Annotated in this window: 42 protein-coding genes (1 of these 42 cut by a window edge); 13 read left to right on the top strand and 29 right to left on the bottom strand. The window is 71.1% G+C overall.

Annotated elements, in window-relative coordinates; all coding sequences use genetic code 11:
• A partial coding sequence (glgB, locus tag ACFVTC_RS04245) for a 1,4-alpha-glucan branching enzyme (protein WP_390123704.1) occupies positions 1–996 on the top strand: 996 nt, incomplete at its 5' end.
• 91 nt (positions 997–1,087) lie between these two features.
• Here the strand turns inward: glgB and ACFVTC_RS04240 are convergent.
• The 4 genes from ACFVTC_RS04240 to ACFVTC_RS04225 all read right to left on the bottom strand — a co-directional run bounded on the left by ACFVTC_RS04240 (position 1,088) and on the right by ACFVTC_RS04225 (position 4,876).
• Positions 1,088–2,512 carry a M1 family metallopeptidase gene (locus tag ACFVTC_RS04240; RefSeq protein WP_390123702.1) on the bottom strand — a complete coding sequence of 475 codons (1,425 nt, stop codon included), beginning with the start codon at positions 2,510–2,512 and terminating at the stop codon, positions 1,088–1,090.
• Between the two features lie 126 nt (positions 2,513–2,638).
• Positions 2,639–3,499: an ABC transporter permease gene (locus tag ACFVTC_RS04235; protein ID WP_168526103.1), complete on the bottom strand. Its 861-nt coding sequence runs from the start codon at positions 3,497–3,499 to the stop codon at positions 2,639–2,641.
• Positions 3,459–4,424: an ABC transporter ATP-binding protein gene (locus ACFVTC_RS04230; RefSeq protein ID WP_390123700.1), complete on the bottom strand. Its 966-nt coding sequence runs from the start codon at positions 4,422–4,424 to the stop codon at positions 3,459–3,461. Before ACFVTC_RS04230 ends, ACFVTC_RS04235 begins: the two co-directional genes overlap by 41 nt.
• The gene (locus tag ACFVTC_RS04225; protein ID WP_390123698.1) at positions 4,421–4,876 is read right to left on the bottom strand and encodes a MarR family winged helix-turn-helix transcriptional regulator; all 456 of its coding nucleotides are present in this window, start codon (positions 4,874–4,876) and stop codon (positions 4,421–4,423) included. Before ACFVTC_RS04225 ends, ACFVTC_RS04230 begins: the two co-directional genes overlap by 4 nt.
• Before the next feature lie 246 nt (positions 4,877–5,122).
• Between ACFVTC_RS04225 and ACFVTC_RS04220 the strand changes: the two genes are divergently transcribed.
• The gene (locus ACFVTC_RS04220; RefSeq protein ID WP_390123696.1) at positions 5,123–6,028 is read left to right on the top strand and encodes a Gfo/Idh/MocA family protein; all 906 of its coding nucleotides are present in this window, start codon (positions 5,123–5,125) and stop codon (positions 6,026–6,028) included.
• 103 nt (positions 6,029–6,131) lie between these two features.
• On the opposite strand, the gene ACFVTC_RS04215 is transcribed toward ACFVTC_RS04220, so the two are convergent.
• On the bottom strand, positions 6,132–7,484 hold the full coding sequence (locus ACFVTC_RS04215) for an MFS transporter (protein ID WP_390123694.1): 1,353 nt from the start codon (positions 7,482–7,484) through the stop codon (positions 6,132–6,134).
• A 116-nt stretch (positions 7,485–7,600) separates the two neighbouring features.
• On the bottom strand, positions 7,601–8,212 hold the full coding sequence (locus ACFVTC_RS04210) for a LysE/ArgO family amino acid transporter (protein WP_390123692.1): 612 nt from the start codon (positions 8,210–8,212) through the stop codon (positions 7,601–7,603).
• Between the two features lie 69 nt (positions 8,213–8,281).
• Here ACFVTC_RS04210 and ACFVTC_RS04205 point away from each other — a divergent pair, with 69 nt between their 5' ends.
• Both ACFVTC_RS04205 and ACFVTC_RS04200 read left to right on the top strand, forming a co-directional pair.
• Positions 8,282–9,199 (top strand): LysR family transcriptional regulator ArgP, encoded by a 918-nt coding sequence (locus ACFVTC_RS04205; RefSeq protein ID WP_390123690.1) that lies wholly within the window; start codon positions 8,282–8,284, stop codon positions 9,197–9,199.
• 491 nt (positions 9,200–9,690) lie between these two features.
• Positions 9,691–12,237: a SpoIIE family protein phosphatase gene (locus tag ACFVTC_RS04200; protein ID WP_390123688.1), complete on the top strand. Its 2,547-nt coding sequence runs from the start codon at positions 9,691–9,693 to the stop codon at positions 12,235–12,237.
• A gap of 90 nt (positions 12,238–12,327) precedes the next feature.
• On the opposite strand, the gene ACFVTC_RS04195 is transcribed toward ACFVTC_RS04200, so the two are convergent.
• Entirely contained in the window at positions 12,328–13,314 is a 987-nt protein-coding gene (locus ACFVTC_RS04195) for an aldo/keto reductase (RefSeq protein ID WP_390123686.1), read from the bottom strand.
• Between the two features lie 72 nt (positions 13,315–13,386).
• Positions 13,387–14,052 carry an NUDIX domain-containing protein gene (locus tag ACFVTC_RS04190; protein WP_390123684.1) on the bottom strand — a complete coding sequence of 222 codons (666 nt, stop codon included), beginning with the start codon at positions 14,050–14,052 and terminating at the stop codon, positions 13,387–13,389.
• Between the two features lie 101 nt (positions 14,053–14,153).
• On the opposite strand from ACFVTC_RS04190, the gene ACFVTC_RS04185 reads away from it, so the two are divergent.
• Positions 14,154–14,507 carry a hypothetical protein gene (locus ACFVTC_RS04185; protein ID WP_168526116.1) on the top strand — a complete coding sequence of 118 codons (354 nt, stop codon included), beginning with the start codon at positions 14,154–14,156 and terminating at the stop codon, positions 14,505–14,507.
• A gap of 112 nt (positions 14,508–14,619) precedes the next feature.
• Here the strand turns inward: ACFVTC_RS04185 and ACFVTC_RS04180 are convergent, their stop codons facing one another.
• The 4 genes from ACFVTC_RS04180 to ACFVTC_RS04165 all read right to left on the bottom strand — a co-directional run bounded on the left by ACFVTC_RS04180 (position 14,620) and on the right by ACFVTC_RS04165 (position 19,691).
• Positions 14,620–15,498, bottom strand: a complete 879-nt coding sequence (locus tag ACFVTC_RS04180) for a universal stress protein (protein WP_390123682.1) — start codon at positions 15,496–15,498, stop codon at positions 14,620–14,622.
• 166 nt (positions 15,499–15,664) lie between these two features.
• Positions 15,665–16,705 carry a LacI family DNA-binding transcriptional regulator gene (locus tag ACFVTC_RS04175; RefSeq protein ID WP_390123680.1) on the bottom strand — a complete coding sequence of 347 codons (1,041 nt, stop codon included), beginning with the start codon at positions 16,703–16,705 and terminating at the stop codon, positions 15,665–15,667.
• A gap of 62 nt (positions 16,706–16,767) precedes the next feature.
• A complete protein-coding gene (locus tag ACFVTC_RS04170; protein ID WP_390123679.1) occupies positions 16,768–18,516 on the bottom strand; it encodes a discoidin domain-containing protein in 1,749 nt (582 codons plus the stop codon).
• Between the two features lie 80 nt (positions 18,517–18,596).
• On the bottom strand, positions 18,597–19,691 hold the full coding sequence (locus ACFVTC_RS04165; protein WP_390123677.1) for a DUF1996 domain-containing protein: 1,095 nt from the start codon (positions 19,689–19,691) through the stop codon (positions 18,597–18,599).
• Between the two features lie 431 nt (positions 19,692–20,122).
• On the opposite strand from ACFVTC_RS04165, the gene ACFVTC_RS04160 reads away from it, so the two are divergent.
• A complete protein-coding gene (locus ACFVTC_RS04160; protein ID WP_390123676.1) occupies positions 20,123–21,928 on the top strand; it encodes a coagulation factor 5/8 type domain-containing protein in 1,806 nt (601 codons plus the stop codon).
• Positions 21,929–21,949: 21 nt separating this feature from the next.
• Here ACFVTC_RS04160 and ACFVTC_RS04155 read toward each other — a convergent pair whose 3' ends face one another.
• The 7 genes from ACFVTC_RS04155 to ACFVTC_RS04125 all read right to left on the bottom strand — a co-directional run bounded on the left by ACFVTC_RS04155 (position 21,950) and on the right by ACFVTC_RS04125 (position 32,195).
• Complete coding sequence (locus ACFVTC_RS04155) at positions 21,950–23,221, bottom strand: SGNH/GDSL hydrolase family protein (protein WP_390123674.1); 1,272 nt, start codon at positions 23,219–23,221, stop codon at positions 21,950–21,952.
• Positions 23,218–25,635, bottom strand: a complete 2,418-nt coding sequence (locus ACFVTC_RS04150) for a glycoside hydrolase N-terminal domain-containing protein (protein WP_390123672.1) — start codon at positions 25,633–25,635, stop codon at positions 23,218–23,220. The genes ACFVTC_RS04155 and ACFVTC_RS04150 overlap by 4 nt, the downstream gene beginning before the upstream one ends.
• Before the next feature lie 116 nt (positions 25,636–25,751).
• On the bottom strand, positions 25,752–27,575 hold the full coding sequence (locus tag ACFVTC_RS04145) for an alpha-galactosidase D (protein ID WP_390123670.1): 1,824 nt from the start codon (positions 27,573–27,575) through the stop codon (positions 25,752–25,754).
• A 39-nt stretch (positions 27,576–27,614) separates the two neighbouring features.
• Entirely contained in the window at positions 27,615–28,523 is a 909-nt protein-coding gene (locus tag ACFVTC_RS04140; RefSeq protein WP_390123779.1) for a carbohydrate ABC transporter permease, read from the bottom strand.
• Between the two features lie 8 nt (positions 28,524–28,531).
• Entirely contained in the window at positions 28,532–29,506 is a 975-nt protein-coding gene (locus ACFVTC_RS04135) for a carbohydrate ABC transporter permease (RefSeq protein ID WP_390123668.1), read from the bottom strand.
• Between the two features lie 26 nt (positions 29,507–29,532).
• Positions 29,533–30,846 carry an ABC transporter substrate-binding protein gene (locus ACFVTC_RS04130; RefSeq protein ID WP_390123666.1) on the bottom strand — a complete coding sequence of 438 codons (1,314 nt, stop codon included), beginning with the start codon at positions 30,844–30,846 and terminating at the stop codon, positions 29,533–29,535.
• Between the two features lie 170 nt (positions 30,847–31,016).
• A complete protein-coding gene (locus tag ACFVTC_RS04125) occupies positions 31,017–32,195 on the bottom strand; it encodes an ROK family protein (protein ID WP_390123664.1) in 1,179 nt (392 codons plus the stop codon).
• A gap of 182 nt (positions 32,196–32,377) precedes the next feature.
• On the opposite strand from ACFVTC_RS04125, the gene ACFVTC_RS04120 reads away from it, so the two are divergent.
• Positions 32,378–34,489 carry an alpha-galactosidase gene (locus tag ACFVTC_RS04120; RefSeq protein WP_390123662.1) on the top strand — a complete coding sequence of 704 codons (2,112 nt, stop codon included), beginning with the start codon at positions 32,378–32,380 and terminating at the stop codon, positions 34,487–34,489.
• A 181-nt stretch (positions 34,490–34,670) separates the two neighbouring features.
• On the opposite strand, the gene ACFVTC_RS04115 is transcribed toward ACFVTC_RS04120, so the two are convergent.
• Positions 34,671–35,327 carry a hypothetical protein gene (locus tag ACFVTC_RS04115; RefSeq protein WP_390123661.1) on the bottom strand — a complete coding sequence of 219 codons (657 nt, stop codon included), beginning with the start codon at positions 35,325–35,327 and terminating at the stop codon, positions 34,671–34,673.
• Positions 35,328–35,500: 173 nt separating this feature from the next.
• Between ACFVTC_RS04115 and ACFVTC_RS04110 the strand changes: the two genes are divergently transcribed.
• A complete protein-coding gene (locus tag ACFVTC_RS04110) occupies positions 35,501–36,802 on the top strand; it encodes a glycoside hydrolase family 64 protein (RefSeq protein WP_390123660.1) in 1,302 nt (433 codons plus the stop codon).
• Positions 36,803–36,851: 49 nt separating this feature from the next.
• On the opposite strand, the gene ACFVTC_RS04105 is transcribed toward ACFVTC_RS04110, so the two are convergent.
• Both ACFVTC_RS04105 and ACFVTC_RS04100 read right to left on the bottom strand, forming a co-directional pair.
• Positions 36,852–37,970, bottom strand: coding sequence for a sulfite oxidase (locus ACFVTC_RS04105; RefSeq protein WP_390123658.1), 1,119 nt, complete (start codon positions 37,968–37,970; stop codon positions 36,852–36,854).
• A 92-nt stretch (positions 37,971–38,062) separates the two neighbouring features.
• Positions 38,063–38,728: a TetR/AcrR family transcriptional regulator gene (locus ACFVTC_RS04100; protein ID WP_390123656.1), complete on the bottom strand. Its 666-nt coding sequence runs from the start codon at positions 38,726–38,728 to the stop codon at positions 38,063–38,065.
• Between the two features lie 128 nt (positions 38,729–38,856).
• On the opposite strand from ACFVTC_RS04100, the gene ACFVTC_RS04095 reads away from it, so the two are divergent.
• The gene (locus ACFVTC_RS04095) at positions 38,857–39,420 is read left to right on the top strand and encodes an NAD(P)H-dependent oxidoreductase (RefSeq protein WP_390123654.1); all 564 of its coding nucleotides are present in this window, start codon (positions 38,857–38,859) and stop codon (positions 39,418–39,420) included.
• Between the two features lie 114 nt (positions 39,421–39,534).
• Positions 39,535–40,212 (top strand): AIM24 family protein, encoded by a 678-nt coding sequence (locus tag ACFVTC_RS04090; RefSeq protein WP_390123652.1) that lies wholly within the window; start codon positions 39,535–39,537, stop codon positions 40,210–40,212.
• A gap of 54 nt (positions 40,213–40,266) precedes the next feature.
• Here the strand turns inward: ACFVTC_RS04090 and ACFVTC_RS04085 are convergent, their stop codons facing one another.
• From ACFVTC_RS04085 to ACFVTC_RS04075, 3 genes are all read right to left on the bottom strand, one after another.
• The gene (locus tag ACFVTC_RS04085) at positions 40,267–42,048 is read right to left on the bottom strand and encodes a M4 family metallopeptidase (protein WP_390123650.1); all 1,782 of its coding nucleotides are present in this window, start codon (positions 42,046–42,048) and stop codon (positions 40,267–40,269) included.
• 333 nt (positions 42,049–42,381) lie between these two features.
• The gene (locus tag ACFVTC_RS04080; protein WP_390123648.1) at positions 42,382–43,434 is read right to left on the bottom strand and encodes a polyprenyl synthetase family protein; all 1,053 of its coding nucleotides are present in this window, start codon (positions 43,432–43,434) and stop codon (positions 42,382–42,384) included.
• Positions 43,431–44,504: a tetratricopeptide repeat protein gene (locus tag ACFVTC_RS04075; protein ID WP_390123646.1), complete on the bottom strand. Its 1,074-nt coding sequence runs from the start codon at positions 44,502–44,504 to the stop codon at positions 43,431–43,433. The genes ACFVTC_RS04080 and ACFVTC_RS04075 overlap by 4 nt, the downstream gene beginning before the upstream one ends.
• Before the next feature lie 441 nt (positions 44,505–44,945).
• Here ACFVTC_RS04075 and ACFVTC_RS04070 point away from each other — a divergent pair, with 441 nt between their 5' ends.
• The gene (locus ACFVTC_RS04070; RefSeq protein ID WP_390123644.1) at positions 44,946–45,572 is read left to right on the top strand and encodes an alpha-ketoglutarate-dependent dioxygenase AlkB; all 627 of its coding nucleotides are present in this window, start codon (positions 44,946–44,948) and stop codon (positions 45,570–45,572) included.
• A gap of 63 nt (positions 45,573–45,635) precedes the next feature.
• Here the strand turns inward: ACFVTC_RS04070 and ACFVTC_RS04065 are convergent, their stop codons facing one another.
• The 3 genes from ACFVTC_RS04065 to ACFVTC_RS04055 all read right to left on the bottom strand — a co-directional run bounded on the left by ACFVTC_RS04065 (position 45,636) and on the right by ACFVTC_RS04055 (position 48,999).
• On the bottom strand, positions 45,636–46,253 hold the full coding sequence (locus ACFVTC_RS04065; protein ID WP_390123643.1) for a TetR family transcriptional regulator: 618 nt from the start codon (positions 46,251–46,253) through the stop codon (positions 45,636–45,638).
• On the bottom strand, positions 46,250–47,695 hold the full coding sequence (locus ACFVTC_RS04060; RefSeq protein WP_390123641.1) for an MFS transporter: 1,446 nt from the start codon (positions 47,693–47,695) through the stop codon (positions 46,250–46,252). Before ACFVTC_RS04060 ends, ACFVTC_RS04065 begins: the two co-directional genes overlap by 4 nt.
• 101 nt (positions 47,696–47,796) lie before the next feature.
• The gene (locus ACFVTC_RS04055; RefSeq protein WP_390123639.1) at positions 47,797–48,999 is read right to left on the bottom strand and encodes an FAD-dependent monooxygenase; all 1,203 of its coding nucleotides are present in this window, start codon (positions 48,997–48,999) and stop codon (positions 47,797–47,799) included.
• Between the two features lie 347 nt (positions 49,000–49,346).
• Between ACFVTC_RS04055 and ACFVTC_RS04050 the strand changes: the two genes are divergently transcribed.
• Positions 49,347–49,718, top strand: a complete 372-nt coding sequence (locus ACFVTC_RS04050) for a tyrosinase family oxidase copper chaperone (RefSeq protein ID WP_390123637.1) — start codon at positions 49,347–49,349, stop codon at positions 49,716–49,718.
• Positions 49,719–49,795: 77 nt separating this feature from the next.
• A complete protein-coding gene (locus ACFVTC_RS04045; RefSeq protein ID WP_390123635.1) occupies positions 49,796–50,620 on the top strand; it encodes a tyrosinase family protein in 825 nt (274 codons plus the stop codon).
• Between the two features lie 293 nt (positions 50,621–50,913).
• Here ACFVTC_RS04045 and ACFVTC_RS04040 read toward each other — a convergent pair whose 3' ends face one another.
• Positions 50,914–51,609 carry the 3' portion of a ribonuclease H gene (locus ACFVTC_RS04040; protein WP_390123633.1) on the bottom strand. The gene runs 30 nt beyond the window's last position, so the window shows 696 of its 726 coding nt (coding positions 31–726); the start codon falls outside the window, past its right edge; its stop codon occupies positions 50,914–50,916.

Below are 51,609 nucleotides of genomic sequence, written 5' to 3'. Positions count from 1 at the left end.
GACGGACTCCGCGTCGACGCCGTCGCCTCCATGCTCTACCTCGACTACTCCCGCGAACCCGGCCAGTGGACACCCAACGAACACGGCGGCCGCGAAGACCTCGACGCCGTCGCCTTCCTCCAGGAGATGAACGCCACCGTCTACCGCCGCAACCCCGGCGTCGTCACCATCGCCGAGGAATCCACCGCCTGGGACGGCGTCACCCGGGCGACCTCGGACGGGGGGCTGGGGTTCGGGCTGAAGTGGAACATGGGGTGGATGCACGACTCACTGGACTACGTCCAGCACGAGCCCGTCCACCGCAAGTACCACCACCACGAGATGACGTTCTCGATGGTCTACGCCTACAGCGAGAACTACGTCCTGCCCATCTCCCACGACGAGGTCGTCCACGGCAAGAAGTCACTCGCTTCCAAGGCGCCCGGCGACTGGTGGCAGCAACGCGCCACCAGTCGGGCCTACCTCGGATTCATGTGGGCCCACCCCGGCAAACAACTCCTCTTCATGGGACAGGAGTTCGCCCAGGGCGCCGAATGGTCCGAAGCTCAAGGGCCCGACTGGTGGCTCCTGGACCCCGGGTACGGGGCCGAAGCCGACCACCGCGGGGTCAGGGACCTGGTCCGCGACCTCAACACGGTCTACCGTGAGGAACCCGCTCTCTGGCAGCGCGACACGGACCCCGCCGGCTTCGCCTGGATCACCGGTGACGCCGCCGAGGACAATGTCTTCGCCTTCCTGCGTCACGACGGCGACGGCAACCCCCTCCTCGCCGTGAGCAACTTCTCCCCGGTCGTCCGCCACGCCTACCGCCTCGGCGTCCCCGACTCCGTGCCCGGTTGGCGCGAGACCCTCAACACCGACAGCGCCCGGTACGGCGGGAGCGACGTCACCAACCCGGACGTCGTCAAGGCCGAATCCCGCCCCGCGTACGGCCGGCCGGCGAGCATCCGGCTCACCCTCCCCCCGCTCAGCACGGTCTGGTTGCGCCCCGCCTGACCCCGGCGCGCCCCCACCCGCACGCCCGAAGGGCTCGTCACCGTACAGCGGACGGGACAAAAGCCCTCGGGGGGGTGGGGGATAGCGCGGTTCAGGGAGAGGACGGCTTGCCCGCCGTGCCGATCCAGGTGTGGAACAGCGGGTGGAGGTCCTTGCCGGACAACCGCTCGGAGAGCCGGACGAACTCGGCGGTGGTGCCGTGCCCGGCACGGTGCTCTGTGGCCCAGGTGCGCAGGACGCGCAGGAACGTCCGGTCGCCGACGGCCGTGCGCAGCTTCTGCAGGGCCATGGCACCACGCGAATAGACGGGCGTCTCGAAGATGTGCGCGCCGCTGCCGGGATCGGCCGGCGCGAACGCCCACAGGTCGTTGCCGGCCGGTTTGGCGTACAGGGCGTCGAAGGCCTGCTGCGCACTCCTGCCGCCGTGCTGCTCGGTGTAGAGCCACTCGGCGTACGTCGCGAAGCCCTCGTTGAGCCAGATGTCCTTCCAGGTGGTGAGGGCGACGGAGTCGCCGAACCACTGGTGCGCGCTCTCGTGGACGAGAGTGCTCAGGTCCGGCGCCGAGTCGTACAGGGGCCTCGTCTGGGTCTCCAGCGCGTACCCCACGTCCGGCGCGCGGTCGACGATGGCCCCGGCGGCTCGGAACGGGTAGGGGCCGAAGACGCTGCTCTCCCAGGCGAGCACGGCAGGCAGTTTCTTCAGTACGGGCGTCGCGGCACTCGCCTCGCGGGGGTCGACGGCGTTGTAGACCTTGAGCCCGTCGGCGGTGGTGTACTGCTCCACCTTGAACTTGCCGACCGTCGCCGTCGCGAGGTAGGAGGCCATCGGCTCCGTCTGCCGCCAGCGGAAGGTGGTGCGGCCGTGGCTTGTCGTACGCCCGCGCAGAACGCCGTTGGCCACGGCGGTGGTTCCGTTGGGAACGGTGATCGTGAAGTCGTAGGAGGCCTTGTCCTTGGGGTGATTGTCGGCGGGGAACCACGTCATGGCCCCCTGCGGTTCACCGGCCACGAACGCGCCGTCGTCGGTGGGGATCCAGCCGTCCGGGGAGCCGTCCGGGTCGGTGACCGGCTCGGGGGTGCCCGAGTAGGTGACGGTGACCCGGAACTCCTGGTTCCTGCGCAGGGAGTGGCGCGGGGTGATCACCAGTTCCTGTCCGGCCCGGCGGTAGGACGCCTTGACGTGGTCGACGGTGACACCGGTGACCTTCAGTCCCGAGAGGTCGAGGTCGAAGCGGGTGAGCCGCTCGGTGGCCCGGGCGGTGAGGACCGCTGTGCCGTCGAGGTGGCGGCTGTGCGGGTCGTAGCCGAGGGTCAGTCCGTAGTGGCCGACGTCGTAACCGCCGTTGCCCGCGAGCGGGAAGTACGGGTCCCCCGCGCCGGAGGTGCCCACGGGTCCGGCGGCCGCCGGACCTGCCGCGACGAGCAGGGCAGCGACGGCGGCCGGGATCGCGGCCACGACGGCCTCCCGGCGAAGGACGCTGCTGCGTCTGGTGACCTGCTGCGGGCGTGACGTCACGTTGACTCCTCCTGGGCGACGGTGATCACTGGCGCACAGCCTATGAGGCCGCCCGGCCGGATACCCTCTCCATCCGGTCAAGTTACGGGGCGTGGCCGCCCGTTGGAGGTTCCGGTTCCCCGGCGGTCAGCGGGCCAGGCGGCCCAGTAGCGACGAGGCGGACAGGATGCCGAGGGCCGCGGCGACGACGAGGACGCCGTAGTCCAGGGCCAGGTGCGCGTGGGTGCCGAGCAGAAGACCCCGCAACGCGTCCACCTGGTAACTCAGGGGGTTGACCTTGCTGACGGCCTGAAGCCAGCCGGGCATGACGGCCACCGGATAGAGGGCGTTGGAGCCGAAGAACAGGGGCATCGTGATGGCCTGGCCGATCCCCATCAGCCGGTCCCGGGTGAGCACGATGCCCGCGATGGTCATCGAGAGGCAGGAGAAGAAGGCGGAGCCGAGGACGACGGCCACCGCGACGCCGAGCAGCCGGAGCGGATTCCACGTCATCGCGACCCCCAGCAGTGCGGCGATGACGACGACCACGAGCGCCTGGATCAGTGCTTTCACCCCGGCGGCGAAGGCCTTGCCCGTGATGAGCGCCGACCGCGGGGTCGGTGTGACGAGGAGTTTGGTGAGGATTCCGGCGTCCCGTTCCCAGATGATCATGATGCCGTAGAAGATGGCGATGAACATCGCGGACTGGGCGATGATGCCGGGCGCCAGATAGTCGAGGTAGGGGATGCCCCCGGTCGGTATGGCCTTGATCCGGGTGAAGGTCTCGCCGAAGATCAGCAGCCACAGGGCGGGTTGCACCGCCCGGGTGTACAACTCGGTGCGGTCGTGGCGGAGTTTCTGCAGCTCGACCGCGCACATCGCGCCGACCCGGGCGGGCAGCACCCGCCAGCCGGTACGGGCCCGGGGCGGGACCACGAGCAGGTCGAGTCCGCCCGGGTGCGCGAGGTCAGCCGACGCGGGACGCGGTACGGCGGGTGCTTCGGACATCGCTGAAGTCTCCTGACTTGTCGTCGAGGCCGCTGCCGGCGATGTCACGGAAGACGTCCTCCAGCGTGGGCCGTTCACCGCTCCCGGCGCCGCGCCGTTCGGCGAGGCCCGTCCTCAGTTCGTCGGGGGTGCCGAGGGCGCGGACCCGGCCGCGGTGCATCAGCGCGACCCGGTCGCAGTACTGGTCGGCCTCGTCCATGTAGTGGGTCGTCACGAGGACGGTCATCCCGGTGGCGGCGCGAACGGCGTTGATGTGCTCCCACACGCTCGTCCGGGCGATCGGGTCGAGGCCGATGGTCGGCTCGTCGAGGATCAGCAGCCGGGGCGCGCTGACCAGTGCCTGGGCGAGTTCGAGACGGCGGACCATGCCTCCCGAGTACGTCTTGGCCAGCCGGTCGGCCGCGTCGACGAGGTCGACCGCCGCGAGCGCCTGGCCGACCCGCGCCGCGCGCTCCCGGCGGGAGACGTCGAAGACGCGCGCGAACAGCTCCACGTTCTCCCGGCCGGTGAGCCCGGAGTCGGCGGAGAGCTGTTGCGGTACGTAGCCCAACAGGCGCCGCACCGCCATGCGTTCACGGGCGGCGTCGTGCCCGAAGACACGTACCGTGCCGGCCGGAACGGGCAGCAGTGTCGTGATGCAGCGGATCGCCGTCGTCTTGCCGGCGCCGTTGGGCCCGAGCAGTCCGAACACCTCGCCGTCGCGGACGGAGAGTTCGAGTCCGTCCACCGCGGTCGTGTCACCGAAGGCGTAGGCGAGCCCCGCGCAGGTCACCGCGTCCGTCCGGGAGGCCGCCCCGGTGTCCGTCACGGCGGCCCGCGTCCCGGGCCCGCCCGGCACGGCCGGGGCGTTCCCCGCGTCCGGTACCGCGGCGGCCTTGTCCCCGCCGTCCTCGGGGCCCTTGTCACCGGTCTTGTGGCGCGTCATGTCTCCTCGGCCTCCTCGTGCAGGTTCGCCGCCAGCTTGCGCAGGGCCGGAAGAGCGGCCTCCAGGGCCACGCGGTCGGCTTCGTCGAGACGGGCGACCTGGTTCCGTACGAGGGCCGCGCGCCGCTCTCGCCAGTCGCGCAGCCGTGCGTCCGCCGCCGGTGTGGGCATGAGTCGCGCGGCCCGCCGGTCGGCCGGGTCCGTCTCCCGGATCAGATAGCCGTCCCGCGCCAGTTGGTTGACCAGCGTCGAGACCGAATTGCCCGCCAGGTAGAGCTCCTTGGCGGCCTCGGACACGCCGATGCCCGGACGTGCCATGACCAGGCGCAACAGGTCGACCTCGGCGCCGCGCAGCCGCGGGGCGGTCATGCCGCCGCGCAGCCGTCGGCGGATCAGCCGCTGCACCCCGGCCAGGGTGTCGGCGAGTGCCTCGGGAAAGCTCTCCGGTTCCACACGAACGAGAATAGCTCTGTGTCAGAGGTAATCCGGGAAAGGGAGGGTCAAGAAGAAGCCGAGGTGCGCCACGCCCTCGCGGAGGTGCGCCACGCCCTCGCGGAAGTGCGCCACGTCCTGATTCCGCGCGATTCCGCGCGCAGCCGACTCGCGGCCGACCCGGTGGCCGTTCCCCCTGGTCGACAGGCCCGCCTCGTGATGGAGTTTCCCCACCCGACGCCGGGCACCAGCCGAAGGAGAACCTCAGTGACCGCGACAGCTACCGGCACCTCGCTTCCGTGGCCCCATGAACCCGTCAGGGTCGGTCTGGTCGGCGCCGGACCCTGGGCGCGGGCCGTGCACGCCCGCGTCCTCGCCGCCGGACCCGAGACGCGACTGACGGCGGTGTGGGCGCGGCGCGCCGAAGCGGCCCGTGAGACGGCGTCGCCCCACGGAGCGGCCACGGCCGCCCGTTTCGAAGAGCTGCTCGACGGCTGCGAGGCGGTCGCGTTCGCCGTTCCGCCCGCGGTGCAGGCGGAACTCGCGCCCCTGGCCGCGAAGGCGGGCAAGGCTCTGCTGCTCGAGAAGCCGCTCGGGGCGGACCTGGCGTCGGCGCGGCGGGTCGCCGACGCCGTGGCCGAGGCGGGTGTCGTCTCCCAGCTCGTCCTGAGCAACCGCTACCACCCGGCCACCCGGGAGTTCCTGAGCGCGGCGCGGGCGATCGAGATCACCGGAGCGCGTTCGTGTCTCCTGCACGGAGCCTTCCTGGGCGGCGAGTTCGCCACGCCGTGGCGGCTGGAGCACGGCGCCCTGCTCGACCTCGGTCCCCACCTGCTGGATCTCCTGGACGCGGCCGTCGGGACGATCGTCCGGGTCCGCGGTACCGGCGACCCCCGCCGGTGGATCGAGCTGACCTGCGAGCACGCCAACGGGGCCGTCAGTCAGGCGTCGTTGTCGGGATCGGTCGACCTCGACCCCGGCAGCACCCGTATCGAGCTCTTCGGGCCGCAGCCGCCGCTGGTGTTCGACGCCTCGGGACTCGACGGCGAGGAGATCTGGCCGGTACTGCGCCGGGAGTTCGCGACGGCCGTGCGTACGGGGGTGTCCGGACCGCTGGACGCTCGCCGGGGTCTGCACCTGCAGAAGCTGATGGACCAGGCGACACCGAGCTGACGTCGCGCCTCGCGGACCCGGCGCGGGCGCCGAGCGGACCGACCGGTCCTCCCGCCGGGTCCCCGGCCGGAGGACCGGCCCAGGCAGCCCGAGTTCTCGTCGGTCAGGCCGTGTACCGGCGCAGTGCCGGCGTCACGGCGGCCAGGCCCAGCGTTGCGGCGATCACCAGCAGGCCGCCGCCCGCGACGGCCGTGCGGGCCCCCAGGACGGAACCGGCCGTTCCGTGCAGGACGTCGGCGAGGCGCGGGCCGCCCGCGACCACCACGGTGAACACTCCCTGCATCCGGCCGCGCATCTCGTCGGTGGCGGCCGACAGCAGGATCGCCCCGCGGAAGACCATGGAGACCATGTCGGCGACTCCGGCGACCGCGAGGAACGCCACGGCCACCCACAGGCTGTCGCTGAGACCGAACCCGGTGATGGCGGCGCCCCAGGCCAGGACCGCGGCGATCACCATGAGACCGTGCCGGCGCGCACGGGAGAACGTGCCCGACATCAGTCCGCCGATCACGGCGCCGATGGGGATCGCCGCGAACAGCAGCCCGAGCGCCAGGCCCTCGCCGTAGGGCGCGTACGTCTCGGCGGCGAGTTGCGGGAACAGCGCCCTCGGCATGCCGAAGACCATGGCGATGATGTCGGCGAGGAAGGACAGCAGCAGCACCTTGTGCAGGGCGATGTAGCGGAACCCCGCGGCGACCTCGTGCCAGCCCGCGCGGCGGCCCGCCGCTCCCGTCAGAGGCGGAAGCGGGGGCAGCCGTACGACCGCCCACACGGTGACGCACAGCGCCAGCGCGTCGATCAGATACAGCTCGCTCAGACCGATCACCGGGATCAGGGCACCGGCGAGCAGGGGTCCGGCCACCAGGCCCGTCTGCATGACGGTCGAGCCGAGCGCGTTCGCCGCGGGAAGTTCCCGCTCGGGGACCAGTCGGGCGATCGACGCGTTGCGGGCCGGCGCGTTCAGGCCGAAGAAGGCCTGCTGGAGGGCGAGCAGGACCATCAGGACCAGGACGGAGCCTAGTCCGGTGACGGCCTGTATCCAGAAGAGCAGCGAGGTGACGGCTATCCCGGTGTTGGTGACGAGGAGCAGCTTGCGCCGGTCCATGCTGTCGGCCACGGCGCCGCCCCAGAGGGCGAAGACCACGAGCGGCAGCAGGCCGGCCAGGCTCGCGTAGCCGACCCAGGCCGAGGACCCGGTGATGTCGTAGATCTGCTTGGGGACGGCGACGGCGGTGAGCTGGCTGCCCACCGACGTGACGATGGTGGAGGACCACAGCCTCCGGTACGCCGGGCGCCGCAACGGGCGGGTGTCCATCGTCCAGCGGCGCCAGCCACCGCGGTCCGGCTGCCCGGGGGCCACCGCACCGGCCGGCCCGTCCGCCGGTGCCGGTGCGCCGTCCGTGCCGTCCGTACTGCTCTTGCTCGTGTCCACGACCGTCCTGGCTGCTCGATACATCTTTCGCTGTCAGGGTTCACTATCGCTGAACAGGAGCATGCGGAGTCCCCGTGGGTCCCGTGCGGCCCGTCACGCCCGTCCCCCGCGGTCCGTCACGCGCGCGTGGCGTACGTCGCTCAGGCTCCGGCGATCAGCAGGGCCCCCATGCCGATCATCGTCGCGGCGACCAGGGCGTCCAGCACCCGCCACGACGAGGGCCGGGACAGGAGGCGGCCGAGCAGCCTCGCGCCGAAGCCCAGCGCGGCGAACCAGCACAGGCTCGCCAGCGCCGCCCCGAGTCCGAAGGTCCAGCGGAACGGGCCGCGGTCGGCCGCGAGGGAGCCGAGCAGGAAGACGGTGTCGAGATAGACGTGCGGGTTGAGCCAGGTCAGTGCCAGGCAGGTGAGCACGGTCCGCCGCCACGAGCCCGTGGCACCGCCCGCCGCCTCCAGCGCCCCGGGACGGAGCACCCTGCGGGCGGCGAGGACTCCGTACACGAGGAGGAATCCTCCGCCGACCAGGCCGACGACCGTGAGCGCCTCCGGCCGGGCCACCACCAGCGCGCCGACGCCGCCCACGCCCAGCGCGATGAGCGCCGCGTCGGAGACCGCGCATATGCCCACCACCGCGAACACCGCGTCGCGACGGATGCCCTGGCGCAGCACGAAGGCGTTCTGCGCGCCGATGGCGACGATGAGCGAGAGGCCGGTACCGAACCCGGCGGCCGCGGCGGTGAGTGCGTCGGTCATGGCGACGACGTTAGGAAGGCGACTGTCAAGAGTACAGCTAAAGATTCTTACGTATCATTAGCGCTCGTGATGGCGGAACTCCCCCTCGACCAGGTACGCACCCTGCTGGCGGTCGTCGACGAAGGCACCTTCGACGCGGCGGCGACCGCCCTGCATGTGACGCCCTCGGCGGTCAGCCAACGCGTCAAGGCCCTCGAACAGCGCACCGGACGGGTCCTTCTGACACGGACGAAACCGGTGCGCCCGACCGAGTCCGGCGAGATCGTCGTGCGGTTCGCGCGCCGACTGGCCCGGCTCGAGCGCGATACCAGGGCCGAGCTCGGCATGAGCGACTCCGGGGAGCCGACACGGCTGTCGATCGCGGTGAACGCCGACTCGCTCGCCACCTGGTTCTTGCCCGCGCTCACCCGCGTCCCGCGCGAGCTGCGGCTCTGCTTCGAACTGCGCCGCGAGGACGAGGACCACACGGCCACCCTGCTGCGCGAGGGGGCGGTGATGGCGGCTGTGACCTCGTCCCCCGACCCGGTGGCGGGCTGCTCCGTCCGGCCGCTGGGCCGGATGCGCTACTTGGCGGCGGCGAGTCCCGCCTTCGCCGGCCGCTGGCTCGGCGCCGGGACGGACACGGCGCTGCACGACCTGCTCGCCGACGCTCCGGTGGTGGTCTTCGACCGGAGCGACGACTTCCAGGACGGTTTCGCCGCGCGACTGCTCGGCGGCCGCGGCGCGAGCCCGCTGCGGCACTCCGTGCCCACGTCGGAGGGGTTCGTCGACGCTGTCGTCGCCGGGCTCGGCTGGGGCATGGTTCCCGAGGCGCAGGCCGGGCCGCTCCTGCGCGCCGGGCGGCTGGTCGGACTCGCCCCGGACCGGCCCGTCGACGTCCCGCTGTACTGGCAGCAGTGGAAGCTCGACTTCCCGGCACTCGCCGTGGTCGCCGAGGCCGTGGCGTCCGCCGCCGCGGACGCGCTGGGGCCCGCGCCGCGCCCCTGACCCCGCGCCGCTCCTGACCCGGCGCCCGATCGCCCCACCGGTCCACACCGCCCCACCGCCCCGACCTACCCGACCTACCCGACCGACCGGACCGACCGGCCCGACCGGCCCGACCGACCGGGCCGACCGGGCCGACCGGCCCGACCGACCGGACCGACCGGGCCGACCGACCGGACCGACCGGCCCAGGCCCCTCCAGGTGGCCGCGCGGCCGCCGCCGAGTCGGCCACCCCGCCGCCACGGTCCGAAACAGTGCCGCTTCCGACCGAGGACACGGGGCACAGCGGCCTGCGGCGGGCCGACGACATCGTCCCGGGACTCCTCGCCGCGGCGCGGGCGCGGTATCTTTCGCGCTGGGTGAAGCCGATACGGTTGAGTGAAACCAAGGCCAACGAAAGGCGACCGGCGCGGGAGGCGTCGAGATGCGGGCCGGTGCCGGTACGGCGCATCCTTGCTCTGGTCACCTGACGGCAGGCGGACGAGGACAGACCGATGACTGGGAGCGCCGAGCCGGCGGACCACGCGCTGGATGGCCTGGCCGTCCTGCTCAACGAGGCCGTGGCGGACGCGATCCGCGCGGCCCGCGGCTTCGCGGGGGGCGTGTACCTGCGCACGTCCACGCCCGGCCTGCTGAGACTGGCCGTACTCGCGGGCCTGCCCCACCAGTTGTTCCGTTCGTGGTGGCGGCTGCCCCTGGACCGGCCCTTCCCCGCCGCCGACTGCCACCGGCAGGGCAGGGAGGTGCTGCTCGCCGACGCCACGGAGACGATGCGCCGCTATCCGCAGCTCGCGGCCGGTCTGCCGTTCCAGTTCGGCTCGCTGTACGTACCCGTGACGGGCTCCTCGGCCTCCTTCGGCGTCCTGACGGTGCTGCGCCCCTCGGCCTCGGACGCCACCGACGTACTGCCGGACCGCGACCGGATGACGGCGGTGGCGGAGAGTCTGGGCGCCGCACTGTCGGCCCGGGAGAAGGACGGGTCCGAAGTCACCTGGGACAGCGAACCGTTGTGCGTGCGCCCGCCCGCCGACGGTCCTTCCCCCCGGTGCGCCGGACGGTTCGCCTGGGATCCGGCCGACGGCACGGTCACCGCGGACGACGCGTTGTGGTCCCTGCTCGGTACCGGTGCGGGGGCCTTCCCGGGGACACCGGAGACGCTCGCCCGGAAGCTGTCCCCGCGGGATCCGCACGCCCTGCTGGCCGCGCTGCACGAGACGGCCGCCGGTCACCCGCCCGCCCATCCGCTGCCCCTGCACACGTCGAGCGGCGGCCTGTGCCTGCTGCACCTGGCACCCGGACACGACGCGCCCGACCCGCCGTTCCGGGTCTGCGGGACGGTCGTCGACCCGGGCCCGGGACCGGCCGCGGCCGGTGCCGCCGACCTCCTCCCGGAGGGCGTGTTCGCACTGGACCGACTCGGACTGATCACCTACGTCAATCCGCGCGCCGCCGAGCTTCTCGGCCGGCCGCACGGGGAACTGCTCGGGCGACCGCTGTGGCAGGCCGTGCCCTGGCTGGACCAGCCGTCCTACGAGGACCATCTGCGCGGCGCGCTGCTGTCGCCGGAGCCGGTGCACTTCCAGGTCGCCCGCCCGCGCGAGGGACGCCGGACCGCCCTGGCGGGCCGCGGCGACGCCTGGCTGACCCTCTCGGTGTATCCCGGCCCCCGCGGCCTGACGTGCAAGCTGATCCCGATGGGGCGTCTCGCCGACACCACCAGGGCCGCGGAGGCCGCGCCGCTCGACGAGGGCCGGCGGGCGGAGACGGCACCCGGCCCCGGAACATCCGTCTCGAGCGTCACCACGGCCGGGCTCTACCACCCCATCGTCCTGGCCATCGCCCTGTCCGAGGCCGTGACCGCCCGTCAGGTGTCCGAGGTGGTCATGCGGGAGCTGCTGCCCGCGTTCGGCGGACGGCAGCTCGCCATCTACCTGTTGCAGGAGCAGCGCCTGTACCTCGCGTGGGAGACCGGCTTCCCTCAAGGCTTCCTCGCCCCCTTCGACGGGGTGGGGCTGGACGCCAAGCTGCCCGGAGTGGAGACCCTCACCTCCGGGCGGGCCCTGTTCTTCGAGTCGATGCCGCGGCTCGAGTCCGCCTATCCCGGGATCGCCCTGGACGCCAAGGTGGGCGCGCGGGTCTTCCTGCCGCTGATCGCCTCGGGCCGGCCGGTCGGTTCCTGCATCCTGGGCTTCGACCGTCCGCGCGACTTCAGCACCGAGGAGCGTGCGGTGCTGACGGCACTGGCCGGACTCATCGCACAGGCCCTGGAACGAGCGCGGCGCTACGACTCCGAGGCCGCCCTCGCCCGTGGCCTGCAGGAGGCACTGCTCCCCCACCGGCTGTCGGCACACCCCCAGGTGGAGACGGCCGGGCGCTATCTGCCCGGCACCGAGGGCATGGACGTGGGCGGCGACTGGTACGACGTGGTGGAGGCGGGCGACGGACTGGCCCTGGTCATCGGCGACGTCCAGGGACACGGCGTCCAGGCGGCCGCCACCATGGGCCAACTGCGCAGTGCCGTCCGGGCGTTCGCTCTCGGCGACCACGCTCCGGACGAGGTGATGAGCGGCACCAACCGGCTGCTCATCGACCTCGATCCCGGCCAGTTCGCCAGTTGCTGCTACATCCGGCTCGACCCGGTGACCGGCGTCGCCCGTGCCGCGCGTGCCGGACATCCGCAGCCCCTGTTGCGCCACCCCGACGGCCGCGCCGAGGTTCTGAACCTGCCCGGCGGTGTGGTGCTCGGCGTGGACCCGCACGCCCGCTACCCGGTCACGGATCTGCGCCTGGAGCCAGGCGCCGTCCTGGCTCTCTACACGGACGGCCTGGTCGAGAAGCCCGGTACCGACATCGACGACGGTATCGAGAGGGTGCGCGCGAAGCTGTCCGGGGCGGGCACCCCGCACGCCCGCCCCGGCGCCTCCTCGCTGTCCCGCGCGGCCGATCTGCTGACCGAGGAGGCCCGGCGGGCCGCCGAACGCCCCGACGACATCGCCCTGCTGCTCACCACCCGCCGGTCCCGGCGCGACCCTCGCCCCTGACTCCACCGGGGCGCCGGCCGCGCTGCCTCCCTCGACACAGCCAGGGGGCGGCGGCCGCTCCGCCGCCCCCGACGCGGCCCTCCGGTCACCTCAGTGCGCGCTGTCGAGACGCTCCCGTTGATCCGGCGTCAGTTCCAGGTCCACGGCGGCCAGATTCTCCTCCAGTTGTGCCACGGACGACATCCCGACCAGCGGGATCACCGGAAGGTCGGCGCCCAGCTGCCAGGCGAGCACCACCTGGTTCGGGCTCGCTCCGGTCTCCCGCGCGACCGCTCGCAGCGCGGCGAGCCGGGGCGGTGTCCCCGGGTGGTCGTAGTCCGCGGGCAGCGGCTTGTCCGCGCGGCCGTAGGCACCGCGCAGCAGGGGCGAGTAGGCGACCAGGGTCAGGGTGGGCTCGGCGCGCAGATAGCCGAGGAGTTCACCGGTCGTGCCGCCCAGGCTGCCGTCCCGGAAGAGCGCGTCGGGTACGTCGGTACGGGGCCGCAGCAGGCTGTGCTGGTACTGCAGCACCTCGTAACCGGGAAGCCCCGCGGCAGCGGCGACGGCGCGGGCCCGCTCGACCCGCCAGACGGCGTGGTTGCTCGCGCCGAGCAGACCCACGGCCCCCTCCGCGACCAGCTCGCCGAACCCCTCGACGGTCTCCCGTATGTCGACGGTCCGGTCCTCGATGTGCGCGTAGAGCAGGTCGATCCGCTCCAGGCCGAGCCGTTCCCGGCTGCGCTCGGATGCCTCGCGGATCGTCTTGGCCGACAGCCCCTCCGGGTTGTCGGTGTACCCGGTTCCGGCGGCCAGCGGCCGGGCACCGAGCTTGGTCGCGAAGACGATCTCGTCGCCTACGCCCCGGCTGCGGCGCCAGCGTCCGAGCAGTTCCTCGCTCTGGCCGCCCTGGCCGCCGTCGACCCAGAAGGCGTAGTTGTCGGACGTGTCGATGAAGTTGCCACGGGCCTCGACATAGCGGTCGAGTACGGCGAAGGAGGTCTTCTCGTCCGTCACCGAGCCGAACAGCATCGCGCCGAGCGCGAGCACGCTCACCTCACGGCGACTGTCCGGATCGGCTCCGATGGAACGGTACTTCACGCTGGTCCCTCCCGTTCGGGCCCGGCATCCGCGGGCCCGCACAGGAGTCTGTGACTTGAAGAGCACTTCAGGTCAAGTGCCTGCGAACGGGCCCTCCAGAGCGGCCCACTGCAACAGCATGATCGTCTTGGCGTCGGCGATCCGGCCGCCGCGGATCATGGCCAGGGCGTCACGGAAGGGCAGTTCGACGATCTCGATGTCCTCGCCCTCCTCCTCGAGCCCGCCACCCTCGTGGGTGCGGGTGGACGGCCCGTAGGGCGCGGCGTAGAAACTCACCCGCTCGGTGACCGAGCCCGGACTCATGTAGACGTCGAAGACGTGCTGGACCTCGCCGACCGTGTGCCCGGTCTCCTCGACGACCTCACGGCGCACGGCGACCTCGGGGTGTTCGTCCGCCTCGTCGAGCAGGCCGCCCGGTGTCTCGACGAGCATCCCGTCCGGGTGCCCGTTGGTGTACACCGGGTAGCGGAACTGCCTCGTCAGCAGGACGGTTCGGCGCTCGGTGTCGTACAACAGGAGGGTCGCTCCGTTGCCGCGGTCGTGCGTCTCGCGCTCCTGCGTGCTCCAGGTACCGTCGGCGTGCCGGAAGTCGAAGGTGGTGGTGCGCTCCACGTACCAGTGGCTGGACAGGAGTTTCACGTCCCGGATCCTGACCCGGGGGTTGCCGGACAGACCCAGGCCCGTCCGGTCGAGTCCGGTGCGGCCCCGGCGGTCCGGGGTGTCGATGCCGGCGGTCATTGTGCGCGGTCCGCACGGGAGTGGTCGTTCATGGCCACTGTCTATCATCGCGGCACGAACATCGAGGCCACAGCGCGGCTTCGCCCGTCTAGGCTCTCGGCATGGAACAGACGGAGATCATCCTGCGCGCCATCGGCGTGCTCACCGAGACCAACGCGATGGTCCGCAGGATCGCCCAGGACGAGGACGCCGAGGCCGAATCGACCGAGACGCAACTCGGTGCGCTCGTCACCGAGGTCTTCCCCCGTGTCGAGGTGCCCGCCGACGCCGGGCCCGCGGAGGCCGGACAGGCCGTCGCGGACGCCTATCTGCCCGCCACGATCTCCCTCGTGGGTGCCTTCGCTTTCCTCTTCTCGGAGCTCGCCGACGTCCACGACTCCGGACAGACCGACATCAAGACCGCCGATCTGCTCCAGGACCTCGCTCTGCGGATGTCCAGGGCCGAGAACGAGTAGCCGCCGACCGCCTCGCCGTGGCACCGACCGTCGGCACGGCGAGGCAGCACGGCCAGGCAGTACGACAAGGCGGCACGGCCGGGCGGGAGTGGATCTCGCGCCCGCCCTGGGCTCAGGAGTGCGGGACCACCGCCACCGGACACGGAGCGTGGTGGAGCACCGCGTGCGCGACCGAACCGATCCGTGAGCCCAGCGCGGAGCGGTGCGCCCGGCGTCCAACGACGATCAACTGGGCGCGGGCGGTCTGCGCGAGGAGGACCTGACCCGCGCTCCCCATCTCGACGTGCGGGGTGACGGGCACGCCGGGAAACCGCTCACGCCACGGCCGCAACGCCTCGGCGAGGGCCTTCGTCTCGTACGGTTCCAGACCGCCGGCCTCGTCCAGCAGTCTCAGTGAACCCGGGCTGTAGGCGAACACCGGCGGCAGACTCCAGGCACGTACCGCGCGCACCCCGGCGCCTCGGGCCGCCGCCGTCTCGAACGCGAACTCCAGGGCCGCCGCGCTGTCGTCGGGCTCGCCCTGCTGACCCACGACGATCTCCCGGCCCGCCGCCTCGGGCGCCGCCCGGTCGTCGGCGCGCACCAGCACGACGGGGCAGCCGGCCTCGGCGATCACCTGCTGCCCGACCGAACCGAGCAGGAACCCCACGACGGCGCCGTGCCCGCGCGAACCCAGTACCAGCGCGCGGGCACCGGCCGCCTCGGCGACCAGGGCGTCCACGGCCGGACCCACCACCACCTCGTCGGAGACCGGCAGGTCCGGGTGGGCGTCGGCGACCGTACGGGCGACGTCGCGGACCATCTCCCGGGCCCAGCGGGCCTGATCGTCCCGGTCGGGGCCGGCGCCGTCCAGCATGCCGTGGGGCGGCCAGTGCCACGCGGACATCACGCGCAGGGGCACGCCGCGGCGGACGGCTTCCCTGCCCGCCCACGCCGCCGCGGCCCCGCTCTCGGGTGATCCGTCCACGCCCACGGTGATCGGGTGGGTCATTCGCCTGCCTTCCCGCCGCCGGCCGGTCGTCCTGCCGGCTCGCTCCGCAACCTGACGCTCCAGTGTCCGTCATCATCGGCGACGCGCGGCGCGGGCGGGGCCGGAGCGCTCCGTCGGGCACGGCCATGCGGCGTCGCGCGTCGTGCGCGCGGGCGGGAAGGGGTGCCTACGCGGACTCTCTCACCACGAGTTCCGGGTCGAAGATCACCGAGGTGGGGTCGGTGCGCAGGCCCTGGATGTGCTCGTCGAGGAGACCGGCCATCGTCGAGGCCATCTCCTCGACCGGCTGGCGCACGGTGGTCAGCGCCGGCCTGCAGGTCGCCGCCACGCTGGAGTCGTCGAAGCCGACGACCGCGACGTCGTCCGGCACCCTTCTCCCCCGCTCCCGCAGCACCTGGCAGGCACCCTGGGCCATCAGGTCGTTGGCGGCGAACACCCCGTCCACGTCCGGGTGTTCGGCCAGCAGTCCGGACATGGCGGCCATTCCGCTGTCGAGGGTGAACCCGCCCTCGGCGACCGGCACGTACGGATGCCCGCTGCGCGCCATCGTGTCGCGGAACCCGGCGAGCCGGTCCTGGCTCGCGCCCACCCGCAGCGGTCCCGTGACGGTGACGATCCGTCGGCAGCCCCGCCTCAGCAGATGCTCGGCGGCCTGTCGCGCGCCGTCCCGGTGCGCGAGGTCGACGTAACTCAGCGGGACGGGCCGCGACGGCCGGGCGAAGAGGACGGCGGGCACGCCGGCGTCGGCGAGCAGCGCGGGCATCGGGTCGTCGGCGTGGGTGGAGACGACGAGGGCGCCGTCCGCGCTGCCCTGCCGCAGGTCCGACAGCACCTGCTGTCTGGCTTCGGGCGATTCGGCGAACATCAGCAGCGGATGCATCGATCGTGGCCGCAGATAACCCACCACACCGGCGACGACCCGTCCGAAGAACGGGTCCGCGAACACCCGTGCGGTGAAGGCGCTCTGCTCGCCGTCCGAGGTGTCGCCCGCGCCGGAGACGATCAGCGCGACCGTCTGGGTCCGCCGGGTCACCAGTGATCTGGCGGCCCGGTTGGGGGCGTATCCGGTCCGCTCGACCGCCTGGCGCACCACTTCCTGAATGCCGGGATCGACGTTGCGGACGCCGTTGATGACCCGGGAAACCGTCGCGCGGGAGACCCCGGCCTCCCGCGCGACATCCTCCAGCGTGGGGGCCTGTCTGCTCATGCCCCGCACCCTAACCGCCGCGTACTGCGCCGGGATAGAGCGCTCTCCCATCGAGCCCCGAATCAGCGGTAGACACCGAACTCGTAGAGGGAGTAGCCCCATCCGGTGCCGCGGGCGGTGCCGTTGACACGCACATAGCGGCCGGTGCCCGCGACGTCGAGGTCATCGACGCCGCCGTTGCCGTCGGTGACCGAGCGCACGGTCGTCCAGTTCTGTCCGTCGTCCGACGTCTGGACGGTGTATGCCTTGGCGTACGAGGTCTCCCACACCAGTTGTACGTGCCGGAACGAGGTGCGGGTGCCGAGGTCGACGCGGAGCCACTGGGGGTCGCTCCAGTCGCTGGCCCAGCGGGTGGTGAGGTTGCCGTCGTCGGCGCCCGCGGCGGTGCAGGGGCAGTCACCGCCGCCGGCCTGGGACGAGGACGCGGTGGCCGGCTTGCCGAGGGCGACGTTCGTCCCGCCGGGTACGGGCGGCACCACCCGTACGGAGCGGGACTCGACACCGACGTTGCCCTTGCCGTCCTTGGCCTTGACGTAGATCTTCCAGACGCCGGGCCGGTCCGGTGCGGTCACCCGGAGCCGGCCGCCGCCGAGGTCGGTGGAGGTCAGCGGGATCAACTGCTTGCTCTGGTCGATGTAGTTGCTGTTGTCCAGGACTTCGTACGTGATCGGGTCGCCGTCAGGGTCCGTGGCCTTCACCGAGAGGGTGAGGTCACCCCCGGCGGGCACCTTGGCCGCGCCGCCCTCGACGGCCAGGTCGGAGATGACGGGCGGGGTGTTGTCGTGGGAGGTGTCCGCGCCGTAAGCCCTCTTCACCGCGTAGTACGACAGCCTCTTCTCGCCCGCGGGCAGCAGGTTGAACCAGATGCCGCCGAAGTCGTACTCGGTGCCGTAGTGGAACATCGTGGCGCCGAGCGCGACTCCCCTGTGTCCGGTGACGCAGTTCCAGGCACGGGTGTATCCGTCGGCCTTGGCGAGGTCGGTGGGTTCTGCGGGGACTCCGTTGGCGTCGTCCGGTACCTCCCACTCGCCCGCCGGGCCGGTCTCGGTGATGATGTAGGGCTTGGTGTAACCGCCCTGCTGCCAGGCCGACTTCACGTCGCAGACGGCGTTGTAGGCGTTCACCGCGTACAGGTCGAGGTCGGGCGCGTTCTTCTTGTAGTAGGGCCACGCGCCGGTCCACGCGTCGGTGGAGGTGACCGGGTGGTTGGGGTCGACCGCGTGGATCTTCTTGGTGATGTCGTTGACGAGCGTGGTGTAGGCGTCGCGCTGGCGCTCCAGTTCGTCGCCGCCGTAGCAGTTCTGCAGTCCGAGCACGGACTCGTTGCCGACGTTCCACATCAGGACGCCGGGGTTGTCCTTGTAGGTGGCGGCCCACTGGGGGAACTCGTTGAGCACCTGGTTCTTGTAGGCGGTGTCCGTCAGGTAGTTCACGCAGCCGCCGCTGCCGGGGCCGCCGCCCGGCTGCAGCCAGAAGCCGGCGATCACCTTGATGCCCTGGGCGGCCGCCGCGTCGAAGAGCGGCTTGCTGGAGGCGTCGGTGCCCCAGGTGCGGACGGTGTTGACGCCCATCGACTTCAGGTCGGGCAGGTAGCGCCCGGCGTCGGCGGTGGACGGCCCCCAGGTGAGGCCCTTGATCTGGTACGGGCTTCCGTCGACGGTCAGTTGCCAGTTGCCCTGCGAGCCGGTGACCCTGACGACGCCGGCGGCCGCCTGCGCGGGGTGGGACGGCAGGGCGAGGGCCCCCGCGGCGAGCAGGCCCGCGGTGACGGGCGCCGCGATACAGCGCCGGGTGGTTCGGGATCCGGTCATGGGTGTCCGTCCGGTGTGCGGGTGAGGGGGATGATCCCGCCGGCCCGGGGTGGGGCCCGGACCGGCGGAGCGCGTTCCGTTCAGGGGAGCCGGTAGTTCTCGTCGAGTGCCGCGCCGGCCTCCGGGTGGGTCTGGTCGTAGCCGCGGGCGTCGCACTGGAGTCCGCCGACGACGCAGTGGTCGACGAGCGCCTTGAGCGTCGGGGCCTCCCACGCGTTGAAGAAGTCGTAGTGGAAGGAGTAGCCCGCGCCGCTCGCGAGCCTCACCTGCGACATGTCACCGTTCACCGGGAAGGCCATCTTGAACTCGATCATCGGCAGGGCGACGGGGTGGTCGTCCGGGCAGATGTTGTTGTTCGTGCCGGGGTTGACCACCGGATAGGCCATGTGGCTCTGGTGATTGGGGGTGTCCAGGTACTTGCCGTCCCAGCAACTGGGGGCCTGGAAACGGATGTTGAGCTGGACGTCGGCCCGGTTCGGGCACTGCTGCGGGAAGTCGACGTTGAAGAAGCTGTCGCCGCACTCCCATCCCTCCACGAATCCGTGGTGGTTGCGGAAGTCTGCCGCCGACTGCATGGGGTTGCCGACGACGTAGCGCAACCCCTTCGGGAAGGGGCGCACGCTGGTGTAGTCGGTGACGCCCGCCTTGTAGTAGATGACCTGGGGACCCACCGGCAGCACCGGTGTGCTGCCCTTGAGCAGGGTCGGCATCCAGTAGGCCGACCTGTCACCGGGAGCCTTGCAGGTGGTGCCACCGGCGCCGAGCGAGGCGGTGGTGCTGGCCGCGTTCGTCGTGGTGTTGCCCATGAAGGTGTGGTCGTGCGACTTGCCGGGCTGGCCCGGGTAGACGATCGGGTCGTCGGGCCGGGTGTGGGACACCGAACAGTTCGCCTGGAACTCGTGGAAGTAGCGGTGCGTCGGCTCCGCCTTGGACGGGACGACGCCGGTCACGGGCGGATCGGCGGGGATGTACCCGTCACCGTCCGGATCCTCCGGCGAGGAGAGCGTCGACGCGGGCATCGCGTGACCCGTGTGGACGGACGCCGCTCCGACGGTGGACACCTGCGCGCCAGCGACCGGGTCGGCGCTCATCGCCACTCCGGCCAGGCCGAGTGACGTCACCAGCAGCGCACTGGACATCAGGATTCCTGAGACGATCTTCGATCTCCGTGCCATGGAGACCCTCCTGCCACGTCGATGGGGGCGGTGGGGGTCGGGCGGCCGTGAGCGGCGTGGGGTGCACGGTGCTGCCGCGGTCGCCCGCGTGACGGACCATCACATGTGCCGGAATGCACGGGAGAGCGCTCTCCCAGCCAGGAGTGTTGTGGCGGTGACACAGGAGTGTCAAGGGAAAGGGACGGAGGATCACTCCCGGCCCTTCGCGCACCTCTTGAACGCAAGCACGACTCGGAACACCTGCCAGAGGGAGTTCATAGGATGACGAACTACCGCACTTGCGGGCCGAGTTGACCGTTCACTCCGCAACAACATCCGGGACTCGGGTCACAACTCTTGACGCGTCGTTCACCTGGATGAAGCATGCATCGGCAAGAGAGCGCTCCCCGTACCTCCCACCGTTCACTTCCTGAACCAGGAGAGTCGCCCCCATGCCTTCAACCCCCACAGAGGACCACGACTCGGGCCGGTCGCCGGTGGCACGGCGTTCCGTACTCGGCGCGATGGCCGCCGCTGCCGCCGCTCCCGGACTGCTCGGACTGTCCTCGCCGGCATCCGCCGCCCCCGCCTCGCCCGTGCGGCCGCAGGCCCTGCCGGGCGGCGGCGACCTCGGCCCCAACGTGATCGTCTTCGACCCTTCCACCGCCGGGATCCAGTCCAGGCTGGACCAGGTCTTCCGGCAGCAGGAGTCGGCCCAGTTCGGCACGGGACGCTTCGCGCTGCTGTTCAAGCCGGGCACCTACAACGGACTCAACGCCCAGCTCGGCTTCTACACCTCGATCGCGGGCCTCGGACTGTCCCCGGACGACACGGCCATCAATGGCGACGTGACCGTCGACGCCGGTTGGTTCAACGGCAACGCGACCCAGAACTTCTGGCGCTCGGCGGAGAACCTCGCCCTCAGTCCGGTCAACGGCACCAACCGGTGGGCGGTCGCGCAAGCCGCCCCCTTCCGTCGGATGCACGTCAAGGGCGGCCTCAATCTGGCGCCCAGCGGCTACGGCTGGGCCAGCGGCGGCTACATCGCCGACAGCCGCGTCGACGGCTCGGTCGGACCGTACTCGCAGCAGCAGTGGTACACCCGCGACAGTTCGGTGGGCGGCTGGGCCAACGCCGTCTGGAACATGGTGTTCTCCGGCGTCCAGGGCGCGCCCGCGCAGTCCTTCCCGAACCCGCCGTACACCACGCTCGACACCACACCGGTCTCCCGGGAGAAGCCGTTCCTCTATCTGAACGGCAGTGAGTACCGCGTCTTCCTGCCGGAGAAGCGCACCAACGCGCGCGGCACCACCTGGGGCAACGGAACCCCGCGCGGCACCTCGCTGCCGCTCACCCAGTTCTACGTGGCCAAACCCGGCGTCTCCGCCGCCACCCTGAACGCCGCGCTCACCCAGGGCCTCCATCTGCTGCTGACGCCCGGGATCTACCACCTCGACCAGCCGATCCAGGTCAACCGGGCGGGCACCGTCGTCCTGGGCCTCGGTTACGCCACCCTGATCCCGGACAACGGCGTCACCGCCCTCCGGACGGCGGACGTCGACGGGGTGCGACTGGCCGGCTTCCTGATCGACGCCGGACCCGTCAACTCGTCCACCCTCCTGGAGGTCGGGCCGGCCGGGGCCTCGGCGGACCACTCCGCCAACCCGACCACCGTGCAGGACGTCTTCGTCCGGATCGGTGGCGCGGGCGCCGGGAAGGCCACCACCAGCATGGTCATCAACAGCCGTCACACGATCATCGACCACACCTGGGTCTGGCGCGCCGACCACGGCACCGGCGTCGGCTGGGAGACCAACCGGGCCGACTACGGCATCCGCGTCAACGGCGCCGACGTCCTGGCCACCGGCCTGTTCGTCGAGCACTTCAACAAGTACGACGTCCAGTGGTACGGCGAGCGCGGACGCACGATCTTCTTCCAGAACGAGAAGGCGTACGACGCGCCGAACCAGGCCGCCATCCAGAACGGCGGGATCAAGGGGTACGCGGCCTACAAGGTCGCCGACTCCGTGACCACCCACGAGGGATGGGGCCTGGGCAGCTACTGCTACTACAACGTCGATCCGACGATCGTCCAGCACCACGGGTTCGCGGCACCGAACAAACCGGGGGTGAAGTTCCACAACCTCCTGGTCGTCTCGCTGGGCGGCAACGGGCAGTACGAGCGGGTCGTCAACGACACCGGGTCGCCCACCTCGGGGACCTCCACCGTGCCGTCCACGGTGGTCTCCTACCCCTGACCGTGTCCCGGGGGCCCGCTCTCAGCAGGCGGTCAGGCTCCCGAGGTCGACCGCGTCGGCCATCGCCTGCATCCCCTTGTCGTTGGGGTGCAGGTGGTCGCCGCCGTCGAAGAAGGGCAGGATGCGCTGCGGGTCGTAGGGACTGCGGGTGATCCTGTCGAAGTCCGTCACGCCGTCGAGCGCGCCGCTGGTCCTGATCCACTCGTTGACGCCCTGCCGCACCGCCTCGGAGGCGGTGTCGTACTCGGACCAGTCCTTGAACGGCATGACGGTCGCTCCGACGACACACTTGCCCGCCGCGTGCGCGCGGTCGATGATCTGGCGGTAGCCGGCGATCATGTCGTCCACCGTGACGCCGGTGTGGGCCTTGATGTCATTGATCCCTTCGAACAGGAACACCGTCCGCACGCCGGGCTGGGAGAGCACATCACGGTCGAGCCGGTTCAGCGCGGCCTGTCCGGCACCGTCCGCGAGCACCTTGTTGCCCGAGATCCCCTCGTTCGCCACTCCCTTCACGGGGATGCCGGACGCCGCCTGCAACCGCTGGGAGAGGTAGTCCGGCCAGCGGCGGTTGCCGTCCGTGGTCGAGGCCCATCCGTCGGTGATGGAGTCACCCAGGGTCACCACCGAGCCGACCGCCGAGGGCGTCTCCACGTCGACGGCGTCCAGCCAGTACCAGGAGCCCATCGGGTCGGTCCAGTTGGCCGCACCCTCCTCCGCGGCGTGGTCGCCCGCGGTCGCGTAGTTGGTCTGCATGGCCATGCCGTGACCGGTCGTCGGTCCCTCGGCGCCCGTCACGTACAGACTGATGACCAGGTCGCTCCGGGCGGCCAGCTTCCCGGGCAGCGGATCGCTCAGCACCACCTGTCCGGCGGGGACGGTCACGGACGGGGCTCCGCCGTTGAAGGAGAGCCGCCGGTTGGAGCCGTGGACCAGCTCCGCACCCTGCCTGCGCAGCCCGGCGTACGCGCTGGCGAAGGTGACCGGGTGCTCGCCGAAGGCGTTGGACAGCCGGATCCGCAGATCGCTGCCGCCGACGCTGGTCCGCACGATCAGGCGGTAGCTGCGGTCGGCGGGCCCCGCACCCTGCCGGTCGGCGCTGGCGCCCCAGGTGACGACGGAGTGTCCGCCCTTGGCGGCGGCAGGGTGCGCCACCGTCGTCGGAACCTTCGCCGGCGGCTGGGTCATCTGCCGCGCCTGCGCCGTCGACGAAGCGGCCAGGGGTCCGCACAGGGCCAGGACGAGGGCCGAGAAGACGCCCACCGCGCGGCGGCGGTACGCGGCGGCGCTCATCCGAGGTTCCGGAGCGTGACGGACTCACCCGGTGTGAGCGTGATCTTCCGTGCGGTGCCGCCCGCGACGACCGTGGTGGCACGGCCGCCGACGCTCTTCAGCGTCACCCGGGTGACCTTGCCGTTCTTCCAGGCGAGGTCGACGACGAAGCCTCCGCGGACACCCACACCGGCCACCGAGCCGGATGCCGACCAGGCGGCGGGCAGAGCGGGCAGCAGCTCGACGTGACCGGGGCGCGAGTAGACCAGCATCTCCACGATCGCGGCCGGGGTGCCGAAGTTCGCCTCGATCTGGAAGATGCCGCGGCCCTGCTCGACCTCGTAGATGTCGAAGAGGTTCATCGCGGTGCCGTTGCTGCCGTCCGACGACGGCCTGAGGTTGTTGACGACGAGCTGGTACGCCTTCTCCGCGTCCTTGAGGCGCGCCCAGCACAGACTGCGCCATGCGTTGGCCCAGCCGAAGCTGTTCATCCCCCGCGCGGTGAGGAGAGCGGTCGCGCCGGCGACGATGTCCTTGGGCGTGGAGTCGTCCGGACGGATCCGGTCGCCGGGGAAGAGCCCGATGAGCGGGGAGAGGTGCCGGTGCGTGGTCTCGCCGAGATTGTCGGGCGACATCCACTCCTCCAGCCAGCCGGTCTTGGGACTGACCACGGGCAGGTACAGACGCTCACGGAGACCGCCGACGGCCCTGCTGTAGGCGGCGTCCCTGGCGAGTACCTCGGTCGCGGTGCGGAAGTTGCCGAAGAGGTTCCACACGAGTTCCTGGGCGTAGGTGATGCCCTTGGCGTCCAGCGGACCCTGCTCGGGCGACCAGTCGCTGTCGGCGACCAGAACCTCACGCGACGCGCCGGACGCATCGGTGACGGTCGTGGTGACGAGACGGGCCTCCCAGAACTCCACGGCGCCCTTGAGGAGCGGGTAGATCTTCTTCAGGTAGGTACGGTCCTGAGTATACTCGTAGTGCTCGAACAGGCTCTGGCAGAGCCAGGCGTTGCCCGCCGGATGCCACCACCAGCCGCCCCCGCCGTACGGGTTGGTGGAGATGGCCACGGTCCAGCCCGCGATCTTCCCACTGGAGTTCCGGTAGCGGTTGGACGGGTCGTTGAACAGCCGCTGGGTGACGTCCGTCCACGAGGACAGCTGCGCGAGGCAGTAGTCCGTGAGGGCGTCGAAGCAGTCGGACAGACCCGCCCGGTCGGCCATCCAGTAGTTCATCTGGATGTTGATGTCGGTGTGGTAGTCGGCCATCCAGTCCGGGTCGTTGCCGTCCAGCCAGGGGCCCTGAAGGCCCATCGGCAGACTGCCGCGCGATCCGGAGATCATCAGGTAGCGGCCGAACTGCAGGTAGGCGGCCTCCAGTTCCGGGTCCGGGACATCGTCCCGGTGGCGTGCCTGTATCCGCTCCCAGGTGTCCAGTTCGCGCTGCGCGGTGGACGACGTACCCAGGTTGATGTCCAGCTGCCCGAACACGTCCCGGAAGTCCGCGACATGGGTGTGGAGCAGGGTGCTCGCCGAGTGGCCCGCCGCGTTCAGGACCTTGGTCCTGGCGAGACGCTCCGGGGCCACGGACGGGTCGCGGAACTTCCTGGCCGCGTCGGGCGCGTAGTCGGTGCCGCCGCTGACGACGACCGTGAGGTCCTTGCAGCCGTTGAAGGCGATCGACGTACCGTCGACGCGGACCCGGCCCGTGCCGCTGTACGCGGTGACGGCGGCGCCGTACTTGAGGCCGTTGGCGAGGGAGGCTCCGAACGACGCGTAGCGTCCGGCGCTGTTGGCGGTGGTGGACTCGCCGTGGGTGCCGGCGAGGGAGACGGTACCGGTGTAGGACCCGCCGCCCCGCTGGGAGAAGTACAGGACGATGGCGTCGTCGGGGCGGCTGGCGAAGATCTCCCGCCGGTAGGTCACGCCCGCGACGTCGTAGGAGGTGGTGACCAGGCCCTGGGCCAGGTCGAGGGTGCGACGGTAGTTGTCGACGCTGCCCAGGTCGTGGTCCGGGATGGTCACGTCGAGCCTGGCCAGCATGGTCAGGGAGCCGAAGTCGTCGCGCCCGTAGGGGAACTGGCCGTCGCTCTGCAGCTTGTCGTTGAGATGACCGGTCCACAGCGTGGCGTCGGTGATCATCAGAAGTTCGTCGGCCGGGTCGTTGCTCACGAGCGCCCCGAGGCGTCCGTTCCCCACCGGCAGTCCCTGCTCGATCATCGAGTGGGCGGAGCCGGGAGCCTGCCACCACAGCTGGTTCCGCGCGGCGTCGGCCGGGGACAGCAGAGGTGACTCGGTGGGACGCCGGGGAGCCGCCGAGGCGGTGAAGGCGGGCAGCGCTCCGAGAGCGGTGGCGGCGCCGGCAGCGGCGGCGAGGGCGAGAAAGCCCCTGCGACTGGGCGTGTTGTCGCGTGGTTCGGTGTGCTGGATGTCCACGGTGGTGCACTCCAAATCCGAGAACGGCTCGTGCGGGAACGACGGCTGCGGACCGTCGACGTCGGGCTGGTCCCCGCGGGGCCCGGGGCGTGTCACCGGGCCCCGCGGGAAGCCGGTCAGACGGACTGCGGAACGACGATCCTGTCGATGTCGGGTGCGTATCCGCTGCCGCTGTCGAAGGTGATGGTGTTGGAGCCCGCCTTCAGGGCCAGCTGCACACTGACGGTCTCGGCCGTACCCCAGTCACCCGTGGACGGGAACTTCAGACTGGTGCCGTTGCCGCTGTTGGACAGGACGGTCACCGAGCGGGGGTCGCCGCTGACGTAGGCCACCTTGACGGTGTAGATCCCGTCCTTCTTCACGGTGACGTCGTTGATCCGCACCTTGCCGCCGGTGTACAGGTTGCCGACCTTCTTGCCGCCGGAGCAGGCGTCGCATCCGGCGACGGAGGCGTTGCCCGACAGGGTGTTGGCGGTCGCCTCGGCCTCGTAGCTCGTGGTCGTGAGCGAGCTGCCACCGGGCTTGACGGTGAACAGCCGCGAGCCGTGGGCCGGCAGCGCCTCGGTGATCTTGTTCTTGTGGGTCCCGAGGTCCGCCTTGTTCCACAGGTCGCGCACCGAGGCGTTCCCGCTGAATCCGAAGGACGCCCAGTCCGCGGTGACGGAGGCCGGCGAGTCGCCGAGGTTGAACAGGGCGACGGTGTAGCTGCCGTCGGGGTTCTTGGCCCCCCAGACCTGCTGGTCGCCGACCGGGGTGACCGGACGCGCGACGGGCGAGTCGTTCTGGTCGACGGCGATGACCTCCTTGTTGGTCAGCAGGGAGACGCCGTAGCTGTCCAGCTTGGTGATGTCGTCACCGGTGAACAGCGGGGACTTGTTGATGGCCCACAGGGTCATGTAGCTCTGCCGCTCGGCCTTGGTGAGGCCGTCCATCTCGCCGTTGCCGACGTCGATGGCGTCCAGGTCGTTCCAACCGCCCGGGGCCGCCTTGCGGCTCCACGCCGGCGCGTCGTCCCACCGGTCGTTGACCGAGTTCTCCCAGGTGACCAGGGTGTTGCAGTAGCACTCGACATCCGTGTCGATGCGCCAGCCGTTGGAGTACTGCTTCCAGTCGGCGGCGTGCCCGATGTCGAGCGACCAGGAGAGTTCGAGGTGGATCGGGCGCCCGGCGGTGGCGATGGCCTTCTGCCAGGCGGCGACGTCGGCGACGTTGTTGTAGTTGTCACCGGACTTGAACGACCCCGGACCGACTCCGTCCAGCTTGAGGAAGTCGTAGCCCCAGTCGGCGAACTGCTGGGCCTGCGAGTCGATGTACTTCTGCGCACACGGGTTGTCGAAGTCCAGCTTGTAGGCGTTGTCCCAGCCGTTGGTGGTGCGCAGGTCCGAGTAGACGACGTCGACGGTCGTACAGCCCGGGGCGTTCCAGACCGGGACCTTGCCGTCTCCGTAGGCCCCCTTCTCCAGACCGACCGGCAGGTAGATGCCGGCCTTGAGGCCCTTGGAGTGGATGTGGTCGGCGACCGACTTCATGCCGTGCGGGAAGCGAACGGGGTCGGGGGTCTGCCGGCCGTACTGGTCGAAGCCGGTCTTCCAGCTCTTGTCCATCCACCAGCCGGCGTCGATGTTGACGTGGTCGTAGCCGTACTTCTTGAGCTTGGCGGCCAGGGCGTCCGTCTGCTTCAGGACGTTCGCCTCGGTGAGGTAGCTGTAGTCGCCGTCCGGGTTGAGGCCCGGGTACTTCGACGACTGCATGCTCCAACTCGACCAGCCCATGTAGGGCTTGGCGGCCACGGAGGGCGCCGCCTTGGCGGGGGCGTGGCCGGCGGCTGCCGGGCCGGCGTGCGCGGCCGGTGCGGTGGTCGCGATGCCCGCGGTGAGGGCGAGGACGACCATGCCTCTCAGGACGCGTGTGGGCAGGACGGGGTACGAGGATGACCGCATGGGTCGTGCCTCCTGGGAGTGGGTTCAGGGTGGGGCGGCTCAGCCCTTGCCCGAGCCGATGGTGAGTCCGCTGATGAACTGGCGCTGGAGCGCGAAGTACACCAGCAGCGTGGGGATCGCGGTCATCAGGGCGCCGGCCGCGATGAGGTTGGGATTGGTGAAGTACTGGCCCTGCAGGTTGGCCAGGGCGGAGGTGACGGGGCGCTTGTCACCGGTCTCGATCAGCGCGAGCGGCCAGAAGAAGTCGTTGTAGATCCAGATCGATTCGAGGGTCGCCAGGGCCGCGAACGCGGGGCGGCACAGCGGCAGGACGATCTGGAAGAACTGTCGCCACACCGGGGCGCCGTCCACGAGCGCCGCCTCGGAGATCTCCTTGGGGATCGTCTTCATGTAGTTGCTGAGGACGAAGGTGCAGAACCCCGACTGGTAGGCGATGTGGATGGCGATGATGCCCCACACCGAGTTGTAGAGCAGCAGCGAGTCGCTCATCCACTCCGGCAGCGGGACGAGGAGGTAGAGGCGGTAGAGGGGAGTGATGAGGACCTGCGCCGGGAGCAGGTTGCCCGCGGTGAACAGCATCAGCAGGACGATGTTCCAGCGGAAGTCGAAGCGGGAGACGAAGAAGGCGACCGCCGCCGAGAACAGCAGCGTGCCCAGGACCGCGGGGACGGTGATGAGGACGGAGTTCCAGAAGAAGTGCGGCATCCCGGACTGCTGCCAGGCGTCCGTGAAGTTGCCGAGGCTCAGACTGCGCGGCCACGACAGGTAGCCGTGCTTCGCGGTGTCCGAGTACGGCCGCAGCGAGGTGTAGACGGCCCAGAGCAGCGGGACGAGCCAGAGCAGGGCGATGCCGGCGAGCATCACGTGGCGGCCGGTCTGGCGGCGGGGCCCCTTGCCGGTCCCCGGCGGCTCGTGCGGGGCCGTGGTCCCGGCGCCCGGCCGCGTCATGGTCGTGGTCACCGGTCCTCCTTGCGGAAGGTCTGGACGAGGAAGGTCCCGATGGCGGCGAGGGAGACCAGGAGCAGGACGACCGCGAGGGCGGAGCCGTAACCGATGTGGCTGGACTCACCGATGATGTTGTCGGTGATGAGCAGCGAGAGCAGTTCCATGCCGGGTTTGCTGCCGACGCCACCGCCGAGGACGTAGACGATGTCGAAGGCCCGCAGGGACTCCATGACCGTGACGACCAGGATGATGATGTTGACCGGTTTCATGGCGGGGAACACGACGCGCAGGAAGGTCTGCCGGCCGTTGGCGCCGTCGAGCGCCGCGGCCTCCTTGAGCGCCGGGTCGAAGCCCTTCAGGCCGGCCAGGTAGAGGATCATGATGTACCCGGTGTGCCGCCACCCCGAGGCGACGAGGACGGCCCACAGATTGAGGTCGGCGTTGCCGAGCCAGTCGATGTGGTGACTCGAACCGGCCGCGCTCAGCAGGCCGTTGAGGAGTCCGGTGTCGGGGTTGTAGATGATCTCCCAGATGAAGCCGACGACGGCCAGGGAGAGGACCATCGGCAGGAAGATCGCGGTCTGGTAGATCCGGGTGAAACGGATCTTCCGGTCGAGCTGGTAGGCGAGGAAGATGCCGAACGGTGTCGGCAGCAGGGCCGTGAACAGCAGCCAGATCACGTTGTGCCGCACCGCGGGCCAGAACGGCGGGTAGTTGGTGAAGATCTGCCGGTAGTTGTCCAGGCCGATCCAGTGGATGTCGGCCAGGTCGATGCCGTCCCAGGTGGTGAAGGACAGCCCCAGGGAGGCCAGCGCGGGCAGCCAGACGAAGAAGAGCAGGGCGGCGAGCGGGATGCCGATGGCGACGGTCAGGAAGATCCGGTCGCTGGGACCGAGACGGCGGGGGCGGGTGGGGGGACGCGTACGGGGACGGTGCGGCACGTCGGGGGTGACGGGTGCGGCGGGCGTGACGGGGGTGGAGGACACGGTGCGGGAGACCTTTCCGGTCCTGGTCAGGCCGTGAAGAAGCGCGAGCGCTGGGATTCGATCTTCTTCAGTGTGCCGGTGCCGTCGTCGGGGTGGCCGAGCCACTGGGTGAGGCCCGGGAGCACGACGGTGGAGATGAAGCCGGGGTCGCTGTCACGGTCCGCGAACTGGCTGATGTGCTTGGCGGAGGCGATGAGGTCCGCGGACTTCTTCTGCAGCGCGTTGTACGAGCCGGTGTTCGCCTGCTCGTTGACGGCGAGGTTGCTCGGGTCGACGCCCATGTACAGCTCCTCGGCGTGGGCACCCCCGAGGAACTCCAGGAACTTCTTGGCGCCGTCCGCGTTCTTGGGCCTGCGGCTGAGCATGAAGCCGTCGGTGGGGGCCTCGACGGCGTCCTGGCCGTGGGCGGAGTCGATCTCGGGGAAGGGGAAGAAGTCGATGTCCGCGCGGATCGTCTCGTCGGTGATCTGCTGGCCGAGGAAGAGACCGATGACGGCCATGCCCGACTTCTTGTCGAGCAGCGACTGCGCGGCGTCCTGCCAGGACCGGCCGCCCGCGCCCTGCTGGTAGTAGGGTGTGAGTTCGCGCCAGTGGTCGAGGGTGGCGACGGCGCGCGGGTCGGTCCAGGAGACCTTGCCGCGCATCAGCGACATGTGGAAGTCGTAGCCGTTGGTGCGCAGGTTGAGGTAGTCGAAGGCGCCGAGGATGCTCCAGGCGTCACCGCCGCCGTATCCGGAGGCGATCGGGGACAGGCCGTCCCGCTTCATGCGCTTGGCGAGCGCGACGAACTCGCCCCACTTCTGGGGGACTTGGTAGCCGCGTTCCTTGAAGACGCTCTTCCGGTAGAAGACGGCCCACGGGTAGTTGTACAGCGGAACGAAGTAGAACTTTCCGTCCTCGCCGCGGGAGAGCTGCTTGGTGGCGTCGCTGAAGCCGGCGCCTATCTTGTCCCACACGTCGTCGAGCGGCGTGCAGAGCTTCTTCTTGGCGAAGTACTGCATGCGGTATCCGGCGAACCACGTGAAGACGTCGTCCGGGGTGCCCTGCAGATAGGTGGAGATGCTCTTCTGGAAGGTGTCGTGGTCGACGGTGTTCGTCTTCACCGTGAGACCGCTGTCCTTGCCGAACGCCTTGGTCAGGGCGGCGTAGGCGGACTTGGGGGTGGCGTCGGCGCCGTTGGAGCCGAAGGTGACCGTCTTCGGGTCGGCCCCCGCTCCCCCGCCGCACGCGGTCAGTACGGGCGCGGCCAGTGCGGCGGCGCCGAGTCCGAACAGCCCGCCGACGACCCTGCGCCGGCCGGGATCACGCGCAGCCAGGGGATTGCGGCTCTGCTGCGTCATCGTCGCTCCTCATGCGTGTCAGTACGTGATGATCTTCAGTGCGTGTCTGCTGTCGAACGGTCGGGACCCGGCACGAGTCCGTGGTCGATGCGGGTGCGTGGTCGATGCGGGTGAATGGCTGATGCGGGGGACGGCACGTGCGCGGGTGGTCCTCGGTGCGCGCCCCGTCCTCAGTGCGCTTCCGATGTGATGAAGGACTGGATCGCGGTGGCCGCGGCCCCGCGCGCCCACTCCTCGAAGGGCAGCGGGCGGGTCTGTACGTCGCACATCGCGGCCGACCCGAAGGCGGCCGCGCCGAACGCGTCGCGGATCTGTTCGGCGAACAGGTCGTAGGCGGCGAGCCCTTCGCCTGAGATGATCACCCGCTCGGGGCCGAGGAGGTTGGCGACGGTGGCGATGCCCCGGCCGATCGCCTCGCCCGCTCGGGCGTACACCTCGCGCGCTCCGGGGTCGCCGTCGTGGGCCAGGTCCAGTGCCGCGGCCGCGTCGGCCACCCGCACCCCCGTCACCTCCCGGACCTGGGCGACGATCGCCGAGTCCGAGGCGATCGCCTCGACACAGCCGCGGTTGCCGCAGTGGCAGAGCGGACCGGCCGGGTCGATGGCGACATGCCCGATCTCACCGGCCACGCCGTGGGCTCCCGCGACCACCCGGCCGTGCACGACCAGACCGCAGCCGATGCCCGCGCCGACCGTCACCAGGGCGAAGTCGGACAGCCCCACCCCGGCGCCGAACCACTGCTCGGCCACGGTCAGGGCCCGTACGTCGTTGTCCACGGTGACCGGAAGTCCGGTGGTCATCGCGGCCAGTTCGGCGAGCGGCACGTCGCGCCATTCCAGGAACGGCGAGTAGCGCACCACTCCGGCCGAGCGGTCCACATCGCCGGAGACGGCGATGCCGATGCCCTGGACCCGCACCCCGAAGCCGTCGGCCTCCGTCAGCAGCTCCTGGACGAGCCCCGCGGTCGAGGCCAGCACCGACCTGGGCGCCCGGGACGTGAGCGACACGTGCCGGGCGACCCTGATGCGGCAGCACAGGTCCGTGAGAACGGCGATGAGTTCGTCGCCCGTCACCTTGATCCCGATGAACAGGGCCCTGCCTCCGTCGACCCGCACCGGGTTGGCGGGCCGTCCGAGAACGGGCTGCCGCGCGTCCTCGGCGACGTCCTCCAGGAGGTAACCCGCCTCGATGAGGGGACGGACCGCCTTGGTGACCGCCGCCGCCGACAGCCGGGTCCGCCCCGCTATCTCCGACCGCGTGAGCGGACCGTGGGACAGCACGGTGGTGAAGATCTGGGAAGCGGCCGGCGTATGGGCCGGGAACGCCTCGGGGGGAGAGGTCGAGCGCATGGCCGGAACCTAGGGTCATTATTTTCTGCTGTCAATGAAAGAAACAGGATTCGCCTGAGGATGCTCGAGGAGATGCCTGTGACCTGCGAATGCAAAACCTGGATGGGTGGTTGACACGTGATCCATGGTCGCGGTTGGCTTTCGCTCGTCTCGTACGTGGCACCGTCTGAACGTGAGGACCCATGTCGCCGATCTCCTTCGCCCCGGACACCGGGGTCTGGCTGCTGTCCACCCCGCGCACCTCGTACGCGCTGCGGGTCGACGAGACCGGGGCGCCGTGCCACGTCGCGTGGGGCCCGCGGCTGACCCTGGAAGAGGCCGAGCGGATCGCCGCCGTCCCCCCGGCCGCAGCGGCCAGCAGCTTCGAGGGCAGACCCGGGGTCGGGGAGGAGCTCCCCGTCGACGGCGGGACCCGTTACGGGCCACCGTCCCTGCAGGTCGGGTTCGAGGACGGGTCCCGCGCCTTCGAGTGGCAGCCGGCCGGCCACGACGTGCGCGAGGGCGAGCTGACCCTGTCGTTCCGTGACCGCCGCTACCCCCTGCGGGTGGAGCTCCACTACCAGGTGCGCGACAACACGGACGTCATCGAGCGCTGGACGGTCGTGCGCAACCTGGGCGACGAGCCGGTCACCCTGCTGCGCGCCGACTCAGCCGCGTGGACCCTGCCGCTGCTGCGGGACTACCGGCTCGGCCATGTCACGGGCCAGTGGTCCGCCGAGAGCCGGCTCCACCGGGACCGACTGGCCCACGGTGAAACGGTGTTGACCAGCCGTCGCGGGATCACCAGCCATCACGCGAACCCCTGGGTGATGCTCGACTCGGGCGAGGCGACGGAGGACCACGGCCGGGTGTGGAGCGCCGCCCTCGCGTGGAGCGGGAGTTGGCGCGTCACCGTGCAGCGCACCCCCGACGGGCGGGCCGGGTTCACCGGCGGAATCGGCCACGACGGTACGACCGTGCCGCTCGCGCCGGGCGAGGAGTTCACCGCTCCCCCGTTCGCGGGCCTGTGCACCGACGGCGGCTTCGGCGCGGCCAGCCGCGCCTGGCACGCGTACGTCCTGGCGCATGTGCTGCCGCACGCGCGGGAGGACGCGCCGGTGCTCTACAACTCCTGGGAGGCGACCGGCTTCGACGTCGACGAGGCCGGCCAGAAGGCCCTGGCCGAACGCGCCGCCGCGCTCGGGGTGGAGCTGTACGTCGTCGACGACGGGTGGTTCGGGGCGCGCCGCAGCGACCACGCGGGGCTGGGCGACTGGACGCCGTCGGCCGACCGGTTCCCCGACGGGCTCGCGCCCCTGGTCCGCGCGGTGCACGGTCTCGGGATGCGCTTCGGCCTCTGGGTGGAGCCCGAGATGGTGAATCCGGACAGCGACCTGTACCGCCGACACCCCGACTGGGTCCTGCACTTCCCCGGCCGGCCCCGCTCCGAGCTGCGCAACCAGCTGGTCCTCAACTTCGCCCGCCGCGAGGTCGCCGACTGGGCCTACGAGTGGCTGACGCGGCTGGTCGGCGACCACGGCATCGACTTCCTCAAGTGGGACATGAACCGCGCGTTCAGCGAGGCGGGCTGGCCCGGACAGCAGGACGGCACGGACCGCCTCGGACCGCAGTACGTGCGCAATCTCTACGGTGTTCTCGACCGTCTGCGCGCGGATCATCCGGCGCTGCGGATCGAGTCGTGCAGCGGCGGGGGCGGGCGGGTCGACCTGGGCATTCTCGCCCGCACGGACCAGGCGTGGGCCTCGGACAACACCGACGCCGCCGACCGGATGTGGATCCAGCACGGCTACGGCCAGGTCTACCCCGCGCGCACCATGGGCGCGTGGGTGACGGACGTGCCCAACCAGCTCACCGGGCGTACGGTCCCGCTGCGGTTCCGCTTCCATGTCGCGATGGCCGGAGCGCTGGGCATCGGAGGTGACCTCACCCGCTGGTCCGAGGACGAACTACGGGACGGTGCCGCCCTGGTGGCCGACTACAAGGCGGTGCGCCACCTGGTGCAGCACGGCCGGCTGGACCGGCTCGCGCCGCCCTCGGAGGACTCCGACGCCGTCCTGCAGTACACCGCCGGGGACGCCTCGGAATCGTTGCTGCTGGCGTACCGGCGGGTGGCCCGGCACGGCAGCCCGCGTCCGCCGGTCCGGCTGCGCGGCCTGACCCCGTCGGCCCGCTACCGCGACACGCGCACCGGCGCGGTGCACCACTCGACCGTGCTCGGGGAGTACGGGCTCGTCCTCGATCTGCCGCCGGGCGACTGGTCGAGCACGTCGGTGCACCTGGTCCGGGAGGCCTGAGCCGGGAGCGGGCGGCTCCGAGCGGGTCCTCGGCCGGGTCGGGAACGGACCCGAACCGGATCACCCGCGGGGCCGGAACCTGGAACCGCGGAACCGCGGAACTGCGGAACCGCCCGCGGGCCACGTGCCGCGGGCTGCGGGCTGCGGGTCGCGGGCTGCGGCACGCGGGTCGCGTGCCCGGTCAGTAGCGCTGGGCCTGCGTCAGACGCGGGGTCAGCTGGGGTGTGGTGGGCTGCCTGCTGATGGCGACGGGCTGGGCCCGTTTGCCCGGTTGGAGGTTCTCCGCACCCACGAAACGGGTCTCCACGACCTTGCCCTTCGCGTCCTCGAAGTCGACCCGCACGGCGTACGACGCCTTCTTGTCCGTCTTGTTGGTGATGCTCACGAGCACCGCGAGCAGCCCGCCGGTCTGCCCCCTGGGCAGACCGGTCATCGCGACCTCGGACCTCGCGTTCCCGCCGCCGTGGACCTTCTTCAGCTCGGCCTCCGCCGCCGCGCTCGCACGGGCGGTGTCGGCCGAGACCGACGCCGCGAACTCCGACGCCGCGGCGGACAGGGACGAGGCCGCCGCCGACGCCGAGGACCGGGCGGAGGCCACGGCCGACGAGGCGGCCGACGCCATGGCGGACGGCGGGCTGCCGGAGAACGACCCCGTGACCGGCGCCGAGGGGCGGGCGCTCGCCGACGCGGCGCCGTTGCCGTTGCCGTTGCCGTTGCCGTTGCCACTGTCCGTGCCGCACGAGACGAGCGCGGCGCCGCAGGTCAATGTGGCCAGGAGGGCCGCGCCCGTACGGGTTCGGCTGCCCCGTCGGGAGTCACCGTAGGTGCGTCTGCTCATGAAGCTCGTCCTCTTCCTGCCGGTCCGGAACCCGGTCCACGGGCCTGTTCCATGCTCCGGGCCCATCGCCGCGTCCGCGATCGCTGCTGACCCGTTGGGGTGCTCCGCCCGGCGGAGGTCCGCGTCCCGGCCGCCTGAGGTTGGACCGGACCAGTTCTGTGTGAATCGTTGACATGTACTCCACCCGCCGCAATTCTGAGAGCGCTCTCAAAGAATCCGGACGGCTTCCGTCCGCAGTGCTCCACCTCGTTGGAACCCCCACGTCAAGGAGGAAGAGAGTGCACGGAAAACGCACATGGCGGGCCTTGGCGGTGGCCGCGGCCACCCTCACCGCGGCGCTGCTGACCTTCGGGGCGCCGTCCGGGGCCGAAGCGGCCGTCCCGGAGACGATCCCGCTCAAGGTCACCAACAACTCCGGCCGCGGCGACGCGGTCTACCTCTACGATCTCGGCACCCTGCTGTCGACGGGACAGCAGGGCTGGGCCGACGCGAACGGCACGTTCCACGCCTGGCCCGCCGGAGGCAATCCGCCGACACCGGCTCCGGACGCGTCGATCCCCGGACCGGCGAACGGCCAGACGAAGACGATCCGCATCCCCAAGTTCTCCGGCCGGATCTACTTCTCCTACGGCCAGAAGCTCGACTTCCGGCTGACGACCGGCGGCCTGGTGCAGCCGGCCGTGCAGAACCCGAGCGACCCCAACCGCAACATCCTCTTCAACTGGTCCGAGTACACCCTCAACGACTCAGGGCTGTGGATCAACAGCACCCAGGTCGACATGTTCTCGTCCCCCTACGCCGTGGGGGTCCAGCTCGCCGACGGGAGCACGAAGAACACCGGTCACCTCAAGGCCGGCGGCTACACCGGGTTCTTCAACGCCCTCCGGGGGCAGCCGGGCGGCTGGGCGAACCTGATCCAGACCCGGTCCGACGGCACCGTCCTGCGGGCTCTCGCCCCGGGCCACGGCATCGAGTCGGGCGCGCTCCCGGCGACCGTCATGGACGACTACGTCAACCGCGTGTGGCAGAAGTACAGTTCGTCGACGCTGACGGTGACTCCGTTCGGCGACCAGCCGAACACGAAGTACTTCGGGCGCGTCTCCGGCGGCGTCATGAACTTCACCAACAGTGCCGGAGCGGTCGTCACCAGCTTCCAGAAGCCCGACTCCGACAGCATCTTCGGCTGCTACAAGCGGCTGGACGCCCCCAACGACCTGGTGCGCGGACCGATCTCACGCACCCTGTGCGCGGGCTTCAACCGTTCCACGCTGCTGGTCAATCCCAACCAGCCGGACACCGGTTCGGCCGGCTTCTACCAGGACACGGTGACCAACCAGTACGCCCGTAAGATCCATGCGCAGATGGCCGACGGCAAGGCCTACGCGTTCGCCTTCGACGACGTCGGCAACTACGAGTCGCTCGTCCACGACGGCAACCCCCAACAGGCCTACCTGGCACTGGATCCGTTCAACTGACCGCGCTCCGGGCGGCCGGTGGCACACGAGCCCCCGGCCGTCCGGGAGTTCAGTCGCGCTCCACACACAGGACGGGAATGCTCTGGACGAGGTTGTTGGCGAACCCGCCGCGGTTCCAGGGCTGTCGCACCGGCTGGGTGTTGCCCTCGGCGTCGGTGGCCCGCACGCTCAGCGTGTGCCGCCCCGGCGTGGCCGTCCAGGCGAACCGCCAGCGCCGCCAGGCCCAGCGGTGGCCGCCGTCGGGTTCCAGCTCCGCCTCCCGCCACTCCCGGCCCCCGTCCGCGCTCACCTCCACGCCGGTCACCGGCGCCCACCCCGACCAGGCTCGCCCCTCCAGGGGCACGGCTCCCTCCCGGACCACCCGGGCCCGGGACATGAAGTCGGGAAAGCCGGGCGGCACCAGCAGGGCCCGCGGGGCGATCCGGGTGACCGGCTCCCCGACCTCACCGGCGTCCTGGCGCAGGCGATAGGCCGCCACCTGCTGGAAGCCCTCGAACGGTATGTCGATCACCGTGATCCCGCGCAGCCACTTCACCTGGGCCATCCCGTACCAGCCGGGGACCACCAGCCGCAGCGGGAACCCGTGCTGCGGCGGCAGGGGGCCGCCGTTCATCGCGTACGCCACCAGCACCTCGGGGTCCTCCCCCAGGGCCGCGGCCACGGGCAGCGCCCGCTGGTAGTCCTGCTCCACCCCGCGCTCGACCCCGTGGTCGGCGCCGGTGAACACCACGTCCACGGCGCCGGCTCCCACCCCGGCCTCGGTGAGCAGCACCCGCAGCGGCACACCCGTCCACTCGGCCGTGCCCACCGCCTCGACCAGCCACGGCTGGCTCACCGGCCGGGGCGTCAGCAGCGCCCGCCCGTTGCCCGCGCACTCCATGGTCACCCGCCGGGTCACGGCGGGATACGAGGTCAGCTCGGCCGTCCCGAACACCCGCGGTCTCCGTACCCGCCCGCCGATCGAGAGCGTCCAGGGGGAACCCTCGGCGTACGGGATGTCGTAGTGCGTCAGCACGTAGTGCAGTCCGGGCGGGGTGACGTCGTAGCGCAGGGCCTCCAGGGGCAGCCCGTGATTCCGGGCGGCGAGAGCCAGCTCCTGCCGGCTGATGTCCTCGCCGGGGCCGGCCACCCTCGCGGGTCCGCTCACCTCGTCAAGGTGATGTCCCATGCCCGTATTCTCCGCCCGGACGGCGGGTGGGGCCAGGGCGTGGCCGCCCCCTCCCTCCCGTGGACGCGAAGTGACCTGTGCCGGGACGGCTCTCAGGCCCGGAACGGCACCGGGCAGGTGCTCCGCTCCACCAGGTCGTGCCAGCCCGACTCCAGCCGCTCCACCGTCATCCCGCGCTGCCGGGTCAGATGGAGGATCAGCGCGGGTTCGAGATAGCCCATGAGCGTCTGCGCGAGCAGTTCGCCGTCCGCGGCCGGGACGGCCTCGCGCAGCAGCATGGCGACGTGGGTGAAGCGGACGCGGTACGGGGCGGAGTTGAAGCGGCGGGAGGCATCCGGTTCGGCGGCGATGTACAGATCCAGCCGGTCGCAGGTCTGGCGCAGCGCCCCGCAGCCGAAGGCGTGCAGCCGGTCGGCCGGTGAGGCTCCCGGGCCCAGCGGCGGGGGGCCCTGGAAGAAGGCGGCCTGGAACTGCCGCTCCGTGTGGTCGAGCAGCGCCATCAGGAGGCCGGTGCGGTCGCCGAAGCGCCGGAAGACGGTCCCCTTTCCCACGGACGCTGCGGCGGCGACTGCCTCCATCGTCACGTTGGCGACGCCGCGCTCCTCCACCAGTCGGGTCGCCGCCTCCAGCAGCCGGGCGCGGTTGCGCGCCGCGTCGGCGCGCAGCTGCGGGCCCTCGGGCCCGGACGTCAGCTCCAGCAGTACGGGCTGGGTGGCCGGATCCGGTCCCTTCGGGAAGGGCGGCAGCGGGGTGGGCATGAACACAGCGTAACGGCAACCGGGGACAACTGGACCCCGGTCCGCTTGGGTGATACAACCTTGAACAGACCACCAAACGGACCTCGGTCCGTTTTATTACGGCATTATTTCGTCCCCGGGAGTTCCCCATGTCCGTTCGTATCCTCGCGCTCGTCGGCAGCCTACGCGCCGGCTCCCACAACCGTCAGCTCGCGGAGGCGGCCGTCAAGCTCGCCCCCGAGGGCACGGAGATCGAGCTGTTCGAGGGCCTCGCCGAGGTCCCCTTCTACAACGAGGACCTCGACGTCGAAGGCGGTGTCCCGGCCGCCGCCGTGGCGCTGCGCGAGGCCGCGGGCCGCGCCGACGCCTTCCTGCTCTTCTCGCCGGAGTACAACGGCACGATCACGGCCGTGCTGAAGAACGCCATCGACTGGCTGTCCCGCCCCTACGGTGCCAGCGCCTTCACCGGTAAGCCGGTCGCCGTGGTCGGCACCGCCTACGGCCAGTTCGGCGGCGTGTGGGCGCAGGACGAGGCCCGCAAGGCCCTGGGCATCGCCGGCGCCACGGTCCTGGAGGACGTCAAGCTCTCGGTTCCCGGCTCCGTGATCCGCTTCGCCGAGACCCACCCGGTCGACGACACCGAGGTCGCCGGCCAGCTCGCCGAGGTCATCGGCCACGTCACCGCCGCGGTCGGCACCGCCGACGCCGCCTGACGACCCGCCCGAAGGGCCGGGCCAGCAGCGCCGGGCCGGTCCTTCGCGTGTCAGCGGCCGGCGGCCCGGTCCACGATCTTGGCGGAACGGCACCCTCCGGGCCAAGATGCCCGCATGAAGGGTGATCTTTTCTCCAGTGAGCACATGGTGCAGCCCGCCGTCGCGCCGGGCATGACCGTCCAGAACGCCAAGTCGATCAAGTACGCCGTCAACGGCGACATGCTCGCGCGCCAGGGGGCGATGATCGCCTACCGGGGCAACCTGCAGTTCGAGCGCAAGGGCCAGGGCGTGGGCGGCATGCTCAAGCGGGCGGTCACCGGCGAGGGGCTTCCGCTGATGACCGTGCGGGGGCAGGGCGAGGCATGGTTCGCGCACGAGGCGCAGAACTGCTTCATCGTGGACATCGAGCCGGGCGACGTCTTCACCGTCAACGGCCGCAACGTCCTGTGCTTCGACTCCACGCTGTCGTACGAGATAAAGACCGTGAAGGGTGCGGGCATCACCGGCGGCGGTCTGTTCAACAGCGTGTTCACCGGGCACGGCCGACTGGGACTGATCTGCGACGGGAACCCGTTGGTCATCCCCGTGTCCCCGCAGCAGCCGGTGTTCGTCGACACCGACGCGGTCGTCGGCTGGACCGCCCACCTGCACACCTCCCTGCACCGGTCGCAGTCCATCGGCTCGATGATCCGCGGCGGCTCCGGCGAGGCCGTGCAGCTGAAGCTGGAGGGCGAGGGCGTGGTCGTGGTGCGCCCGAGCGAGGTGACACCGCAGAAGACGCAGCAGCACTGACACCAGGACGGTGAGGGGGCCCCGCGGCACGGCGGGGCCCCCTCGCGTATTCCGTCAGCGCCTGGCGGCGGGGGCGTTGGCGGTCGTCACGTTGACGGCGGCCCACGCCCTGTCCACGGCCCGGTACTCGGCACCGGTCGCGCCGTACATGTCGGCGGCGGCCTTGAGCGTGGCGGTCCGCGCGTCGTGGAAGTCGGTCGTGGAGACCATGTAACGGGTCAGCGCGCGATAGAAGATCGCGGTGGCCTTGGCCCGGCCGATTCCGGTCACCGGCGAACCGTCGTACGTCGGCGACTCGTACTTCACGGTGCCGATCGTCTTGCGGCCGCTGCCCTCGGCGAGCAGGTAGTAGGCGTGCGAGGAGACACCGGAGCCCGCGTGGACCTCGGTGTCGTAGGCCGCCGGCGACCAGTAGTCGATCGTGCCCTCCAGCTTGTCCAGGGAGGGGTGGTCGAGGCGGCGCAGGAACTTCTGGGCGAGACCCAGTTTCTCGCCCATGAGGTAGTTCGGCGGGTTCTTCGGGTTGTTCGCGGTGAACTCGACGTTCGAACCGAAGATGTCGGCGAGCGACTCGTTGAGGGCGCCCGCTTCGCCGTACTGGTTGCCGTCCCGGTCCACCCGGGTGGGCTCGAGGGCGGCGGTGGCGTCGACGACGCCGTGGGTCAGTTCGTGCCCGGTGACGTCGAGGACGACGAGCGGCTTCTTGAACATGTCGCCGTCACCGTCGCCGTACAGCATGCAGCCGCACGTCGAGTCCCAGAAGGCGTTGCCGACCTTCTTGCCGAAGTGGACCATCGCGCGGGCACCGGTGCCGTTGTTCTTGATGCCCTTGCGGCCGAAGGTCTTCTTGTAGAAGTCCAGCGTCTTGGTCACGCCGTACTGCGCGTCGACCGCGACGGTGGCCCGGTCGGCGGTCGTGCCCGTGCCCCACTTGTCGGTGGTGCTGGTGAACTTCTTGCCCCGCGTGAAGGATTCCAGCTCCCGGCCGCCTGCGTCCCGGGTCTCGGTGTTCCACCGGGTCGGGTCCTTGAGGAGGTAACTGGTGCGCGCGGTACGGGTGGTGGTCAGCGTCACCTTCCCGACGAAGAGGGACGCGCCGCTGCCGGTGGCGGTGACCGGGTAGTGGACCGCTGCCGCCGTCGCCGCGAAGAGACTGGCAGGCCGCGCTGCGGTGCCCGTCGCGGGGTCCGCCGTCTCGCCCCGCTCGCGCAGCTTGTCCCGCAGGGACGGCGAGATGAACTCGTCGCTGTCGGGGTTGTTGCTGCGGATCCGGCCGGTCCGCGCGTCCACGACGACCGTACGGGAACCGCCGGCCGACGTGGTTCCGCTGCCCGTCACCCGCACCTGATAGGCCAGGGCGGCCGCGCCGTCCCGGGCGTCCACGACGAGTTGAGCGGTACCCGCGTCGCCCTCGGCGGCCGCGGCGGCCTTCCGCTCGGCCTGCCCGGCCGTCAGCTTCGCCTCGGTGGTGGACGGCTCGACGCTGCGGTCGGCGGCCCGGGTCACGCCGAGATAGGCCGACTGCCCGCCGAGATGGATCACGAGGTCGCCGCCGAGCACCGGAAGTCCCTGATGACTGCGGACGAAACGGACGTGCCGCTTGCCGTCCGGGTCCGTCATGACGTCCGTCGCCCGCAGGGTGTCGCCGGGGCCGACCCCGGTGGCCGACGCGTGGGCGAAGGCGGCGGCCCGCGCCACGTCGACCGGAGAGGAGGCGGAAGTCGCCTGGCGGGCGGGCGAGTCGGGGGCCGCAGCGAAGGCGGGGCCCACCGGGAGCGTGGCGGCCGTCGTCACCACGACGGCGATCGCCATCCGGCGTATGTGGGGTCTACGCACTGAGTTCCTTCGAACAGAGGCGGCCGGCATCGCCAACCGCCTTGGCACACGGCGGAGTTGATCGCCGTGGGGGCTGTCGGGCCCCGAGGCGAAAGCCTCACCGATTCACCATGTCCATGTAAAGGAAGAAGATCCCTTTCACGAACTTCGAGGTGATCTCTTTACGAATGTTCGCTTTTCGGTAACCACGGCGTGACCTGTTGTGCGTCTCCCGAACAGATGAGTGAGAGCCGGGAACGGTTGCCTCGCGAGGCGCGCAGACCGGTACATGTGACCGACGTCGCAGCGCCTCCGGCGCGGCCCGCAGCGGGCGGAGCCGGAGGCGACGAGGTGTCAGATCGCGCGATGGGCGAGCGAGGAGAGCACGGTACGCAGGTCCCCGGCGGGGCGCGGAGCCAGCGAGGCGCCCGCCAGGAGGGCGTCCGCCGCGGCGAGGTGCCGGCGCGCCTCGCGCAGCGCCGTGGAACGGCCGCCGGCCCGTTCGACGAGGGCCGCGGCCCGGCGCAGCGCGGTGTCGTCGAGGCCCCCTGGGGAGGCGAGGAGTTCGGCGAGCGCGCGGTGCCCCGGTGCCGCGAGGGCGGCGAGGACCGGGAGGGTCTTCTTGCCCTGCCGCAGATCACCGTGGACCGGTTTGCCGGTGACGGCCGGGTCGCCCCAGATGCCCAGCAGGTCGTCGGCGATCTGGAAGGCCACGCCGAGATGGCGCCCGGCGCGGTCGAGCGCGGCGGCCGTCTCGTCCCGCGCTCCGGCGAGTCGGGCCCCGACCGCCAGCGCGCACCCGAGCAGGGCGCCGGTCTTGTGCTCGGCCATCACCTCGTACTCCCGCACCCCCACCGCGTCGGGCCCGGTCCACGGACGCCGGGCGAACAGCAGGTCGTCCGCCTGCCCCTGGACCAGGTCACGCAGTGCGGTGGTCAACTGCCGCACGGCCGCTCCGGAACGCGGGGGCGAGGGCGACGTCGTGAGGGTGTCCACGGCCAGCGCGAACAGCGCGTCACCCGCGAGGACGGCGGGACCGGTGCCGTACGCCTTCCACACCGCGGGGCGCCCGCGGCGCAACGCGTCGCCGTCCATGATGTCGTCGTGCAACAGCGAGAAGGTGTGCACCAGTTCCACGGCGACCGCCCCCGGCACGCCCTCCTCGGCGGATCCCCTGACCGCCTCCGCCCCGAGGACGGCGAGTGCCTGCCGTACGCCCTTGCCCTGGCGGTGGGCCGCGGGTGCACCGCCGACCTCGCAGCGGCCCAGTGCGTAGCCGGCCATCTCACCCACCCAGGGATGCAGTCCGCCGATCGCCTCCGCGAGGGCCGGGGCGACCAGTTCCCGGCAGCGGTCGAGGATCTCCGGGGCGCCGGGCGGCGCGTGCAGGGCCGTGGAGGTCGTCATCGGGCGGCCGCCTCGTCCGCGTCCGCCTCGCCCGCCACCGGTCCGGCCGTACAGCCGAGTTCCGTCCGCGCCCGCTCGACCATCTCTCGCGCGTGCCGCAGTCCGATGCGTTCCAACACCCGTGCGAGATCGGCGAGTTCCGCCTCCGTCTCGGCGCGGTCGCGGCCGAGGCGGGCCAGCGACTTGGCCAGTCCGAGCCGGGAGAGGGCCCGGCCGCGCGGCTCGCTCATCTCCTCGAACTCCGCCAGCGCCTGGGTGTAGACGTCCCGGGCCTCCTCGTAACGCCCCGCCCGGTAGAGCACGTTGCCGCGCATCTTGTGGTTGTAGGCGAGTGCGCCGGAGAGGTTCATCGCGCGGCAGGAGACCTCCGCCTCACTCAGCAGTTCCAGCGCGCGGTCCGGGTCCCGGTCGCGTACGGAGACGATGTCCGCGAGACCGCGCAGGGCCCAGGCATGGCCGCGCCTGTCCTCGGCGCCGGCGGCGATCCCGGCCGCCTCCTCGAACAACGCGTACGCGGTGTCGTACGCGCCGGTGTTGCGGTGTATCTGCGCGATTCCCTCCAGCGCCCACACGGTGTGACGGGCCTCGCCGCGCACCCGGGCCTCGGCCAGGAGCTGCTCGTGCAGGGCCGTCACGGCGGCGTAGTCACCCTGGATGCGCCCCGTCTCGGCCAGCCCCGCCAGGGAGTAGCCACGCACGACCACATCCCCCGCCCGGCCGCCGAGTTCGGCGGCCAGCCGCAGCAGCCGCCACGCGAGCGGGAAGGCACCGCGCTGCCGGGCCAGGGTGCCGCCGCTCCACAGCGCCCACGCCATGGCGCCGGTGTCACCGGCCGCGCGGGCGGTGCGGTAACTCGCCTTCCACGCCCGGTCCGCGTCCGCGACCTGCCCGAGGCGGCGATGCGCCTCGGCGACCGCGAGACCCGAGCGGGCCGCTTCGGCGCGGGCGCCCGCGCGTTCCGCCGCACGCAACTGCTCGGTACCCGCGGCCAGCACGTCGGTCAGCGAGGAGTTCACGGACAGGGTGGTCAGAGCGCCCTGGTACTCAGGGGCGAAGGCTTTGCCGTACATGGATGCCTTTCGGTCTGCCACCGGCGGGCCGGCGCCTGTCCGGCCGCCCGGTGGGACGGAGTGTGGGGGGGGCGGCGGCGCGCGGTGTCCCGGCTCCACGCATGGCATGGACACACACTCTATACACGCGATGTATACATAATGCGTATAGTGCGCCGGATCTCCACCGGTGAATCCCCGGCCCACCATGGTCGACGCGCCGCCCACCCGTCGTCGATCAAGACGGCGTCGACGCGGGCGAGGTTGCCTGCCACCGCCGAGAAGACGGAACCGGCCCCGGCGTGGGTGCGGTCGGCGCCCTCCCCTGGACGGCTCGGGACGACCTGGCCGTCCAGGGCGAGCCGTCCTCGCGACCCCCGCCGGGACCGAGACCGGGACCCGGCCGCCATCACGGAACCGACAGAATGGAACGCGCATTCGATTACGGAGTACGCTGGACGCATGTCCACGCATCTCCAGGGCTCGCTCTTCGACCAGACCGACGAGCTCCACCTCGCTCCACTGAACGCGACGCGCCGCACCGCGCTGGGCGCCGGGGCCTGGATCGACCTGCTCCCCGGATGGCTCGGCGGGGCCGACTCTCTCTTCGAGCGACTCGTCGCCGAGGTGCCGTGGCGGGCGGAGCGGAGGCAGATGTACGAGCACGTGGTGGACGTACCGCGGCTTCTCTCGTACTACGGGGCGGGCGACGCGCTGCCCCACCCGATCCTCGACGAGGCGCGGGCCGCACTGTCGGCCCACTACGCCGACGAACTCGGCGAGCCGTTCACCACCGCGGGCCTGTGCTACTACCGCGACGGCCGGGACAGCGTGGCCTGGCACGGGGACCGGATCGGCCGGGGCGCGCGGGAGGACACCATGGTCGCGATCCTCTCCGTGGGCGCCCCGCGTGACCTGCTGCTGCGCCCGCGCCGCGGCGGGGACACGGTGCGCCGCCCCCTCGGCCACGGCGACCTCATCGTGATGGGCGGCTCCTGTCAGCGGACCTGGGAGCACGCCGTACCCAAGACGGCACGTGCGGCCGGACCACGGATCAGCGTCCAGTTCCGCCCGCACGGGGTGAACTGAGACCGCGCGTCCGCTCCCGCACCCGACCGGTGGCGTCCCGCGCCGGGCGGACCGGCGACGCGCTCACGGCGTCAGCAGGGCCTGCACGGTCGGGCCGTAGCGCTCGACGATGTCCTCGATCGCGGTCGCCCGCAGCCGGGATCCGCGCGCGATGCCGTACATCACGCCGAGTCCCAGCAGGGTGGCGACGGCGAGTTCGGCGCGCAGGCCCGCGTCGGGGCCCTCGAGACGTACGGCCAGCTGATCACTGACCTGCGTACGGAAGTTGGCGCGCAGTATGTCGCCCTGTTCGCCCTGGAGCGGGGCGAAGACGATCCGCAGGACGGGATCGGCGCCCCGCTCGGTCTGGCCGACCAGCAGATGGCGGACCATGTGCGGGCCGAGATCCTCCAGCGGCGCGTCCAGCAGGGCGGCCGCGTCCGTCTCGAAGGACATCACCCGCGCGAACAGCGCGTCCTTGTTCCCGAAGTACTTGAGGATCAACGGCGCGCTCACACCGGCCCGGTCCGCCACCGCCTTGAGCGTGATGTCCGTGTGCGCGTGGCGCGCCATGAGGTGACGGGCCGCGCGCAGGATCGCCGCCTTCGTGGCCTCGGCGTCACGGCGCTGGAGGCCGTTCGGGGCCTGGAGGCCGTTGGGGGCCGCCGCCGGTCCGGGAGGCGGGACGGACACGGTGCTCACGCTCCTTCCAGTGCTCCGTCCCGGGGCGCCTCCGTGGCGCCCGAGGCACGCCGGGTGCCGCGGGACGGAGGGTCCGCGGGGATGGCGAGGGAGGCGGCGCAGGCCACCAGGGCGACCGTACCGGCCATGGCGAAGGCCAGCAGGTAGCCGTGCAGGGTCGGGATCGGGGCGCCGCCGATCAGGCTCGTGTGGTGCACGAGGATCGCGGCCACCGCGGCACTGCTCACGGCCTGGCCGATGGTGCGCATGAGCACGTTGACGCCGTTGGCGGAGGCGGTCTGCCGGGCGGGGACGGCCCGCAGGATCAGGGTGGGCAGCGCGGAGTAGGCGAAGGTCGTGCCCGTCGCGCAGACCGCGGAGCCGAGGACGACCACCCACAGGTCGCGGCTGTCGAGGATGCGGATGCCGTAGCCGAAGGCGATGATCGCGGCGCCTATCGCCAGCGTCACCCGGGCGCCGCGGGCCGCCGACACGCGTGCGGACACCGGGGAGAGCAGCAGCATGGTCACCCCGCCGGGCAGCAGGCACACGCCCGTCGCGACGATGGACAGACCGAGTCCGTAACCGGTCGCCTTGGGCGCCTGCACCAGTTGCGCCGTCACCAGGGAGTTGGCGTAGAAGGCGAATCCGGTGAGGAGCGCGGCCACGTGCGGCAGGGCGACCTTGGGGCTGGTGGCCAGCTTCAGGTCGACCAGCGGCCGTTCGGCGCGCAGCTGCTGCGTCCACCACAGACCGAGGACACCGACGCTGCCGGCGAACAGGCCCAGGATCGTGGGACTGGTCCAGCCCCACTCGCCGCCCTGCGACACGCCCATCAGCAGGCAGGTGAGCCCGACTGCCAGACCCAGCGCGCCGAGACTGTCGAAGCGGCCCGGTTCACGGACGGGCGACTCGCGCACCGCCCACCAGGCCAGTACGGTCCCGAGGGCGCCGATCACGGTCGTCCCCCAGAACATGACATGCCAGTTGGCGTACTGGACCACCATCGCGGCGAGCGGCAGCCCGAGGGCGGCGCCGATCCCCACGGTCGAGCTCATCAGCGCCACCGCCGAACCCGTGCGCTCGGGCGGCAGTTCGTCCCTCAGGAGACTGATCGACAACGGCACGACGGCGGCCGCGGCACCCTGCAGGGCACGCGCCACGATGAGCACCCGGATGTCGGACGTGAGAGCGCACATCAGCGACCCGACCGTCATCATCGCGAGGGCGATCAGCAGGACGCGCTTCTTGCCGTACATGTCGCCGGCCCGTCCCAGGACGGGGTTCAGGACGGCTCCGGTCAGCAGCGTCGCCGTCACCATCCAGGACACCGCGCCCGCCGACGCGCCCGTCAGCCGCGGCAGGTCGGGGAGCAGCGGCACCACGACCACCTGCATGACGGCCATGAGGCTCCCGCCGAGCGCGAGGACCGGCACGGTCAGCCGGTCACGCAGTGCCGCCATGAACACTCCAGGAGTAGACGCGCGAAAAAGAGGTGAATAGGAATTCACCTTAATGGGTGAATCACTATTCACTCAACGCGCGCCCGACTCCCGGCGGGCGGCTACCGGCGCGAGCGCGCCTGGACCGTACGCGCCACGCGCGGTCCCAGCCAGCGTTTGAGACGGCGCAGCGCCTCCAGTCGCCCGGCCGCCCGGTCGATCCGGTAGTACAACTGCGGCGGTACGTACGGGAGCAGCGGGGAGTGCCGCTGGCCGAGCAGGGCGAACATCTGGGCCGCCGGAAGGCGGACGTAGCGCGGCAGGTTCTCGTACCACTGGGCGCTGTGCCGGGCGGCGCTCTGGACCGACAGGAGAGCCGACCTGCGTTCCTGTTCGTACCGGGTGAGGGCGGCGGACAGTTCCCGCTCTTCGCCCAGGGCTCCGGCCAGCGCGATGGCGTCCTCCAGCGCGAGTGTGGTGCCCGCGCCGATCGAGTAGTGCGTGGTGTGGGCGGCGTCGCCGAGCAGGACGAGGTTGCCGCGATGCCAGGTGCGGTTGGTCAGGGTGCGGAAGTTCAGCCACTGCGCGCTGCCGTCGGCGTGCTCCCGCCCGATCAGGCCGTGTCCGTCGAGGAGGTCGGCGAAGATCTTCTCCAGCAGGGCGAGACCGTCGGCCTCGCCGGTCCGGTCGAGACCGAGGCCGGTCCAGGTCTCCGGTGAGCACTCGACGACGCAGGTGCTGAGGTCCTCGCCGAACCGGTAGGCGTAGCACCAGATCCAGCCGTGCTCCGTCTCCACGAAGGCGAAGGTGAAGGAGTCGAAGACCTTGGTGGTGCCGAGCCAGATGTAGGTGTTGCGGCCGAGGGTGACGTCGCTGCCGAAGTGGCCGGCGTGGGCCTCGCGCAGCGCGCTGTTGACTCCGTCGCAGGCGACGACCAGATCGGCCTCGGGCATCCGGTCCGCGGTGATCGCGTGCTCGTACTCGACGCGCACCCCCAGGGATCGCGCGCGTTCCGCGAGGAGGTCGAGCAGCAGCCGACGGCCGATGCCGAACCCCTCGTCGCCGTGGTGCACGGTCGTCTCGCCGCCGATGTGGGCGACCCCGTCGCTCCAGCGGACCGAGTTCGCCCGGACCGCGCGCGCGGACTCGGGGTCGCCCTCGTGGAGCTTGTCGAGCAGGGCCGCCCAGTACGTCACGCCCCAGCCGTAGGTCGATCCGGGCGGGTTGCGTTCGTGGACGGTGATGTCGTGGGACGGGTCCTGGCGTTTCATCAGGATCGAGAAGTAGAGGCCGGCCGGTCCACCGCCGACGCACGCGATCTTCACGCGCACTCCCAAATGTCACACAGAGCGGTCAATTGGGCACGAAGAGTAGCAGGGGTCGGCGGGAATCACCGGTCTCACGGTTCACGCCAGCTTGAGGGGGTGAGCCGCACCACTCGACACCCACCGGCCCCGGAAGATCACCGACGACACGCGGACCGGCAGGAGGATTTCCGGCTTCCGGTCGATCACGGGGACCTCGACAGCAAGATCATCTTCGTTCAACCTTGGACGACATCTCATCAATTGTCCTGATCGGAGCCAACCGACATCCGGCGATTTCTCCGCCTCTCCTACGAACCGATAGGCATGTCGGGTCATCAACAGAGCTGACCCCAGGAGGAATCCGCATGCCGGAACTCACTCGTCGCCGTGCACTCCGGGCCGCGGCCGCCCTCGCCGCCGTGGCCGGCGCCCAGGCGCTCACCACCACTTCGGCCTCGGCCACCGTGCCCGCCGCCGGACACCACCACGACGGACCCGAACCCTTCGACGAGGTCTACCGGGGCCGCCGGATCGAAGGTCGTGCCGGTGGCGGCGGTCACCATCACGGTTCCGGCTACGGGGTGTTCGTCGACGGGACGGAACTGCACGTGATGCAGAACGCGGACGGCAGCTGGATCAGCGTCGTCAGCCATTACGACCCGGTGGCCACCCCGCGCGCCGCCGCCCGCGCCGCGGTCGTGGAACTGCAGGGGGCGCCCCTCGCCCCCCTCGGCTGACCACACCGCACCCGCACCCGATAGCAGCGACGCCAACAGCACGTCAGCACCGCACAGCAGACCGTGGAGTCCCGCACATGACCGTACGCAAGAACCAGGCGAACCTCTCCGCCGACGAGAAGCGGCGTTTCGTCGACGCGCTCCTCCAGCTCAAGCGCAGTGGCCGGTACGACGCCTTCGTCACCACGCACAACGCCTTCATCATGGGCGACACGGACAACGGTGAACGGACAGGCCACCGTTCACCGTCGTTTCTGCCTTGGCACCGTAGATTCCTGCTCGAGTTCGAACGGGCCCTGCAGTCCGTGGACTCCTCGGTCGCCCTGCCGTACTGGGACTGGAGCACCGACCGTTCGCCCCGCTCGTCCTTGTGGGCCCCGGACCTCCTCGGCGGCACCGGTCGCAGCCTGGACGGTCGGGTGATGGACGGCCCCTTCGCGGCAGCCGCCGGCAACTGGACGATCAACGTGCGCGTCGACAGCCGTACATATCTGAGGCGTTCGCTCGGCAGCGGCGTCCGGGAACTGCCGACCCGTGCGGAGGTGGAGTCCGTGCTCGGGATGGCCACGTACGACATGGCTCCGTGGAACAGTTCCTCGGACGGCTTCCGCAACCACCTCGAAGGCTGGCGCGGCGTCAACCTCCACAACCGGGTGCACGTCTGGGTCGGTGGGCAGATGGCCACCGGCGTCTCCCCCAACGATCCGGTGTTCTGGCTCCACCACGCCTACATAGACAAGCTCTGGGCCGACTGGCAGCACCGCCACCCCGACTCCGGATACCTGCCGCTCTCCGGTACGGCCGACGTGGTCGACCTCGGCGAGACGATGAAGCCCTGGAACGACGTGCGGCCCTCTGACCTGCTGGATCACACCGCGTTCTACACGTTCGACGCCGCCTGAACCCAGGCACCGGCACTCCCGGCCGAGGCACTCCCCTGCCGACGCCGGGCACGGTGCGGTGGCCCTCGCCCAGCGGGGCCACCGCATCGCCCGTCCCGCGCGTCAGCCGTCCGGCGCACCGCCCCTCCCGCGCACCGCGCGACCGCCGGTTGCTCCGGCCCGATTCGTTCGGACCCGATACGTTTCGGTCCGTTTCGGCCTGTTTCGGTCAGGCTTCCGTCCGACTTCCGTCCGACTTCTGTCCGGTTCGGCGATCCGTGCGTTGCCGTGCGCCCTGGAGTCCTACGGGCGCATCAGACGTCGCTGGTCTCGGACGTGCGGCACTCGGGATGTCCCCAGCCCTGGCCGTTCTTGGCGATGGACTCACCCGCCGCGTACGAGCGGCCGCAGACACAGCGTCCGGGGAACTTGGCCTTGATGGTGCGGGCCGACGCGCCCTGCCGTGCGGTCGCCGTGCCCTGCCGGGGCGCCTTGGCCGTGGCGCGGCGGACGGCGCCCGAGGCGGCGGGGGTGTCGGGAGACGCGGGAGGCTCCGGGGAGCCGAGGTCGCTGCCCGCGGGCTGCTGCACCACCGCGGCCTGGCTCGCGGCACGGTCGGCGAAGTCGTTGAGCCGGTCACCGTCGACCTGGTGGGCGGGAACGTAACGGAACTCCACGGTGCGGCCGTCGAGGAGTTCGTCGATGCGCGCGACGAGTTCCTGGTTGGCGACCGGCTTGCCGGAGGCCGTCTTCCATCCCTTGCGCTTCCAGCCGGGCAGCCATGTGGTGACGGCCTTCATCGCGTACTGCGAGTCCATCCGGATCTCGAGCGGGACCTCCGGCGACATCGCCGTCAACAGGCGCTCCAGCGCGGTGAGTTCCGCGACGTTGTTCGTCGCCCTGCCCAGCGGGCCGGCCTCCCAGCGGGTCGGCGTCTCCTCGCCGTCGGCGACGACCCACGCCCATCCGGCCGGTCCCGGGTTTCCCTTCGAAGCCCCGTCACAGGCGGC

The sequence above is a fragment of the Streptomyces sp. NPDC057950 genome, from assembly GCF_042887295.1.
GTDB classification, from domain to species: Bacteria; Actinomycetota; Actinomycetes; order Streptomycetales; family Streptomycetaceae; genus Streptomyces; species Streptomyces kaempferi.
This window is presented reverse-complemented; position numbering and strand designations above follow the sequence as displayed.

What these genes read in the sequence shown, in the direction of transcription:
- ACFVTC_RS04175 (WP_390123680.1), bottom strand. Translation starts at nt 16,705, where the DNA reads ATGAGCAGACAGGCCCCCACGCTGGAGGATGTCGCGCGGGAGGCCGGG.
- ACFVTC_RS04060 (WP_390123641.1), bottom strand. Translation starts at nt 47,695, where the DNA reads ATGGCGGCACTGCGTGACCGGCTGACCGTGCCGGTCCTCGCGCTCGGC.
- ACFVTC_RS04145 (WP_390123670.1), bottom strand. Translation starts at nt 27,575, where the DNA reads ATGCGGTCATCCTCGTACCCCGTCCTGCCCACACGCGTCCTGAGAGGC.
- ACFVTC_RS04180 (WP_390123682.1), bottom strand. Translation starts at nt 15,498, where the DNA reads ATGACCCACCCGATCACCGTGGGCGTGGACGGATCACCCGAGAGCGGG.
- ACFVTC_RS04165 (WP_390123677.1), bottom strand. Translation starts at nt 19,691, where the DNA reads ATGGCACGGAGATCGAAGATCGTCTCAGGAATCCTGATGTCCAGTGCG.
- ACFVTC_RS04105 (WP_390123658.1), bottom strand. Translation starts at nt 37,970, where the DNA reads ATGGGACATCACCTTGACGAGGTGAGCGGACCCGCGAGGGTGGCCGGC.
- ACFVTC_RS04185 (WP_168526116.1), top strand. Translation starts at nt 14,154, where the DNA reads ATGGAACAGACGGAGATCATCCTGCGCGCCATCGGCGTGCTCACCGAG.
- ACFVTC_RS04155 (WP_390123674.1), bottom strand. Translation starts at nt 23,221, where the DNA reads ATGAGCGCCGCCGCGTACCGCCGCCGCGCGGTGGGCGTCTTCTCGGCC.
- ACFVTC_RS04070 (WP_390123644.1), top strand. Translation starts at nt 44,946, where the DNA reads ATGTCCACGCATCTCCAGGGCTCGCTCTTCGACCAGACCGACGAGCTC.
- ACFVTC_RS04190 (WP_390123684.1), bottom strand. Translation starts at nt 14,052, where the DNA reads ATGACCGCCGGCATCGACACCCCGGACCGCCGGGGCCGCACCGGACTC.
- ACFVTC_RS04090 (WP_390123652.1), top strand. Translation starts at nt 39,535, where the DNA reads ATGAAGGGTGATCTTTTCTCCAGTGAGCACATGGTGCAGCCCGCCGTC.
- ACFVTC_RS04215 (WP_390123694.1), bottom strand. Translation starts at nt 7,484, where the DNA reads ATGTATCGAGCAGCCAGGACGGTCGTGGACACGAGCAAGAGCAGTACG.
- ACFVTC_RS04210 (WP_390123692.1), bottom strand. Translation starts at nt 8,212, where the DNA reads ATGACCGACGCACTCACCGCCGCGGCCGCCGGGTTCGGTACCGGCCTC.
- ACFVTC_RS04160 (WP_390123676.1), top strand. Translation starts at nt 20,123, where the DNA reads ATGCCTTCAACCCCCACAGAGGACCACGACTCGGGCCGGTCGCCGGTG.
- ACFVTC_RS04120 (WP_390123662.1), top strand. Translation starts at nt 32,378, where the DNA reads ATGTCGCCGATCTCCTTCGCCCCGGACACCGGGGTCTGGCTGCTGTCC.
- ACFVTC_RS04140 (WP_390123779.1), bottom strand. Translation starts at nt 28,523, where the DNA reads ATGACGCGGCCGGGCGCCGGGACCACGGCCCCGCACGAGCCGCCGGGG.
- ACFVTC_RS04045 (WP_390123635.1), top strand. Translation starts at nt 49,796, where the DNA reads ATGACCGTACGCAAGAACCAGGCGAACCTCTCCGCCGACGAGAAGCGG.
- ACFVTC_RS04080 (WP_390123648.1), bottom strand. Translation starts at nt 43,434, where the DNA reads ATGACGACCTCCACGGCCCTGCACGCGCCGCCCGGCGCCCCGGAGATC.
- ACFVTC_RS04235 (WP_168526103.1), bottom strand. Translation starts at nt 3,499, where the DNA reads ATGTCCGAAGCACCCGCCGTACCGCGTCCCGCGTCGGCTGACCTCGCG.
- ACFVTC_RS04075 (WP_390123646.1), bottom strand. Translation starts at nt 44,504, where the DNA reads ATGTACGGCAAAGCCTTCGCCCCTGAGTACCAGGGCGCTCTGACCACC.
- ACFVTC_RS04200 (WP_390123688.1), top strand. Translation starts at nt 9,691, where the DNA reads ATGACTGGGAGCGCCGAGCCGGCGGACCACGCGCTGGATGGCCTGGCC.
- ACFVTC_RS04130 (WP_390123666.1), bottom strand. Translation starts at nt 30,846, where the DNA reads ATGACGCAGCAGAGCCGCAATCCCCTGGCTGCGCGTGATCCCGGCCGG.
- ACFVTC_RS04125 (WP_390123664.1), bottom strand. Translation starts at nt 32,195, where the DNA reads ATGCGCTCGACCTCTCCCCCCGAGGCGTTCCCGGCCCATACGCCGGCC.
- ACFVTC_RS04205 (WP_390123690.1), top strand. Translation starts at nt 8,282, where the DNA reads ATGGCGGAACTCCCCCTCGACCAGGTACGCACCCTGCTGGCGGTCGTC.
- ACFVTC_RS04050 (WP_390123637.1), top strand. Translation starts at nt 49,347, where the DNA reads ATGCCGGAACTCACTCGTCGCCGTGCACTCCGGGCCGCGGCCGCCCTC.
- ACFVTC_RS04230 (WP_390123700.1), bottom strand. Translation starts at nt 4,424, where the DNA reads ATGACGCGCCACAAGACCGGTGACAAGGGCCCCGAGGACGGCGGGGAC.
- ACFVTC_RS04115 (WP_390123661.1), bottom strand. Translation starts at nt 35,327, where the DNA reads ATGAGCAGACGCACCTACGGTGACTCCCGACGGGGCAGCCGAACCCGT.
- ACFVTC_RS04110 (WP_390123660.1), top strand. Translation starts at nt 35,501, where the DNA reads ATGTACTCCACCCGCCGCAATTCTGAGAGCGCTCTCAAAGAATCCGGA.
- ACFVTC_RS04170 (WP_390123679.1), bottom strand. Translation starts at nt 18,516, where the DNA reads ATGACCGGATCCCGAACCACCCGGCGCTGTATCGCGGCGCCCGTCACC.
- ACFVTC_RS04100 (WP_390123656.1), bottom strand. Translation starts at nt 38,728, where the DNA reads ATGCCCACCCCGCTGCCGCCCTTCCCGAAGGGACCGGATCCGGCCACC.
- ACFVTC_RS04095 (WP_390123654.1), top strand. Translation starts at nt 38,857, where the DNA reads ATGTCCGTTCGTATCCTCGCGCTCGTCGGCAGCCTACGCGCCGGCTCC.